This is a genomic window from Aromatoleum evansii (genome assembly GCF_012910805.1).
In the GTDB taxonomy this organism is placed as follows: domain Bacteria; phylum Pseudomonadota; class Gammaproteobacteria; order Burkholderiales; family Rhodocyclaceae; genus Aromatoleum; species Aromatoleum evansii.
Genome location: NZ_WTVK01000025.1, coordinates 1 through 57,671, shown reverse-complemented (window position 1 = coordinate 57,671; position 57,671 = coordinate 1). Strand labels below are relative to the sequence as shown.

Annotated in this window: 48 protein-coding genes (1 of these 48 running past the window's edge); 18 read left to right on the top strand and 30 right to left on the bottom strand. The window is 65.5% G+C overall.

All coding sequences use genetic code 11. From position 1 onward, the window contains the following. Positions 1-107, bottom strand: partial view of a restriction endonuclease gene (locus GO615_RS14235; RefSeq protein ID WP_169129125.1) — the 5' end (the start) only. Its footprint begins 562 nt before the window's first position; the window shows 107 of its 669 coding nt (coding positions 1-107); the start codon lies at positions 105-107; the stop codon falls past the left edge of the window. A gap of 183 nt (positions 108-290) precedes the next feature. Here GO615_RS14235 and GO615_RS14230 point away from each other — a divergent pair, with 183 nt between their 5' ends. Both GO615_RS14230 and GO615_RS14225 read left to right on the top strand, forming a co-directional pair. Next, positions 291-1,376: an IS110 family RNA-guided transposase gene (locus GO615_RS14230; protein WP_169129124.1), complete on the top strand. Its 1,086-nt coding sequence runs from the start codon at positions 291-293 to the stop codon at positions 1,374-1,376. Positions 1,377-1,673: 297 nt separating this feature from the next. Then, positions 1,674-1,865, top strand: a complete 192-nt coding sequence (locus GO615_RS14225) for a hypothetical protein (RefSeq protein WP_246262289.1) — start codon at positions 1,674-1,676, stop codon at positions 1,863-1,865. A gap of 366 nt (positions 1,866-2,231) precedes the next feature. Here GO615_RS14225 and GO615_RS14220 read toward each other — a convergent pair whose 3' ends face one another. The 6 genes from GO615_RS14220 to GO615_RS14195 all read right to left on the bottom strand — a co-directional run bounded on the left by GO615_RS14220 (position 2,232) and on the right by GO615_RS14195 (position 10,543). Continuing rightward, a complete protein-coding gene (locus GO615_RS14220; protein ID WP_169129123.1) occupies positions 2,232-2,816 on the bottom strand; it encodes a DUF4145 domain-containing protein in 585 nt (194 codons plus the stop codon). A 211-nt stretch (positions 2,817-3,027) separates the two neighbouring features. After that, positions 3,028-3,417, bottom strand: coding sequence for a hypothetical protein (locus GO615_RS14215; protein ID WP_169129122.1), 390 nt, complete (start codon positions 3,415-3,417; stop codon positions 3,028-3,030). Between the two features lie 430 nt (positions 3,418-3,847). Then, a complete protein-coding gene (locus tag GO615_RS14210) occupies positions 3,848-5,146 on the bottom strand; it encodes a DUF1329 domain-containing protein (RefSeq protein ID WP_169129121.1) in 1,299 nt (432 codons plus the stop codon). A 19-nt stretch (positions 5,147-5,165) separates the two neighbouring features. Beyond that, the gene (locus tag GO615_RS14205; RefSeq protein ID WP_339380034.1) at positions 5,166-7,157 is read right to left on the bottom strand and encodes a DUF1302 family protein; all 1,992 of its coding nucleotides are present in this window, start codon (positions 7,155-7,157) and stop codon (positions 5,166-5,168) included. A gap of 35 nt (positions 7,158-7,192) precedes the next feature. Next, the gene (locus GO615_RS14200) at positions 7,193-9,568 is read right to left on the bottom strand and encodes an MMPL family transporter (RefSeq protein WP_169129120.1); all 2,376 of its coding nucleotides are present in this window, start codon (positions 9,566-9,568) and stop codon (positions 7,193-7,195) included. Positions 9,569-9,577: 9 nt separating this feature from the next. After that, positions 9,578-10,543: a YCF48-related protein gene (locus GO615_RS14195; RefSeq protein WP_169129119.1), complete on the bottom strand. Its 966-nt coding sequence runs from the start codon at positions 10,541-10,543 to the stop codon at positions 9,578-9,580. A 404-nt stretch (positions 10,544-10,947) separates the two neighbouring features. Here GO615_RS14195 and GO615_RS14190 point away from each other — a divergent pair, with 404 nt between their 5' ends. Beyond that, on the top strand, positions 10,948-11,691 hold the full coding sequence (locus tag GO615_RS14190) for a protein-L-isoaspartate(D-aspartate) O-methyltransferase (RefSeq protein ID WP_169129118.1): 744 nt from the start codon (positions 10,948-10,950) through the stop codon (positions 11,689-11,691). A 5-nt stretch (positions 11,692-11,696) separates the two neighbouring features. After that, positions 11,697-14,156 (top strand): spermidine synthase, encoded by a 2,460-nt coding sequence (locus GO615_RS14185; protein WP_169129117.1) that lies wholly within the window; start codon positions 11,697-11,699, stop codon positions 14,154-14,156. Positions 14,157-14,397: 241 nt separating this feature from the next. Here GO615_RS14185 and GO615_RS14180 read toward each other — a convergent pair whose 3' ends face one another. From GO615_RS14180 to GO615_RS14105, 16 genes are all read right to left on the bottom strand, one after another. After that, complete coding sequence (locus tag GO615_RS14180) at positions 14,398-15,711, bottom strand: OprD family outer membrane porin (RefSeq protein WP_169129115.1); 1,314 nt, start codon at positions 15,709-15,711, stop codon at positions 14,398-14,400. 250 nt (positions 15,712-15,961) lie between these two features. After that, a complete protein-coding gene (locus GO615_RS14175) occupies positions 15,962-17,059 on the bottom strand; it encodes a 4-oxalomesaconate tautomerase (RefSeq protein WP_169129114.1) in 1,098 nt (365 codons plus the stop codon). Between the two features lie 98 nt (positions 17,060-17,157). After that, entirely contained in the window at positions 17,158-18,147 is a 990-nt protein-coding gene (locus tag GO615_RS14170; protein WP_169129113.1) for a D-2-hydroxyacid dehydrogenase family protein, read from the bottom strand. A 12-nt stretch (positions 18,148-18,159) separates the two neighbouring features. Then, entirely contained in the window at positions 18,160-19,431 is a 1,272-nt protein-coding gene (locus tag GO615_RS14165; protein ID WP_169129112.1) for an MFS transporter, read from the bottom strand. Positions 19,432-19,508: 77 nt separating this feature from the next. Further along, positions 19,509-20,669 carry a tricarballylate utilization 4Fe-4S protein TcuB gene (gene tcuB / locus GO615_RS14160; protein WP_169129111.1) on the bottom strand — a complete coding sequence of 387 codons (1,161 nt, stop codon included), beginning with the start codon at positions 20,667-20,669 and terminating at the stop codon, positions 19,509-19,511. Beyond that, entirely contained in the window at positions 20,656-22,083 is a 1,428-nt protein-coding gene (gene tcuA / locus GO615_RS14155; protein ID WP_169129104.1) for an FAD-dependent tricarballylate dehydrogenase TcuA, read from the bottom strand. The genes tcuB and tcuA overlap by 14 nt, the downstream gene beginning before the upstream one ends. Positions 22,084-22,188: 105 nt before the next feature. Continuing rightward, on the bottom strand, positions 22,189-23,145 hold the full coding sequence (locus tag GO615_RS14150) for a LysR family transcriptional regulator (RefSeq protein ID WP_169129102.1): 957 nt from the start codon (positions 23,143-23,145) through the stop codon (positions 22,189-22,191). A 51-nt stretch (positions 23,146-23,196) separates the two neighbouring features. Continuing rightward, on the bottom strand, positions 23,197-23,361 hold the full coding sequence (locus GO615_RS14145; RefSeq protein ID WP_169129100.1) for a hypothetical protein: 165 nt from the start codon (positions 23,359-23,361) through the stop codon (positions 23,197-23,199). Continuing rightward, positions 23,358-24,716 (bottom strand): class-II fumarase/aspartase family protein, encoded by a 1,359-nt coding sequence (locus GO615_RS14140; protein WP_169129098.1) that lies wholly within the window; start codon positions 24,714-24,716, stop codon positions 23,358-23,360. Before GO615_RS14140 ends, GO615_RS14145 begins: the two co-directional genes overlap by 4 nt. A 52-nt stretch (positions 24,717-24,768) precedes the next feature. After that, entirely contained in the window at positions 24,769-25,590 is an 822-nt protein-coding gene (locus GO615_RS14135) for an HpcH/HpaI aldolase/citrate lyase family protein (protein WP_169129096.1), read from the bottom strand. Between the two features lie 18 nt (positions 25,591-25,608). After that, complete coding sequence (locus tag GO615_RS14130) at positions 25,609-26,790, bottom strand: CaiB/BaiF CoA transferase family protein (protein WP_169129095.1); 1,182 nt, start codon at positions 26,788-26,790, stop codon at positions 25,609-25,611. A gap of 10 nt (positions 26,791-26,800) precedes the next feature. Beyond that, positions 26,801-27,646 (bottom strand): HTD2 family dehydratase, encoded by an 846-nt coding sequence (locus tag GO615_RS14125; protein WP_169129093.1) that lies wholly within the window; start codon positions 27,644-27,646, stop codon positions 26,801-26,803. Positions 27,647-27,718: 72 nt separating this feature from the next. Next, complete coding sequence (locus GO615_RS14120) at positions 27,719-29,002, bottom strand: TRAP transporter large permease (protein WP_169129091.1); 1,284 nt, start codon at positions 29,000-29,002, stop codon at positions 27,719-27,721. Continuing rightward, the gene (locus GO615_RS14115) at positions 28,999-29,706 is read right to left on the bottom strand and encodes a TRAP transporter small permease (RefSeq protein WP_169129089.1); all 708 of its coding nucleotides are present in this window, start codon (positions 29,704-29,706) and stop codon (positions 28,999-29,001) included. The genes GO615_RS14120 and GO615_RS14115 overlap by 4 nt, the downstream gene beginning before the upstream one ends. A gap of 86 nt (positions 29,707-29,792) precedes the next feature. Further along, positions 29,793-30,794, bottom strand: a complete 1,002-nt coding sequence (locus GO615_RS14110; RefSeq protein ID WP_169129087.1) for a DctP family TRAP transporter solute-binding subunit — start codon at positions 30,792-30,794, stop codon at positions 29,793-29,795. 91 nt (positions 30,795-30,885) lie between these two features. Next, positions 30,886-31,965: a 4-oxalomesaconate tautomerase gene (locus GO615_RS14105; RefSeq protein ID WP_169129084.1), complete on the bottom strand. Its 1,080-nt coding sequence runs from the start codon at positions 31,963-31,965 to the stop codon at positions 30,886-30,888. A gap of 150 nt (positions 31,966-32,115) precedes the next feature. On the opposite strand from GO615_RS14105, the gene GO615_RS14100 reads away from it, so the two are divergent. Then, the gene (locus GO615_RS14100; RefSeq protein WP_169129082.1) at positions 32,116-33,003 is read left to right on the top strand and encodes a LysR family transcriptional regulator; all 888 of its coding nucleotides are present in this window, start codon (positions 32,116-32,118) and stop codon (positions 33,001-33,003) included. A 290-nt stretch (positions 33,004-33,293) separates the two neighbouring features. Here GO615_RS14100 and GO615_RS14095 read toward each other — a convergent pair whose 3' ends face one another. Genes GO615_RS14095 through GO615_RS14085 form a run of 3 tightly spaced genes read right to left on the bottom strand, consistent with a single transcriptional unit; the run spans position 33,294 to position 37,099 of the window. After that, positions 33,294-35,675, bottom strand: a complete 2,382-nt coding sequence (locus tag GO615_RS14095) for a xanthine dehydrogenase family protein molybdopterin-binding subunit (protein WP_169129080.1) — start codon at positions 35,673-35,675, stop codon at positions 33,294-33,296. Continuing rightward, positions 35,672-36,184, bottom strand: coding sequence for a (2Fe-2S)-binding protein (locus GO615_RS14090; protein ID WP_169129078.1), 513 nt, complete (start codon positions 36,182-36,184; stop codon positions 35,672-35,674). Before GO615_RS14090 ends, GO615_RS14095 begins: the two co-directional genes overlap by 4 nt. 33 nt (positions 36,185-36,217) lie before the next feature. Then, positions 36,218-37,099, bottom strand: a complete 882-nt coding sequence (locus GO615_RS14085) for an FAD binding domain-containing protein (RefSeq protein WP_246262288.1) — start codon at positions 37,097-37,099, stop codon at positions 36,218-36,220. 271 nt (positions 37,100-37,370) lie between these two features. Here GO615_RS14085 and GO615_RS14080 point away from each other — a divergent pair, with 271 nt between their 5' ends. From GO615_RS14080 to GO615_RS14055, 6 genes are all read left to right on the top strand, one after another. Further along, positions 37,371-37,583: a hypothetical protein gene (locus GO615_RS14080; protein ID WP_169129076.1), complete on the top strand. Its 213-nt coding sequence runs from the start codon at positions 37,371-37,373 to the stop codon at positions 37,581-37,583. Positions 37,584-37,639: 56 nt separating this feature from the next. Beyond that, positions 37,640-38,704 carry a 6-hydroxycyclohex-1-ene-1-carbonyl-CoA dehydrogenase gene (gene had / locus GO615_RS14075; protein ID WP_169129074.1) on the top strand — a complete coding sequence of 355 codons (1,065 nt, stop codon included), beginning with the start codon at positions 37,640-37,642 and terminating at the stop codon, positions 38,702-38,704. A gap of 83 nt (positions 38,705-38,787) precedes the next feature. Beyond that, complete coding sequence (locus GO615_RS14070) at positions 38,788-40,050, top strand: aminotransferase class V-fold PLP-dependent enzyme (protein WP_169129072.1); 1,263 nt, start codon at positions 38,788-38,790, stop codon at positions 40,048-40,050. 1,301 nt (positions 40,051-41,351) lie between these two features. Continuing rightward, a complete protein-coding gene (locus GO615_RS14065) occupies positions 41,352-41,648 on the top strand; it encodes a type II toxin-antitoxin system MqsR family toxin (RefSeq protein ID WP_169129070.1) in 297 nt (98 codons plus the stop codon). A 2-nt stretch (positions 41,649-41,650) separates the two neighbouring features. After that, positions 41,651-42,052: a type II toxin-antitoxin system MqsA family antitoxin gene (locus tag GO615_RS14060; RefSeq protein WP_169129068.1), complete on the top strand. Its 402-nt coding sequence runs from the start codon at positions 41,651-41,653 to the stop codon at positions 42,050-42,052. 302 nt (positions 42,053-42,354) lie between these two features. Beyond that, on the top strand, positions 42,355-43,353 hold the full coding sequence (locus tag GO615_RS14055) for a UPF0149 family protein (protein ID WP_211167112.1): 999 nt from the start codon (positions 42,355-42,357) through the stop codon (positions 43,351-43,353). Positions 43,354-43,628: 275 nt separating this feature from the next. Here the strand turns inward: GO615_RS14055 and GO615_RS14050 are convergent, their stop codons facing one another. From GO615_RS14050 to GO615_RS14040, 3 genes are all read right to left on the bottom strand, one after another. Next, positions 43,629-46,730, bottom strand: coding sequence for an efflux RND transporter permease subunit (locus GO615_RS14050; RefSeq protein ID WP_169129066.1), 3,102 nt, complete (start codon positions 46,728-46,730; stop codon positions 43,629-43,631). Next, on the bottom strand, positions 46,727-47,758 hold the full coding sequence (locus tag GO615_RS14045) for an efflux RND transporter periplasmic adaptor subunit (RefSeq protein ID WP_246262287.1): 1,032 nt from the start codon (positions 47,756-47,758) through the stop codon (positions 46,727-46,729). Before GO615_RS14045 ends, GO615_RS14050 begins: the two co-directional genes overlap by 4 nt. Positions 47,759-47,969: 211 nt before the next feature. After that, the gene (locus tag GO615_RS14040) at positions 47,970-48,518 is read right to left on the bottom strand and encodes a TetR/AcrR family transcriptional regulator (RefSeq protein WP_339380033.1); all 549 of its coding nucleotides are present in this window, start codon (positions 48,516-48,518) and stop codon (positions 47,970-47,972) included. A 192-nt stretch (positions 48,519-48,710) separates the two neighbouring features. Here GO615_RS14040 and GO615_RS14035 point away from each other — a divergent pair, with 192 nt between their 5' ends. The 6 genes from GO615_RS14035 to GO615_RS28900 all read left to right on the top strand — a co-directional run bounded on the left by GO615_RS14035 (position 48,711) and on the right by GO615_RS28900 (position 55,347). Beyond that, a complete protein-coding gene (locus tag GO615_RS14035) occupies positions 48,711-50,201 on the top strand; it encodes an efflux transporter outer membrane subunit (protein ID WP_169129062.1) in 1,491 nt (496 codons plus the stop codon). Positions 50,202-50,426: 225 nt separating this feature from the next. Continuing rightward, on the top strand, positions 50,427-50,756 hold the full coding sequence (locus GO615_RS14030; protein WP_169129060.1) for a hypothetical protein: 330 nt from the start codon (positions 50,427-50,429) through the stop codon (positions 50,754-50,756). A 106-nt stretch (positions 50,757-50,862) separates the two neighbouring features. Further along, positions 50,863-51,417, top strand: a complete 555-nt coding sequence (locus tag GO615_RS14025; protein WP_169129058.1) for a PaaI family thioesterase — start codon at positions 50,863-50,865, stop codon at positions 51,415-51,417. Positions 51,418-51,726: 309 nt separating this feature from the next. Further along, on the top strand, positions 51,727-52,908 hold the full coding sequence (locus GO615_RS14020; protein WP_169129056.1) for a thiolase family protein: 1,182 nt from the start codon (positions 51,727-51,729) through the stop codon (positions 52,906-52,908). A gap of 98 nt (positions 52,909-53,006) precedes the next feature. Continuing rightward, positions 53,007-53,813: an oxidoreductase gene (locus GO615_RS14015; protein ID WP_169129054.1), complete on the top strand. Its 807-nt coding sequence runs from the start codon at positions 53,007-53,009 to the stop codon at positions 53,811-53,813. An 85-nt stretch (positions 53,814-53,898) separates the two neighbouring features. Further along, a complete protein-coding gene (locus tag GO615_RS28900) occupies positions 53,899-55,347 on the top strand; it encodes a DHA2 family efflux MFS transporter permease subunit (protein WP_169129052.1) in 1,449 nt (482 codons plus the stop codon). 114 nt (positions 55,348-55,461) lie between these two features. Here the strand turns inward: GO615_RS28900 and GO615_RS14005 are convergent, their stop codons facing one another. Beyond that, positions 55,462-56,046: a TetR/AcrR family transcriptional regulator gene (locus GO615_RS14005; protein ID WP_169129050.1), complete on the bottom strand. Its 585-nt coding sequence runs from the start codon at positions 56,044-56,046 to the stop codon at positions 55,462-55,464. A 342-nt stretch (positions 56,047-56,388) separates the two neighbouring features. Here GO615_RS14005 and GO615_RS14000 point away from each other — a divergent pair, with 342 nt between their 5' ends. Next, positions 56,389-57,561 (top strand): aldehyde dehydrogenase family protein, encoded by a 1,173-nt coding sequence (locus tag GO615_RS14000; protein ID WP_169129048.1) that lies wholly within the window; start codon positions 56,389-56,391, stop codon positions 57,559-57,561. The last annotated feature ends 110 nt before the right edge of the window (positions 57,562-57,671 follow it).

Sequence of the window (57,671 nt, the reverse complement as noted above, 5' to 3'; positions counted from 1 at the left end):
TGCTTGTACTTCCTAGCGAGGACGGGTACGTGGGATTCAATTATTTCATCGACGCGCAGCCAGCGTTGGCGATTCTCCTCCATTTCCTGCAATTCTCGCTGATCCATGACGTTGATGTCTCCCGAAATGAGGTTCAGAAAAATCTAACGTGGAAATCTCCGGGCGGCAAAAGCGCAGCTTTTGACTGTCCGGTGCATTGATGGGATGGACTCCCCCGTCTTTTCGGCGCCGAATAGGCGCCACCGGTGCTCATGGGGATGGGGATCGGTCATCGACGAGAGGAGTCCGAAATGCATGCTACTACCGTTGCCGTTGATCTTGCCAAGAGTGTATTCCAGATTGCCGTTGCCGATGACAAGTGGAAAGTCGTCGAGCAGCATCGGCTGACCCGATTGCAGTTTGAACGCTGGTTCCAGAACCGCCAGGTGGATCTGGTGATCATGGAAGCTTGCGGCTCGGCGCACCACTGGGCACGCTGGCTGGCGGGGCTCGGCATCGAGGCGCGCCTGTTGCCGGCGGGCTACATCCGGGCCTATGTGAAGCGCAACAAGACCGATGCCGCCGACGCCTGCGCGTTGCTCGAAGCGGCGCGCTGCGCCGACATCGAACCGGTGCGCATCAAATCCGTCGAGCAACAGGCGCTGCAGAGCCTTCATCGCATCCGCTCGTTGTGGATGACCACGCGCACCTCGCGTATCAACGCGCTGCGCGGCTTCTGCCGCGAGTTCGGGCTGATGATTCCGCAGGGCGCGCGCACGGGCATCGAGGCGATCAGCCGCGTGCTCGCCGACCCTCACTCGCCGGTGCCGTTGTTGGTGCGCGGCTCGATGCACTTGCTCGTTGAAGAGATCCGCCTGCTCGAGCAACGCATTGCGGATCTGGAGAAGGAACTTGCCGCGCTCGCGCGCGAAAGCGCCGCCTGCAAGCTGTTGCTGTCGATCCCGGGGATTGGCCTCTTGACCGCGACGGCGATGGTCGCTGCCACCAGCGGCAAGGTCACGCACTTCAAGGACGCACGGCATTTCGCGAGCTGGTTCGGGCTGACGCCGAAGGAATACTCGTCGGGCAGCACGCGCCGGCTTGGGCGCATCTCGAAGCGCGGCGACCGCTATCTGCGGATGCTGCTCACGCACGGGGCACGGGCAGTACTCCGAAGCGCGACACTGGCGCGCCAGGCCGGCCGCCAACTCGACGGCCTGCGTGCCTGGATCACGAACGTCGAAGCGCGGAGCAATCACAACAAGGCCGCCTGTGCGCTCGCCAACAAGCTCGCGCGCATCTGCTACGCCTGCCTGCGCGACGGCACGCCATTCGGCGAGCCGCAACCGCGCCCGATGAAGAAACTCGAACGCACCGCGTTCGCCGTGGCGGCCTGAGGACCGCGCCATGAACACGACTTATCCACCGCGGCACGCGCGCCTGCGTGAGAGGCGCCACGCGCGCGCCGCCGTGGATAAGTCTGCTGCCGTTGTTGTTTCCGCTGTTCCCGTCCCACGCTTGCACCGAGACTGATCGCCCATCATGGCAAACCGGGTCGCACCCACACGGATTGACGCCGATAACTCTGCCGGCAGCTTCACGCGTGCCGCTTGCATCGATTGGCGCACCGTGGGCAGATTCCATGTCGGCACGGACCACTCAGAGTCCACACCAGATGCCGGATATACGACTGCATGCGTTTCCCTACGGCCAGAAAAATCGCTCAGTTTCCTTGCCTTCCGGGGGAGTCCATATACGCCTGTGCGCTCGCCAACAAGCTCGCGCGCATCTGCTACGCCTGCCTGCGCGACGGCACGCCATTCGGCGAGCCGCAACCGCGCCCGATGAAGAAACTCGAACGCACCGCGTTCGCCGTGGCGGCCTGAGGACCGCGCCATGAACACGACTTATCCACCGCGGCACGCGCGCCTGCGTGAGAGGCGCCACGCGCGCGCCGCCGTGGATAAGTCTGCTGCCGTTGTTGTTTCCGCTGTTCCCGTCCCACGCTTGCACCGAGACTGATCGCCCATCATGGCAAACCGGGTCGCACCCACACGGATTGACGCCGATAACTCTGCCGGCAGCTTCACGCGTGCCGCTTGCATCGATTGGCGCACCGTGGGCAGATTCCATGTCGGCACGGACCACTCAGAGTCCACACCAGATGCCGGATATACGACTGCATGCGTTTCCCTACGGCCAGAAAAATCGCTCAGTTTCCTTGCCTTCCGGGGGAGTCCATATATGATGGGTTAGCGTACAGATTCGTTTCCAGCGGCCTCGTTAGTGTCGCCTTGAGAAACCAGTTGCAGTACGTCCTTGGTCAAATAAATGGTGCTTCGCGCTTCGTCTTGGCTCGGGAGTACGATATTGCCGTGAATGGCCATATTGCGATGTAGCGCGATCACTTCCATTCGTTCCTTAAGGCCTGCGGGAAATCGATACCCTTCCTTCCGAAGCCTGTTGATCATTGCGTTGACACCGGGAGGATTTTGTTCTTCAGACGGGTGCTTCCCAAACTGTTTCGCGTAGAACGCCGCGAGGACCGTTTCGATTGTGCGCCCACACATACCGATTGCAGCCATCGAGCAATTCCGTTCAAAGCACCTCAGTGCCTCCTCGTATGCAAGGTTCACGATCCGAGTGACATCTTCATGTAGAAGGTCGGAGGGAAACGTAAAGGCCATCTTGGTACGCGTTTCATCCCGCGACCCAAGATGATCGAGTCTACAATTCTGGTCGCCCATAATGGCGCGATCGAGGCGCAAGGTGATGACGTAGTCCGGAAATGGGAAATCAACCGTTCCGGAAGGTATGGTCAGCAACTGCGTATTCATGAACTGGACTGCCCCAGGCGAGAGGCTAATGCACAAATGCGTTTTATCTGTCATGGCTTACCTCAAATGCGAATCCAATTGTAGTTGTCGTGCTGACGCCCTCCGCAGCAGAGGCATGTCACATAGAACTCACTGTCGAGATTTGGTCCGGCGGACGTCCAGGATGCCTTCGATACTCGGCCGGTCGGCTGCAAGCGGTTGTTACGCCCTTTCAACCAAATGCGGCTTGGCACGATGGACATCGCCACTTCCCGAAGCGACGAAACGCTCCGGACTGCTCAGTGACGCGAACCTGTTGTTGCTTTGTATCCCAACATGCCGTGCAAAATGCTCCATCCTCACCCTCAAATGAATAGGCACCATCAACGAGCTTAGGCTTGGCCGAACTTCTTTGATTCAATGAGCTCTTCAGCTTTTCATTTTCTTCGATCGTCGTAGCCAACATTACCTTTAAGTTCGCCATTTCAAGCTTTGCATCGGATAGTTCCATAGAGAGATCAGCGAGCAGCATCTTGAAATCCGCATTTTCAAGTTTCTTCGAGAGATCGCGGAGCTTTGAAACAATATCGATTGCGGACTGCAAAGATGCAATTACGTCCATGATGACCCTCTTGCGCTAACGTTTTGATCGACACCAAGCGTCGAGATAGAAGTGTTATCGGACAGCGCGAATATCCTGTCGCCCACTGACAAGCCAATGTTTTGCAAGGGGCATTTCAACTCGTATATGTCATAGTGTCAGAGATCGTGTGAAACTCCTCCTCTCCCATGTCCGTCGCCCCCGGGCCCCGATGCTGCTCGCACTCGAGCATGAACGCTTCGGTTGAAGCATCACAGCATGCATACCGGAATGGCGTACCACGTTAAGATCAGACGATACAAGATGTTTTGGAGCCTGCACCATCGCCGTGACATGGGAAAGTGCCAGATGGAGGCGTTCGTGACATCGTTCCCGGCGGAGTGCGTCCTGCCCAATATGAAAAAGGGGCGCTTCCGCGCCCCCTTTCTTTCCTCGACCTACCCCGCCGCCCTCAACTCCCCCGCATGTACTGCACCGAGAACAGCTTCGTCGGGCTCATCTCCTGGTCGAGATGGACCTTGAACTTGCCCGTCGTGCAGTGCTTAGCCTGAACGTCGATGATGGCGAAGCCGTCGTTGATCGCTACGCCGCGGCCGGCGTTCTTTGCCATGTGGTTGTCAGAGTCCGTGTAGGCGACGATGAAGGTCTTCCACAGCTCGCCCTTGCGGTCGTAGATCTCGTTCAGGCTCAGCGCGTAGGTCTCGGCATCGACGTAATGCACGCGCTTGCTGATGACGTGGTCGGGATTGACCGGCACCGACTCGATGACGTAGGTCTTGCGAAGCTGCCACGTGACGTTCGGGAAGCACGCGCCTTCGCCGCCGAAGTCGATGAACTTGAAGTCGGGCTCCTTCGGTTCGTCGGCGAGCTTCTGCTTGTTGTGGGCGTAGAACGGCACGAGGAGGTCGCGCGTGCCCTTGTATTCCCACTTCATGTCGCGCATGCGGCCGTTATAACCTTCGAAGTCCTCGACCATCAGGTCCGAGCCGAGGAAGGGGTCGGTCACCTGGTTCGACGCGAGCCGGCGCACGCGGCGCTGGAAGCCGAGGTATAGGTACACCTCGTCGAGCTTCGCGTCGTCCGAGAAGCGGCTGATCAGGAGCTGCGTGTCCTTCAGGTCCTGCGGCTCGTGCACCTTCAGGTAGCCCGAGCGCAGCAGCTGCGAGGGGTTGGGCTCGACCTCCGGGCGCGGATCCTGGTCGACGCGGTGCTTCCACTGGATGATGTGGTATTCCTGCTTCAGTGTGCGCTCGACCTTGCCGCTCGCCATGTTCTTGTATTCCATGTGCCAGGGCCAGATCGTGTAGCTGTCGCCGATGCGGTTGTTGTGCTGGAAGTTCCAGAACACCTTCTCGCCGGCGCGCGGGTCCTTCGCGTCGGGCTCCTGCGGGAACGGCCGGCCGGCGACGAAGCCGACCAGATCGCCGACGTTCGCGCCCAACGACACCTTGTTGAGATTCTTGCGCGTCGCGTCGACGTAGTTCCTGCTGATCCCGAACGAGTAGGTCTCGCCGACCGTCAGCGTCGTCTGCCCGCTCTTGATGAACTGCGCCATGCTCGGGATCAGCGCGGCCTTCGCGGCCTCGACGTTGTTCTTGTCGATGACCATGCCCGGCTTGACGCCGGCGACTGTCGGCACGCCGCCTTTGTACGGGCCGAAGCTCTTGTCGATGTCGGCCTCGGTCGCGGCCTGCGCCGTGCCGATCGCGCCGGCCGCCAACAGCATCGATGTCATTGTCTTCATCTTCATCGTCGTCCTCCTCCGGGGTTCAGAACTTGTACTGCAGCGTGAATTGCAACTCGTCTTCCTCCTGCGCCATGCCGATCGGGCCGGCGCGGAAGCGGCCGAGCGGTTCGAATCCGCCCAGGCCGAGCGAGCCGTCGTTCGGCCCCTGCCCCGGCGAGGCGGAGAAGGGATGGAAGGGGTTGCAGGTGCGGCAGTCGTCGAACTTGCGCGCGCCGCGGCCGACCTTCACGTTGGCGCCGATCGTGAGCTTCAGGTTGTCGCTGACGAGCCAGTCGATCGAGGGCGCGACCGTGGTCGCCTCGGCGCGGAAGTCGTGCGCCATGATCACCTGCGGGCTCAGCCGGTCGTTCATGTAGAAGCCCTTCAGGAGCAGCGTGAAGATGTTGTTGTCCTTCCAGTCGGGCATGCCGACCTTGCCGAGCGGACGGTCCTCCAGCTCGTGGTCGAGCAGGTGCTGGCCGAACAGCTGCGCCGAGATCAGGAAGGCGCGGGTCTTGTTGAGGAAGGGGATGAAGGTCGGGCGATCCCAGCCGACCACGTAGCGGAACACGCGCGACTCGGAGAACAGGCGCTTGCGCAGGCCGTTCGGGAACTCTTCGCCCTCGGTCAGCGCGGCCTCGAGGCGGAACACCGACTTGATCGCGTCCACCTGCAGGTCCATCGAGCCGCCGATCAGGTTCACGCGCGGGAAATGCACGTCGAACGCGATCAGGAACGGGTAGGGATGCGGCTGCGGCTGCGTGTCGACGGCGCCGACCGGGTCGAAGGGGTTGTTCGCCGGGATGCCGCCCCGCAGCGACGGCAGCTGCGAGCGGTAGGTCAGCGCGTTGAGCGAGAAGCCCACGCCGCTCTTCTGGCCTTCGAGCTTGATGCCGAGCTGCGTGTTCGCCAGCGACCAGCTCGGCAGATGCGCCTTGCGGATGCCGATCTGGTTCGGCCCGAAGTCGGTCGCCGCGAGCCCCGGCAGGCCCAGGTTCGCGAAGTTCGCGACGGTGCCGCCGTTGTCCCACAGGTTCTTCATCCCGCGCATGAAGCAACCCGCGTCGAGGATCACGTTGGGGCTGCCGCACTGGCCGATGTTGTGCGGCCGGAACTTGTCGAAGTTCCACACGACGGCGAAATTCAGATCGTCGAAGGTCTCGGTCGCCCCGGCGCGGTACTCGGCCTGCATGATCCACATCGGGATGCGGATGTCCTGGAGTTCGTCGTAGATGTTGTTGCGCGAGTAGTCGACCGGGTTGATGACGTCGAGCACGCGGAAGAGGTCGGTGCGGCCCCACACGACCTGCTGCTTGCCGACCTTCATGAACAGGCTCGAGCCGTCGTCGAACGGCACGGAGCCGGTCACGTAAGCCTCGCGGATGAAGTCCCAGCGGTCGTTGAACTCGGGCGATTCGAGCTCCTGGCGGGTCGCGTCGAGGTAATCCTTGATGCAGCCGCGCGAGTCCTTGTCGCACGGGCGCACCGGCACCGCGAACGCGACGCCGCCGTCGGTGCGGTGCAGATGCTCGCCGAGCACGACCATCCCCTCGTTGGGGTTGTAGCGCGGCGCCGACGGGTCGGTCGAGTTGAAGCCGAAGGCGCCGCCGCCGGGTAGCCCGGCGAGTCCGGCGGTGAGCGGGTTGGTCGGGCTGCCGAGGCCGCCGCCGTGCGGTACGGAGGACCCCGGGATGCCGACGGTGTTCTCGAGCTGCACCGCGCCGCCGGCCTTGTTGCCGTAGGTGTCGTCGTTGAGGCGATAGACGCCGTCGAACGTGCCGCGCAGCTTCAGGTTCACGCCGACGTCGTCGAATGCGCCGCGCCGGCCGAGCTGGCGGTCGATGTCGACCTTCAGCGTGTTGCGGAACTTCGACAAGCCGACGTCGCGGCGCGCAAACGTCGCGTTCTCATACACCACATCGACGCGCGCCTCCTCGTTCGGGATGTCGCCGGCCTGCGCGGCGCCGACCGCGAGCGTCAGCATGCCGGCCGCAAGCGGCACGTTGCGGCGATCCTTCTTTGCGGATGTCCTCACCTTCGTCCTCCCCTCGTTGTTGTCGGCCGCTGCGCTCACGCAACCTGCAGCACGCCGTCTTCGTCGAGCCGCGCCTTCGTGATGAAGGCCGGCTTGAACATCACGACCCACGCCGGCATCAGCAGCATCGCGGCGAGCGCGTTGAGCACCAGCATCAGCGTCAGCAGCAGCGCGGAATCGGCCTGGAAACGCAGATCGGACAGGAGGACCCACATGATCACGCCCGCAATCAGGGTCACCGCGGTGAACACCACCGCGAAGCCGGTCGTCCCGGCCGCGGTGCGCACCGCCCGGCCGAGGTCGCCGCTCGCGGCCATCTCCTCGCGGATGCGGTTCATGATGTAGATGGCGTAGTCGATGCCGACGCCGATGCCGACCGCGATGACGGGCACGGTGTTGACGTTGATGCCGATGCCCTTGGCGCCCATGTACGCGTAGGTCATCACCGTGGCGAACAGCATCGGCAGCACCATCAGCCAGCCGGCATGGAGCGAGCCGTAGGACAGCGTGACGAAGACGAACGCCAGCGCGAGCACGAGCGGCACGATGAGGCGGTTGTCGTCGTCGACGGCGTCGTTGATCGCGGCATTGACGCCGATGGCGCCGCCGCCCAGGCGCAGCTCGAAGCCATCCACCGCGCCGACTTTGGCGATGCCCTGCTCGGCCACATGCACCGCGCGCCGGATCGTGTCGGCCTGCTTGTCCTTGTAGTAGAAGACGAGGTTCGCATCGCGCTCGTCGGCGTCGAGGAACTCCGCGAGCGCGCCGGGGATGGGGCTCGCCGCCATGTAGGCGAAGAGCAGGCCACCGATCGCCGACGCCGACTCGGGGATCTGGTTCCAGCGCGGGTCGGTGTTGTGGATCAGGCCGTTGACCGCGCGCACGAGGCCCGGCAGCGCCTTGGTGCCGCCGAGCGCCGGATCGAGCAGCATGTGATGCTGGAAACGCTCGATCGCGCGCAACACCTCGGGCCGCTTCAGCCCGCCCTTCTCTGCGGTGCGCGCGACGATGTAGAGCTCCTCGGAGCCGGGAAAGCGCGCGTTGATCGCGCGCGACGACACGTTGTAGTCGTGGTCCGGATACAGCAGCGGCGAACCGGCCTCGGCCTCGCCGATCTTTACGCGCGCGGCGAGCATGCCGCCGACGACGAGCAGCACCGCGGCGACCGCCAACACCGATGCCGCCGCGCGCCGGCCGGCCACTGCGCCGAACACCCGCTCGACCGCCGCATGCGCCCAGCCGCGGCGGTTCTCGGTATTGCGCGGCGCGGGCAGCAGCCACAGCAACAGCGGCACCACCAGCAGCACCGTGAAGAACACCGAGAACGCCCAGAAACCGGCGTAGTAGCCGAGCTTCGTGTTGATCGGCGCGGCGCCGAGCGCGAGCACGGCGATGCCGATCGCATCCACCGTGATCGCCAACGCCCCTGGCCGGAACAGGTCCTCGAACGCCGCGCGCGCCGCGACGCGGCCGTCGCGACTCGTCGCAAGCTCGGCGTAGTAGCGCTCGACGAGCTGGATGCTGTGCGACATCGCGCGCGCGGCGATCAGGAACGGGATCACGAGCGACAGCGGATCGAGGTTCCAGCCCATCTTCGAGACGAAGCCGAGGCCCCAGATCGACGACAGCGCGATGCCGACGAGGGGCAGCGCGACGCCGTAGAAGCGGCGGAAATACGCGACCAGCAATCCCACCATCAGCAGCAGCGTGAAGAGGAAGATCTGCAGGATCTGCGGCAGATAGGTGTACACCCAGCCGATCAGCACCGGCTGGCCGGTCGCGTGGATCCTCGTGCCGGCCGTCTGCTCCTTCGCGCGCGCCGCCTGCAGCTCGGCGAAGATCTTCTCGTAGTCGATCGCGCCGGCTTCGTTCATCTGCGCCTTGACGAGCGCGGCCTTCGCGTCGGGCGACACGAGCAGGCCGTAGATGCGCGGGTTCGCGCGGACCTCCTTGCCAAGCGCGTCGAGCTCGTCGACCGATAGCGCGGGACGCTGCGGATCGTGGTACGGCTGGGAGCGCATCTCGCCGTCCTCGGTGAGCCAGATCTTCCGCGACGTGCGGTGCGTCAGGCTGGAGACGAGGTTGTGATTGACGCCCGACAGGCTGTCGACGGCCTGCGTGACGCGGTGGATCAGCGCGAGCGTGTCGTTCGTGAAGATCGTGCCATCCTCGACCTCGATCGCGACGACGACCTGGTTCGCGCCGCCGAAGGTGTCGCGGATCTCATTGTGCAGGCGGATGAACGCGTGGCCCTGGGGCAGCAGGTCGCCGAACTCGGTGTGCATCTTCAGCGCCGGAATCTGCAGCGCGAAATACGCCGTGATCGCGAGGATCGCGACGAGCACGAGGCGCGGGAACTCGAAGATCCTCAGTTCGAGTTCGTGCAGCGCGTGGGTGAATTGGTGTCGCACGGCCTCTCCTTACTTCGGCGTTGCAGGGGTCGGGGAAACGATGTCGAGCGTGCCCGCGCCGCCCGCGACGAGCAGGCCGCGCCCGGGGAGCGAGAAGCCGCTCCTGAGGTAGGGCGCCGGGCGGCCCTCGACCGGCCGCCACTGCCCGTCTGCGAGCGCGAGCACCAGCCCGTTCGCGCCGAGCGCATAGACGCGATCCTCGTGGCGGGCGAGCCCGTACATCGGCGCACCGGTGGGGTTCGACTGCTTGACCCAGCTCGTGCCGCCGTCGGTCGTGTGCAGGATCGTGCCGGCGAGCCCGCTGACCCAGCCGGTCCGCGGATCGGTGAAGAGCGCGCCGTACGGATAGAAGTCGTTCGGGATCGGCGCGCCCGCCTGCCAGCTCGCACCACCGTCCTGCGTCGTCAGGAAGCTGCCGAACTCGCCGGTGATGACGCCGTGCCGCTCATCGATGAACTGCACCGTCGTGAACATCTGGTCCTCGCCGAGCGACGCGTCGCGCCACGTCGCTCCGCGGTCGGCGCTCGACAGGATCGCGCTCTCGCTGCCGACGACCCACACCCGCCCGCTCGCGTCGCACACGACCGCGAGCGGCGTCGCCTCGCTCGTGATCGGGCGTGCCGTCCAGCCGCTCGCCGCGGCGTCGGCGATCCACACGCGGCGGCCGAAATCGAGTGCGACGAAACCGCCGTCCGGGCACACCGCGGCGCCGATCAGCGACGCGCCGGCATCGACGACCTGGCGCCTCCAGCTCTTGCCGGCGTCGTCCGACGACACCACGACGCCGTTCGCTCCGACCGCGACGAGCACGCTCGAATTCGCGACGGCGGCCTGGAACTGGTCGGAGCGCAGCACCGGCGCGGACTGCAGCGCGGCAAGCTCCTGGAGGTTGGCCGACGCGCTGCAGCCGAGCAGACCGGACTGCGCGAGCGCCAACGGCAGGATCCAGGTACGGATTCGGTCAATCCCAGTCATGAAGTCCCCTTGCGATCTCGATCTGCAATGGCTTCCCCGTCTCGGGGAAGGCGAATTCTTCGGCTGGGGTTGGATGTCCGGACGCGCGGGGCGGCCCCGCACGGCGGCGCGTCGTGCGACTGGGCCGATTGCGGTTCCGGCTCTGTGATCGGGGTCAGGATTCCCGACGCCGCGCGACGTCAGAAAGGTAAGGATTTCGAGGGGGCTGCCGCTATCCGGGGAATGCGGCGCTTATCCGCGGAGTTCCGAACTATTTCTTTTGGGGAATATCGCCCGGCGCGGGGGCCGAACAGGCGGACGTGACGGGCTGGGGCCGGCCCCCGGACCTTTGCCAGTTCTGAGCGTTGACGCTGGTCGTTCGCCGCCCTAGGCTCTTCCGACCTCTCCCGCAGGAGCGCGCTGCGATGACGTACTTTGCCGGATTCATTCTGCTGGCGGGCGCGATGCTACTCGGTGCACCTGGCTCCTCCTGTGCCGACGCCGCGGACAGGCATGCAGTACCGCGCGCGCGGCTGGTGCGCGAGATCGCCGCGATGGCGGCTCAGGACCAGGCCGAAACGGGTAAGCCGTCCATCTCGCCGCGTGTCATGGAGGCGCTGGCCCGGGTGCCGCGCCACAAGTTCGTGCCGGTGGAACATGAACAACGTGCCTACGAGAACCGGCCCCTGCCCATCGGCTACGGCCAGACCATTTCCCAACCCTACGTGGTGGCGCTGATGACCGATCTGCTCCAGCTGAAGCCCGGCGACAGGGTCCTGGAGATCGGCACCGGCTCGGGCTATCAGGCCGCCATGCTGGCCGAGCTGACCGAAGCGGTGTTCACGATCGAGATCATCGAGCCCCTGGCCCGGCGCGCCGAAGCCATGCTGAAGAACCAGGGCTACGGCAAGGTCCAGGTCAAGGTAGCCGACGGCTACTACGGCTGGCCCGAGCATGCCCCCTTCGATGCCATCGTTGTCACGGCGGCGGCGAGCCACGTTCCGCCGCCCCTGATTCAACAGCTCAAGCCGGGCGGCCGGATGGTCATCCCGCTCGGCAGCGCCTTCATGACGCAACAGTTGATGCTGGTGGAGAAGGACGGGCAGGGCCGCGTACTGACACGCGAAATCCTGCCGGTGTCCTTCGTGCCGCTCACCGGCAAGCATTGAAGCGCATGCCGGCGCCGCTCGTCTCCGTCGGGCTGATCTCGGCGGCGGTGCTGGGCTACCAGCTCCTGCTGATGCGGCTCTTCTCCATCGTGTACTGGCACCACTTCGCCTACATGATGATCAGCCTGGCGCTGCTGGGCTACGGGGTCTCCGGCACCGTCGTCGCCTTGTGGCGCGAACGCCTGTCGCGGCATTTCCCCGTCGCTTTCGTCATCAATGCCGCGCTGTTCGGCCTGGCGCAGGTCGCGGCCTTCCAGGTGGCGCAGCGCGTGCCCTTCAATGCCCTGGAAATCCTCTGGGACGCTCGCCAGCCCCTCTTCCTGCTGCTGCTCTACGGGCTGCTGTTCGTGCCCTTCTTCTTTGCCGGCAACTGCATCTGCCTCAGTTTCGTCTGCTGCAATGCGGCCACCCATCGCCTCTATGGCGCCGACCTTCTCGGCGCGGCGGGCGGTTGCCTGCTGGTGATGGCGCTGCTCTTCCTGCTGCCACCGCTTTCCGCCTTGCGGGTCATCGCCGCACTGGGCCTGCTCGCCGCCGCGGTGGGCGCTTGGCGACTCCGGCTCGGGCCGCGGCTCGCCGCAGTCCTTCTGGCCTTGGCGCTGGCGCTGCCCTTCGCGCTGCCGGCACCGGTCGGCACCCCCGTCCCGAACGAATACAAGAGCCTCTCGCGGACGCTGCAAATCGGTGGCGCGCGCGTGCTCGAGGAGCGCTCCAGCCCGCTGGGACTCCTGACGGTGGTGGAAAGCCCGCGCGTACCCTTCCGCCATGCGCCGGGACTCAGCCTCAACGCGGCGGGGGAGCCGCCCGCTCAATTGGGGGTCTTCACGGACGGGGAGGGTTTCGCCGCGCTCACCCGCTTCGACGGTGATTTCGGCAAGCTCGCCTACCTCGACATGATGACTTCCGCCTTGCCCTACCACCTGCTGAAAGCGCCCCATGTGCTGGTGCTCGGGGCGGGCAGTGGCGCGGACGTCCTCCAGGCGCTCAGCCACGAGGCGCGGCGCGTCGAGGCGATCGAGCTCAACGCCCAGATGGTCGACCTCGTCCGCGACCGGCATGCCGGCTTTGCCGGTGATGTGTACCGGCGCCCGGGGGTGCAGGTCCATGTTGCGGAGGCGCGCGGCTTCGTCGCCGCGAGCCAGGAGCGCTACGACCTCATCCAGGTGGCGCTGCTCGATGCCTTCGGCGCCTCCTCCGCCGGACTCTACGGGCTCAGCGAAAGCTATCTCTACACGGTGGAGGCGCTGCAAGACTATCTGCGCCACTTGCGCCCCGGCGGGCTCCTCTCCATCACGCGTTGGGTCAGCCTGCCACCGCGCGACGCCCTCAAGTTGTTCGGCACCGCGGTGGTCGCACTGGAGCACGAAGGGGTGGCGCAACCCGGCAATCGCCTGGCCTTGGTGCGGGGCTGGCAGACCGTCACGCTGCTCGTCCGGAACGGTGAATTCGGCGCGGAGGACGTCGCAAGGATCCGAGCCTTCAGCGACGCGCGCTCATTCGATATCGAGTGGGCACCCGGCATTGCCGCCTGGGAGACCAATCGCTTCAACCGGCTCGACCAGCCTTGGTTCCACGAGGGCGCCACCGCACTGCTGGGCGAGGGCCGCGCGCAATTCATCGAGCGCTACAAGTTCAACATCGCCCCGGCCACCGACGACCGCCCCTACTTCTTCAACTTCTTCCGCTGGCGGACCTTCCCTGAAATCCTCGCCCTCAAGGGCCGCGGCGGCCTGCCGCTGCTGGAACTGGGCTACCCGGTGCTGGTGGCCACACTGGGGCAGGCGCTGCTCGCCAGCACACTGCTGATCCTGCTGCCCCTGAGGCTGGGGCGGGCGCAGCCCCCGGCCGTGCCGCGGACCCGGGTGTTCGCCTACTTCGCCGCGCTGGGTTTCGGCTTCATGTTCATCGAGATCGCCTTCATCCAGAAATTCACGCTGCTGCTTCCCCATCCGCTGTATGCCGTGGCCGTGGTGCTCTGCGCCTTCCTGCTCTTCGCCGGCCTGGGCAGCCGCTATTCCGAAAGGCTGCAAGGCGGGGTGTGGCGGCCGGTGCTGGCCATACTTCCGCTCGCGGCGTCCTACCTGCTGCTGCTACCCTGGTTGCTGCGGTTCGCCGTCGCCCTGCCCGACGCCTTGAAGATCCCGCTGGCCGTTGTCTTGATCGCGCCGCTGGCCTTCTGCATGGGCATGCCCTTCCCGCGCGGCCTGGCAGCACTCGCTTCGCACAGCCCGTCCGCCGTGCCCTGGGCCTATGGCATCAACGCCTGCACGTCGGTGATCGGCGCCGTGCTGGCGACGCTGCTCGCCATCCACCTGGGCTTCAGCGGCGTCATCGTGCTGGCCGCGGCGCTATATGGGCTCGCAGCAATGGCGTTCCCCAACCACGGGGGTGGAGCCGTTTCGACGATCACAAGAAGCGGGAAAAGCGATAATCGATCCGGCCGCAATGGCTCTGGCCAGGCTTGAAATGGGGCGGGCGGGTCACGGCCATTGCTGCCGCTCGTTGTTTCGGCAGAGCCGTCATTGGAGAGATTGCTTTGCTCGGAAATCTGCCGGAAAGCCGACGCGTGCAACTCGCCCGGAACGGACAGTCGGATCCAACAAACCTTTTCTTGCTCACGTTCGTCGCGTGCGAGGGCGCACGGCAGCAACTGCGAGCGGCGTTCGGATGCCGCTCGCAAACGTTCGTTGTAGTCCGCCCTTGTTATCAGAAGAAACGATACGTGTAGTCGAGGTATACGCGATGGTCGGTGTTGTCCTGCAGAACGCCGTCCACGCGACCGGTCTTGTCGGAGTTGTATTCCAGGTACCGGTAACGAAGGTTCAGCCCCTTGAGCAGCGGGATCTGGTAGCGGACATCGACTTCCAGCTCACTTTCGTCCGCCTCGCCGCGCGACGAGACGTGACTGTTCCTGGCGCCCGTACCCTGCTTGTACTTGACCGTCGTCTTCAGTCCCTTGATGTAGTCTTTCCAGTCGTAGCCTGCGCGGACCATCCAGACGGTCTCGTCGTTGTTCGTCATGTCCGCCAGCACGCCGCCCGTAGGGAAGGGGTTCATGCCGTGGTCGCCGGTGAAATTGTCCTCGATCCATGCGCCATCGAACTTCGCCACCGCCGCGCCGAGCATGACGTTACCGGCCGTCCACTCCGCGTCGAGATAGGCGCCGCGCCCATCGTTGTCGCTGCGGGTTACCCCGGCACGCGAGCCCGGGACGTCCTCGTCGTCCAGTTCCGCCCCTTCGGCAGCCGTGACGAAGAGCTTGCCCGCATCACGCGAGCTGTGCAGACCGGCGCTGAGCTTCAGCTTGTTCTTGTCCGCGAGATTGAAGGTGTAAGCACCGACGACACCGACCTTGGTCAGGAACTCCTTCGAGTTCAGGTACTCGACGTTGATTTCGTAGGGCCCCTTCGCATAGCGCGCGCCGGCCACGCCGACATAGTCGATGTCGCCCTCGTCGGATCGGTCGGTCGCGAATTTCTCGAAATGCGCTTCGCCGCGCCGCGACCACTCGTCGAACATCGCACCGTAGAGCGTGAGCCCGGGGACGAGCGTCAGCTGGCCGCTTGCACCGGAGTAGGTGTTGGGCACGGCACGGCTCGTGGAACTGATCATGAGCAGGCTGTCATACAGTTGCCGACCGATCTTGAGCTGGGCCTTGTCGTGGTACTTCAGCTTTACGAATGCCTGGGCGATCTTGCCGAAAGAATCGTGCAACTCGCCATTGTTGTCAGCGGAGAGCACGTCCGTGGTGACAAAGCCGGTCGCATCGAGCTTGGTGACGCTGTAGCCCGACACGCCGAATCCGGCGATGTCGCCGAAGTACGGCGACTCGTAATTGAGCTGCAAGCCGAGCGCGGTCTGCGTGCGATCCCTCGAGGATGTCTCGAATTCGCGGTCAAAATGCACGCCGCGCACTTTCAGTTCGAGTTTGTGCCCGTCCTCTTCCGCCGCCGCGCAAATCGCGGGCACAAACAGTCCGGCTACGAGCAGGGGCAGTATCCCCGCTTTCATCTTCTTCATGCTTTCCTCCTTGGTTGGATTCGTCTTCTCGCCCTCGCCCCGGACTTCGGCCGGGGTCGTCACGAGCGCTCACAGCCGGCGCGGATTTCTTCGGTGATCGCGGAGCGCAGGCGGAGTATGGGGACCGTGCGTAATTGCGGGAAATGCAAAATTACGGTGCATTGATGCTGAATGCGCATGAGAAAGTCAGCGCCCGGCCGGCGCGGCATCAAGGCTTGCCGCGCGCTTTGCTATTTCGCGAGAGTGGCGCCTATGCGGCTCGACCGGGCTCGCACAGAGGAACGTGTACGGCTCCGCGGAAGAGCGGGCGGGCGGTCCGGATCAAGCCCGCGGAATGGATGACGGGAAGGTCGTCGACCGCCTTTGCCGCGACGTCGAGGCGGATGTCCAGCGTTCCGGCTGGCTGCTCGATCGTCACGAGGTACGGGTCGTCCGACTTCGGCCGGGCGAGACCTTGCACGACCGAGCCGGGAAGGATGCTCGCGGCCGCGAGGCACAACGCGCCCGTCACGGCATAGGCAGAATGGCAGTTCCACGGGGTGAAGTAGCGAGAGGCGATAACGCCTCTCCCCTGAGGCGACGCAACCAGGGCGATCTTCGGCAAGACCTTGTCGCGCACATCACCCAGTCCTGCGAGCAGCGCAACCTGCAAGCGGATCGACTCGAGCCGGACCTTCAGCTTCCGGTCGGCATCGAGTTCGGCCTTCGTCTCGTGGCCGGTCTTTCCCATCGCTTGCGCTGGGACGAAAACCAGCGGCGTCGAGAAGTCGATGCAGGACACTTCGACGCCATCGACGACATCGAGCGGACGCCCGGTCGGCAGCAGGCGTCCGGTCTTGGCACCGGCCGCGTCGCGGAAATTCAGCTGGATCGGCGCTCCGCTGCCGGGGACGCCATCGATGCGTGCAAGCCCGTCGTAGCTCACCTTGCCGCCAGGCGTCTGGATCACGGCCTCGACGACCTTGCCGGTGTTCACGTTGAGGATGCGCAGGGTCGTGACGGGGTCGGTCGCGGGGACCAGCCCGTTCTCGATCGCGAAGGGGCCGACGCCGGCGAGCATGTTGCCGCAGTTCGGCGTCGTGTCGACGGTGGCCGTCTCGACCGACACCTGCGCAAAGAGATACTCGACGTCGATGTCGGCGCGGGTCGAGGGGCTCACGATGACGACCTTGCTCGTCAGCGTGTCGCCGCCGCCGATGCCGTCGATCTGCCGCGCATGGGGCGACCCCATCGCCGCGAGCAGTACGCGGTCGCGCTCCGCGGGATCGGCGGGGAGATCTGCGGCGTGGAAATACGGCCCCTTCGACGTGCCTCCGCGCATCAGCGTGCAAGGAATGGTCAGGATCATGCTGGTGTTCCTCCGTCTCAACGATGGCGCGATTCTGGGCGCCCGACGGAAAAACATGAAATGCAATAATCGCTACGATTGTTGCGAGGTACGCATTTCTATGACGGCCTGTTTCCCTCACCGATTGCCGGTTTTTCCCCGGCGACGAATCGCCGCACTTGCGCGAACGCCTCACGAAAGTAAGCCTCGTAGGTGTCCTGATCGACGAAGCCCAGGTGGGGGGTACACAGGATTGCCGGGTGATTCAGGTAAGGCGCGACGCCGTCCGGCTCGTCCTCGAAAACGTCCAGCGCTGCGGCACCGGGTCGGCCACGGGCGAGCGCGTCGAGCAGGGCGCCCGGCGCGAGGAGTTCGGCGCGGCTGGTGTTCACCAGCAAGGCGTCCGGGCGCATCAATGCAAGATCGTCGGCATCGATCATGTGGCGCGTGTCGGGGCCGAGCCGCAGGTGCAGCGTCAGGACGTCGAGTTGCGCCAGGAACTCGCTGCGGTTGGCGATGAACTCGTAGCTGGCGCGCGCCGCGGCCTCGCGGGACTGCTCGCGACCGTGCACGACGACGCGCATCCCGAAGGCTTGCCCGATGGCCGCGACGCGGCTTCCGATCTTGCCCAGGGACCAGACGCCGAGCGTGCGGCCGTGCACGGCGCGTCCGAGCCCTTCGTCCCCGATCTGTTCGCAGCTGCGCTGCCACCGCCCCTGCGACAGATGGTGGGCGTAGGGCAGCAAGCGGCGCGACGCAGCGAGGATCAGCGCCCAGGTCAGCTCAGTGGGTGCGATCGGATTGCCGCTGCCGTCGCGGACCTGGATGCCCCGTCGCCTGCAGGCTTCGAGGTCGATGCAGCCGGAAAGCCGCCCGGTCTGTACGATCAGTTTCAGCCGCGGCAGCGCTTCGACGACGCGAGCGGTGATCTGCGTGCGCTCGCGAATCAGCACCAGGCAATCCGTGTCCTGCAGCGCGGCGATCAACCCGTCCTCGTCGACGAGGCGTTCCGTGAGCGTGTGGAGGCTTACCGGGATGTCCTCAAGCTCCTTCGTAGCGGCGAGGCGCGGCACCACGCCCTGATAGTCGTCGAGGACCGTCACTCTCATCGTTTTTCTTCCCTAGCTGATCCAAGGTTTTCGGGTTGCCGCGCCGGCCTCCCCTTCGGGCACGACCGGGTGGCGGATTCCGAGCGCCGCATAGATGGGGCGCAAATGCATGCGCAGGAATTCCAGCCCCAGCCGGAAATGAAGGCTTGCGAGCAGCAGCGCCGCGCCCGCAGCGAGTTCCGTCGTTTTGGCACCGACGTGATCGGAGAGGATTCCTGCAAGCAGGCTCCCGATAGCCGCTGCGCCGAGGTTGGCCGCGGTGTACAACGCAAGCACGCGGCCTCTGAGCCCCTCGGGCAGGATCGTCTGCAGCACCGTATTGCTCGACGCGTTGCCGGTGATGACACCGAAGCCGACCAGGAACAGCAGCCCCGCCCCGAGCCAGAGCGTGTCCGACAATGTAAATCCGATGAGCGCCAGCGCCGCGAGCAGGTTTCCCCCGGCGATCTCGCCGGTGAGTCCCCTCACGGACCGGCGCATCACGAGATTCAGGGACGCGCACAAGGCGCCGGCGCCCGCGCTGCCGAGGAGCATTCCGAGGGTATTCGGCCCGCCGTGGAAGACGTCGCGGGCGAAAACCGGCATCAGGGGCACATAGCTCGCGGCGAGGAAGTTGAGCAACGCGACCTGAATCAGCAGCTTGGAGACCGGCAGGCTGTTCCGCACGAACTCCACGCCTTCCCGCATCGCAGTGCCGAACGGGAGCGCGACGGTCTGATTGTGCGGGATGCGGATGCACAGCAGTGCCGCAATCACGGCGACGAACGACAGCGCGTTCAACGCGAAGCATGCCGCCTCCGAAGTCGTCGCGAGCACCGCACCCGCAACAGGCGGTCCGACGAAGCGCGCAGTGTTGAAGATCAGCGAGTTCAGCGCGATCGCGTTCGGCAGATCCTCCGGATCGGCGATCAGTGGCGCAGCGAGCGCATGCCGAAGCGGCGCATCGAAGCTGTTGAGGATGCCCAGCGATGCCGATGCGACCAGGATCTGCAGCGGAGTGATCCAGCCCCAAAAGGTCGAAATCGCGAGGAAGCCTGCCTGGATCAGCATCATGAGTTGCACGAGCAGCATCAGGCGTTTGCGCTCCACCCGGTCGATGACGATGCCGGCGACTGGCGCGACGACGAGTTGCGGGGCCTGGGCGAGGAACGCGACGATGCCGAGCAGTGCGGCCGAGTCCGTGAGTCGATAGACGAGCCAGCCGAGTGCCACCTGCTGCGTCCAGCTGCCCAGCAGCGATACCGACTGCCCGCAGAAGTAGAGCCGATAGTTCCGATGACGCAACGCGCGCCAGGACCGGCCGGGCTTCCGCGGGCTCGCGGTCGCGGCGGCTTCGCCGAACCGGTCCGGGCGCACCGGCCTCACTCGCTGCCGACGCCGACCGGATTGGGGGTGCGCTTCTCGATCGACCATTTCAGCAGCGCGGCAGTGCGAAAAATGCCGTGTGCGAACTTGCCATAGGGCATGGTCAGGAACAGCGCCATCACCGCGCCGAGATGCAGGGCAAGGAGGAGCGCCATCGCTGCAGTGTCGCGTCCCGCGAGGAGCGCGAGCCCCGTGGCGCCGGTGAGCAGCAGCAGCGCGATGAAACCGCGGTCCATCGGTTTCTGCGCGGCGTCCCCGTGCTGCGCGTGGCGCTGCAGGTTCAGCCAGAGCAGCCCTGCGGGGCCGATCAGCAGCCCGATTCCACCCAGGGTGCCGAGCACGACGGGCAGGCTGGTCAGCGCGTAAGGCGCCGCCCAGCCGAAGACGTAATGGTAGATCGTCGCCACACTCGTTGCCGCAAAGCACAGCATGAAGCCGTAGAAGGTCAGGTGGTGGAAGCGGCGGCGGGCGAGCGTATTGGCATCGTCCTCGTTCGGGCAGCCTTGACCGTGTCCGCCGTCGAGGTACTTGAGCTTGAGCACGTCATGCGCGGTCTCGGCGATTGCCGCCGCATTGGGGTCTCCCGCCGAGATCCCGCGCCAGAACTTCGCCACACCCAGGCCCAGAGCCACCGCGACGAACAGGAACACCGGCCCGAACATCGACACCAGCAGGTTGTGCGGAAAGATCGCGTAGAAATCGCCGGCTAGCGGGGCGTGGAACAGCGTGCCGTTTCTTGCCAGGGCCATCACCAGGAAGAGCGCGAGCCCGGTCGCAAGCGCCAGCGCGACGGTGAGCCCGTTGTTGCGGTAGAGCGTGCCGAGACTGCTCGGCCACGCAAAGTCCGAGTAGGTTTGCCCGCGCACCTTGGCCATCGCCTGCGGAATATTGACCGCGAACTCGTGCGGCGGCGCGTATTGGCAGGCATGCAGGCACGCGCCGCAATTGTGGCAAAGGTTCGCGAGGTAATGAACGTCGGCCTGGGCGAATTCGAGTCTCCGTGTCATCGCCGGGAAGACCGCACAAAAGCCTTCGCAGTAGCGGCAGGCGTTGCAGATCTTCATCACGCGTTCGACTTCGGCTTCCGCCGCGCTGGGCACGACGACGCCCTCGGCCAGATCGCTTGCTTCGCGGAGCAGGGCTTCAAGCTGCTGCATGTTCGACTCCTTCATTCCTGGCCGCCACGGCTGCAGACGCGCCCGCGATACGACCGAATACCGTGCCGATCGTCATGCCGACCCCTGCGGTGTAGCCCTGTCCGAGCACATTGCCGGCCATCATCTCGCCGGCGACGAAAAGATTGCGGCTGGGTTTGCCCTTGAAATGCGCGGCCGCCCGTTCGTCGACCTTCAGGCCGAGGTAGGTGAAGGTGATGCCGGGCTTGAGCGCGTAGCCATAGAAGGGAGGGGTATCGAGCGGCAAGGCCCAGTGGGTCTTCGCCGGCGTTACACCGTCCGTATGGCAGTCGTCGAGCACCGTGTGGTCGAAGGTGCCGACGCGGCACGCGGCGTTGTAGTCGCGCACCGTGCGCACGAAGGCCTGCTCTTCGAGACCGAGCTGGCGAGCGAGGCCTTCGAGGGTGTCGGCCTTCGCGCCGGGGAACACGGGGGGCATGAAGCGGCCGACGGCCTTCGAATCGATGACCGAAAATCCGACCTGCCCGGGCTGCTGGGCGACGAGACGTCCCCAGATCGCATAACGCTTGGGCCAGAAGTCTTCGCCCTCGTCGTAGAAGCGCTGCGCGTGCCGGTTGACGACGATGCCGAGCGACACGCAGTCGATGCGCGTGCAGATCCCGCCGTCGTAGAGCGGCGCGCGCGCATCGACGGCGACGCAGTGCGATTGCGAGGGATCGCCGATCGTGTCGGCGCCCGACTCCATCATCGCTTTCAGCAGCACCCCGCGATTGAAGCGCGTGCCGCGGATCGCGAAGTTGTCCGCCGGCCACTCGCCGTCGGCGTTCTGGCCCCAGGCTTCGCGCAGCCATTCCCGGTTGGATTCGAAGCCGCCGGAGGCGAGCACGCAGGAGCGGGCCACGATGCGTTCCTGTCCGATCCACGCGGCGCGGAACTCGCCGTCGACCACTTCCAGTCGATCCACCGGCGCCTCGTAGCGGATGCGCACGCCGAGCGCTTCCGCGCTGCGGTAATAGGCATTCACAAGCGCCTTTCCGCCCCCCATGAAGAAGGCGTTGGTGCGCGACAGATGCAGCGTGCCCGACAGCGAGGGCTGGAAATGCACGCCATGCCGGCGCATCCAGTCGCGACAGCGGGAGGACTCGCGGATCGCCAGCCGCGCGAGTTGCTCGTTGGTGCGGCCACCGGTCACCTTCTTGAGATCCTGCCAGAACTCTTCTTCAGGGTAGGCCTCGGTGAGCACGTCCTGGGGGGCATCGTGCATGCAACGCAGGTTGCGCGTGTGGCTCGAGTTGCCGCCACGCCATTCGCGCGGCGCGGCTTCCAGCAGCAGCACGGAAGCGCCCGCCTCGCGGGCGGTAAGCGCTGCGCACAGCGCCGCATTGCCGCCGCCGATGACGAGCACGTCGGGGGTGCTCGAGGTATCTTGTTTCATGTCCTGAACTCCATTCGGGGCTGGTTCCTCGCCGTGCGGTCACCGCAATCCGCGGTCCCCCTGCACGTCGACGGCTCCACTATTGCGTCTGGCGCACCCCTTGCCCTAAGCCGCGCCGATATCGCCCCATCTCGGATCGAGATGGCCGGTCGCGACGCCGCGCCAACAGCCCTCGGTGACGAGCCGGCGCACGACGCGAATCACCATGCCGCGCGTCGCCAGCGCGGCCGGTGACAGCTCGTCGTCGGAGAGACTGCACAAGAGATTCCGGCGGGAAGTCCCGTCATCCACGATCTCGGCCCAGCTCAAGCGTGACTCCGCATCCGACTGGCGCGCGAGTGCCGCCCACGGCTGCAAGGTCGCCGCCATGCCCCGTGCCACCATGTCCATGAGCACGTAGAGCGAATCGACTTCGGCGATGACTGCGGGACGCATGCCCAGTGCGTGAAACGCGGCGTCGATGACCCGGCGCAGACCGTGACGCGGGGTCGGCAGTACGAGCGGTACTTCGGCCATGTGGGCAAGGCGAGTCGGCAGGGTAGTGGGGCGCACGTCGGCGCCGCATATGAAGAACAGGCGCTCCTCCAGCAGGGGCTGAACGCTGCACCGGCTGGTGGGCCCGGTATCGAACAGGACGGCGAGATCGAGTTCGCGGCCGTTCAACATCTGGCCAAGGTGACCGGACATCCCTTCGACGAGGTGGATGCGGATGTCCGGGTAGTGCTCCCGCATTGCCTCGATCAGAGGAAAGCCGAGCACCCCGGACGTCGATGGTGCCAGGCCGACGCTGACGATGCCCGACAGACGTGATTGCTGTGCGGCCGTCGCCGCCTCCCTGGCATGGCGCAGGGCAAGCTGCGCATGGGCGAGGAAGGCGATGCCGGCATCAGTCGGCATCACCCCGGTCGCCGTACGCTGCAGCAGCCGCGTCGCGAGTTCGCCTTCAAGGCGCTGGATCTGCAGGCTCACCGCGGATTGAGCGATCCCGAGGTCGAGTGCGGCCTGGCTGATGCTGCCGAGCTCGATCGTGCGCACCAGATAGCGCAGCTGTCTGAGTTCCATGCCTTAGCCCTCCTTTCGCGACGTCTCTGCGCAACGCGGGTCACCGCAGCGCTAGTTCGTGCTCAGCACCGCGACGGCTGCCAGCCCATCGGCCTCCTCGCATCCGTCCGGCGTGCGTTTGCCTGCCGGACCCGGCTCGCGGGCGGGAAGCTCCCACGCGCGGAAAGGCTCAGTCTTACGTTCCGGCAAGGGAGTCGCCCGCATCGCGTCGCTCATCGCATCGCTCCCGCCGCCCGCTGCAGCACCTTGTCGACCATCACGCCGGCCTGTCCGAGGTAGTTCGCCGGATCGCACAGGCGCGCGAGCGCGGCACGGTCGAGGTGTACGTTGATCTCGGGATGCTCGGCAAGGATGTCGAGCAGGGGCCGGTTTGTGCGGATCGCTTCGCGGCACAGGTCATAGACCAGGTCGTGCGCATACTCGCGGCCGATGTAGGGGCCGAGGCCCATCATCACCGCCTCGGACATGACGAGCCCGTTGGTGATGTCGATGTTCGCGCGCATCTTGGCTGCGTCGACTTCGAGGCCTTCCAGCACGAAGCGCGTCTGCTTCAGCGCACCGGCGAGCAGGCAGAAGGCTTCGGGCAGCGCGATCCACTCGATCTCCCACGGCCCGGTCGAGCGCTCGTGGTCGGCGATCATCGCGTCCATCAAGGCCGCAGCGTGCTGGCGCACGACGGACACCGCCGCGTGGATATAGCAGCTCGAGATCGGGTTGCGCTTCTGCGGCATCGTGCTGCTCGAACCGCGGCCGGGGTGGAAGGGTTCGAATACCTCGGCGACCTCGTGCTGCATCATCAGCTTGACGTCCATCGCGATCTTGCCGAGCGAACCGCCGACAAGGCCTAGGAAGGCGCCCACCTCGGCGATCGTGTCTCGCACCGTGTGCCACGCGATGTCCGGCTGCGCGAGGCCCAGCTCGGCCATCAATCCCGCTTGGGTCTCCATCGCGCCCTGCTCGATCGACGCGAGCGTGCCGCAGGCGCCACCGAACTCGCCCATCAGCACGCGCGGCCGGAGTTGCGCGAGGCGCTCGCGGTGACGCTCGATGCCTGCGAGGATCGCGGCGGTCTTGAAGCCGAACGTCACGGGAATCGCCTGCTGCAGGTTACTGCGGCCGATCACCGGCGTGTCGCGATGGCGGCGAGAGATTTCCACGAGGGCCGCGGAGATGCCCTGCAAGTCTGCGTCGACAAGTTCCAGGGCCTCGCGAATCTGCAGCACGGTCGCCGTGTCCGTGATGTCCTGCGTCGTCGCGCCCCAGTGGCAGTACTCGCCCAGCTTGTCGCGGCACAGCGCGTTGAGCTGAGAGACGACGCCGAGCACCGGATAGCCGATGCGCTCGGTCTGTGCGCGCAGCTTGTCCATGTCGATCTTGTCGATGTCGCAGTTCTTGACGATCTCGTCGGCGGCTTCCCGCGGGATGATGCCGAGCCGGCCCTGCACAACGGCGAGTGCGCGCTCGATCTCCAGGTATTTGGCGGTCCGGTTGCGGTCGGACCAGACCTGACGCATCGCGTCGGTGCTGAAGATGTTGCCGAAGATGCTTGAATCGATGATGGTCGCGCCCATGGGACGTTCTCCTGAATGCTTGAAATGTGGGAATGCTGGGGTCGCTCGTCCGCTAGGCGTGGCTGGAGCGGCTGCGGGATACGATCGCCTGGGCCTTGAGCACTACCGGGCGGTCGATCATCCGCCCGTCGAGCTGCACGGCGCCCTCGGAGGTTTGCGCCGCCACGAGCACGCGCTCGGCCCACGCCAGCTCCTCGGCGGACGGGCGGCATGCTTCGTGGATGACAGCGACCTGCCTGGGGTGAATGCACAGCTTCGCTCCGAAACCGAAGGCGCGAGCGGAGGCGAAGTCCGCACGGATGCGCGCCTCGTCGTCGATTGCGGGCGTCACGCCTGCGACCGGGGAGGCGAGCTCGGCGCAGCGCGACGCGATCGCGATCCGGGCCGAAGCGTAGGCGAGGCCGGCCTCCTCGCCCGACAGATCGAGGTCGACCGCATAGTCCAGCGTGCCGAACGCGAGCCGCAGCACGCCCTCGGTCGCGGCGATATCGTCCACGTTGCGCACGCCGCGCGCCGTCTCGATCAGCGGCAACACCGCGACCGCCGGCGACACGGCGTCGATGACCTGGCGAACCTGCTCCCGCCATTCTGTCTTCGGCAGCATGACCTGTCGGACGCCGATGGCTTTGAGCAGCGCAAGATCGTCCGCGAAGCAGGGTGACTGCGCGTCGTTGATGCGCACGACGATGCGTGAGGCATCGCCCGCGCGGCCCGCGAACCAGTCCGCGATCGCATCCCGTGCGAGGGACTTATCCGCGGTGGCGACGGCATCCTCCAGATCCAGGACGATTGCCCCGGCTCCGGCCGCCAGCGCCTTGTCGAAACGCTCCGGTCGGTTGCCCGGCACGAAGAGATAGGTGATCGGCATCTGCATGGTCGGAACTCCCGCCGCTCAGATCACGCCGTCACGGCGCAGGGCCGCGATGCGATCGGTGTCGTACCCGAGTCCCGCGAGGATCGCCTCGCTGTGCTCGCCGAGAGCGGGCACGGGGTCCATGCGCGGCTCGCCCTCTTCCCAGGAGCCCGGTGGCAGCAAGGCGGGCACGACGCCAGCGGCGGTGCCAACCTCGCGCCAGCGCCCGCGCGCCTTGAGCTGCGGGTGGTCCCACACCGCGTGCATGTCATTCACGTGGGCATTGGCGATCTGGGCTTCTTCCAGGCGGGCAATGACCTGCTCGGCGGTCAGCGCTGCAAACGCGTCGAGGATGATCGCGCGCAACTCCTCGCGGGCAGCGCTGCGTCGGGAGTTGCTCGAAAAGCGCTCTTCGCGTGCGAGCCCGGGCTGCAGCAGCACCTTCTCGCAGAAGGCCCCCCATTCGCGCTCGTTCTGCAGACCGAGCATGACGACCTTGCCATCGCCGGCCGGAAATGGGCCATAGGGATAGATCGTCGCGTGCGAGGCTCCGGTGCGGCGCGGCGGCGAGGCGCCGTCGAACGCGTAGTAGAGCGGATAGTTCATCCACTCGACGAGGCTCTCCAGCATCGAAATGTCGAGGTGCTGACCTCGGCCGGTCTTTTGCCGCTGCAGCAGTGCCGCGAGGATGTTGCTGTAGGCGTACATGCCGGCCGAGATGTCGGCGATCGACGGGCCCGCCTTCGACGGCTCCGCTTCCGTCCCGGTCACCGAGAGAAAACCCGATTCGCTCTGGATCAGGAGGTCGTAGGCCTTCTTGTCGCGATACGGGCCGTCGCAGCCGTAACCGGAGATGTCGCAGACGATGATCTCCGGCTTGAGCGCGGAGAGCTCGCGGTACGACAAGCCCAGGCGCGCGGCGGCACCGGGCGCCAGGTTCTGCACGACGATGTCGGCCTCCTCGACGATCAGGCGCTTGAGGATCGCCTGCGCCTCGGGATGCTTGACGTCGAGCGTCAGGCTCTCCTTCGAGCGGTTGGTCCATACGAAATGCGATGCCAGGCCGCGCACGCGCTCGTCGTAACCGCGGGCGAAGTCGCCTACGCCGGGGCGCTCGACCTTGATCACGCGCGCGCCGAGATCGGCCAGCTGGCGCGTCGCAAACGGCGCGGCAATCGCGTGTTCGAGCGTGATGACGGTAATGCCTTCCAGGGGTCTCATCGTGCGCTCCTCACTTGATCACCGCGGTGGCTTCCATCGTCAGCCAGCCTTCGTGGTCCTTCGCCCACAGGCGGATCGTCTTGCCGTCCGCTTGCGGCTCGCCGCAGACGAAGAAATGGTTGATGTCGAACACCGGGCGGATCGCTCGGAATTCGTAGCGCACGACCTCCGCGTCGGGCATCTGGTGGCGCAGCAGGTCGAGCAGCAGCGTCGCGATCATCGGACCATGGACGATCAGCCCCGGATAGCCCTCGACCTCGGTCACGTACTTGCGGTCGTAATGGATGCGGTGGCCGTTGAAAGTCAGCGCCGAGTAGCGGAACAGCAGTACGTCGTCCGGCACCCATTTATTTTCCCAGGTCGAACTCGCGGGAGCGGCCTTCGGCGGCGGGGCGACGTCGTCAGGCTTTGCAGCTTCGCGATAGACGATGTCGTGGAATTCGGTGAGGGCGACGTCCGATTCGCCCCCTCTGCGGATCTCATGGCGCACCTTCACGAACACCAGCGGGCCGGTGCGGCCGGATTTCTCGGTGACGTCGTGGATCGTCGAGGTGCGCGTCATTGCATCACCGATGCGCAGGGGCTTGTGGAACTCGAACTGGCTGCCGGCCCACATGCGACGCGGCAGAGGCACCGGCGGCAAGAAACCGCCGCGCTTGGCATGGCCGTCGGGGCCGATTTCCGATTGCTTGTGCAGCGGCAAAAAGTACAGCCAGTGCCACAGTGCGGGCAGCGCGGTGCCCACCGGGGGACGAACCGCCTCGCGGTCGAAGGTGGCCGACAGCGCGGCATACGGGGTTGCCGTCGCGACGTCGGAGACTTCCTCCGCGCGGCCGATCCAGTCTTTGAGATTCATGTTTGGTTCTCCGTGGGGTACGAGGAATCCGCGACGCAACCCGGCCTCCCTTCCCGGGGGCCGGGCGCGGCGTCACATCATTCCGAGGGTCTTCGGCAGCCAGATCGAGAGGCCCGGCCAATAGGTCACGACTACCAGGAAGCCGAGCATCGACAGCAGCCACGGCCAGACGGCCACGGTCAGCTCGGTGATGCCCATCTTGGTAATGCCGGAGGCGACGTAGAGATTCAGGCCCACCGGCGGGTGGCACATGCCGACTTCCATGTTCACCACCATGATGATGCCGAAGTGCACCGGGTCGATCCCCAGCTTGACCGCCACCGGAAACAGGATCGGAGCAAAGATCAGCACGATCGACGACGGTTCCATGAAGTTGCCGGCCAGCAGCAGGATCACGTTGACCGCGAGCAGGAAGGCGACCATGCCGAGACCGTGGCTCAGCATCCATTCCGAGAGCGCCTGCGGAATGTTCTCGCTCGTCATGATGAAGGAGAACAAGACGGCGTTCGTGATGATGTACAGCAGCATCGCGGACATGTTGGCCGAGTTGAGCAGCACCTTCGGCACATCCTTCAGCGACATGTCCTTATAGACGAAGATCGCAACGACGAACGCGTAGACCGCGCTCATCGCCGCCGCCTCGGTGGGGGTAAAGATGCCCGTGTAGATCCCGCCCATGATCAGCACGATCAGGAACAGGCCCCACACCGACTCGCGGAATGCGCGCACGCGCTCACCGAGACTCGCCTTGGGCTGGCGCGGGTAGTTGTTCGATTTCGCACGCCACCAGGTGACCCCGCCGAGCACGCCCGCGAGTGCGATTCCCGGAATCACGCCCGCCATGAAAAGCGCGCCGACCGACGTATTTGTCGCAACCGAGTACATCACCATGCAGATCGACGGCGGGATCAGGATGCCCAGCGCCCCCGACGTGGTGATGACACCGGCACCGAACTTGTTCGGAAAACCCGCCTTCACCATCGCCGGCAACAGGATCGCGCCGATTGCAACGACCGTGGCCGGGGAGGATCCCGACACCGCGGCGAACAAGGCGCACGCCACCACCCCTGCGAGTCCGAGGCCGCCGTGCCAGTGCCCGACCATCGCCGTCGCGAAGTTGATCATGCGCCGCGCAACCCCCCCGTGCGTGAGGAAGTTGCCCGCCACAATGAAGAACGGGATGGCCATGATCTCGAACTTCTCGATGCCGGTAAAAAGCTTCAGCGCCACCGACTCCAGCGGCACCTGCGTCATCGTGAACAGGAAGCTCAGGACGGTCAGGCCGAGCGAGATCGAGATCGGCATGCCGGTGAGCATGAGGGCCAGCAGGAGGCCGAAAATTATCGCCGCATTCATTTCGTTTTCCCTCCGACGTCGCCACGTGCACGCTTCTGTGCCTCGCCCCCATCCTTCAGATCGTGCGGGTGCAGGTTGTCCTCGAGCGCAAACCCGTCGAATTCAGCGCCGGGGCCGGCTTCTTCCAACCCATCGACGTGCCCGTGGTCGTGATGCGGCAGATCGCCGGTGCGCCAGAAACTCAGCGCGACCTGCAGGAAGCGGAAACACATCAGGCTCGAGCCCAGCGGAATTGCGCTGTAGACGATCCATGTCGGCCACTCCAGATCGGGCGTCGTGGGCCCCTCCAGGACGTCGTCGAGCGCCAGGCCGGCCATCTCGTAGAAGGCGTAATGGGCTCCGTTCTCCCACACGAACTCGCCGCCGAGCGTCGCGACGATGCCGGTGAAGAGCGCTCCGGCGAGCAGACCGAAGAGGATGAGCTTCGCGCGCAGTTGCGGCCGCAGCTGGTTGATCAACACATCGACGCCGACGTGAATGCCGGTGCGAACACCGTAGGCCGCACCGAACTTCGCCATCCACACGAACAGGATGATGGTCAGCTCCTGCGCCCAGCTCAGGTTGATCGACAGCAGCCAGTCCTGCAGACCGGGAATGGCAAAGCCCGAGGCGTAGCGGTGCATCACGGCCACGAACGTCACGACGGTTGCCGTGCCGATCAACAACGTGATGAGCCATTCCTCGAAGTGATCTAGGAACTTCATCGAAATCTCCCGAAAGGTCTTGGGCGGGCGAGCGCAGGCCTCGGGCAGCGCCCCATCGGCATGCCCGCCCGATCCGTGTCGTCTGATCAGTTGCTCGCGACCTTTGCGGTTTCCTTGCGCACTGCGTCGATGACGTCCTTGCCGATCCGGCTCGCCATCTCGTCCTGCACCGGAGCCATTGCCTTGATCCAGGCCGCGCGCTCCTCAGGCGTCGGCGTATGCACTTCGCTCTTGCCGATGGACCGGATGGCGGCCAGCGCCTTGGCGTCGTCCTCCGCGGCAACCTTCGCGTTGTAGGCCGTGGTGTCCTTCATCGCCGCCTCGAGTTCGCTGCGGATGTCCGCGGGCAGCTTTTCCCAGAAACCCTTGTTCACGACCACCACATAGCCGCTGTACGTGTGATAAGTCAGGGTCACGTACTTCTGCACTTCATGCTGCTTCTGCGTGTACAGGTTCGACAAATTCCCGTCCGCGCCATCGACCACGCCGGTCTGAAGCGCCTGATACACCTCGGAGAACGCCATCGTCTGCGGGATCGCGCCGATCGACTTCATGATCGACTGATTGACCTTCGACGAATTGATCCGGATCTTCTGCCCCTTCGCCTGGTCCGGCGTGCGGATCGGCTTGTTGGAACTCAGTACGCGAAAGCCCGCGTCCCAGTACGACAAACCGACCATGCCGCGCGCCTCCAGCTTCTTGAGCAGCGACGCTCCGACCGGTCCCTGCGTCACGCGATGCAGCGCCGCCTCGCTCGGGAACATGTAGGGCAGGTCGAACACCTCGAACTCCTTCACCCCCGCAGGCCCGAACTTCCCCGCGACCGGCGCGAGCATCTGCACCGACCCCATCTGCAACGCCTCGAGCTCTTCCTTGTCCTTGTAGAGCGTGCTGTTGGCATAGACCTCGACCTTCACCCTGCCTTTCGTGCGCTCTTCGGCCTGCTTCTTGAAGAATTCGGCTGCCTGCCCCTTCGGTGTATCCGTGGCCGCGACGTGCGAGAACTTGATGACGATCGGATCCTGCGCGGCGGCGAGGCCCGAAAAGGCGATGCCGACGGCGGTGGTCAGTGCGTAGAGGGTTTTCATTGGGAGTCTCCTTGGTGTGTTGAATCCGTTTCGGCCGCAGTCCGTCTGACTGCCGAACCAGAACGCGTTGCGATGAGGACGCGAGGCGCCGTTACGCCGGCGGGCGCACGAACACGTCGCCGCTCAGAAGTGGTCTCGCCGAGGTCACGAGGGATGCCGCGTCGATGACAGGCACACCGTCGCCGGAATCGGCCGCAATATGCAGCTCGCAGGCCATCTGCCCGCTCGGGTGCTCGATGAGGATGCGGCGCGGCGTGTTCTCGTCGAACTCGGCAAGTTCCTCGGCGACGGTGTCGGGCGTATGACAAGCCGCTGCGAGGGCGAGCGCACCGGTGGCAGCATGGACGGGGTGGCAGCTCGACGGCACGAAATAGCGCGACGCGATGCTGCCCCCACGGCGTGGTGCGGCAATCATGGCGATCTTGGGCACTCCCCGGTCGGGCGACACGTCGAGCCCCATCAGCTGCGCTGCCGCGACCCGGATCTCTGCGAGCCGCCCGAGAAAGAGCGCGTCGCCGTCCAGCTCCTGCTTGCTCTCATGGCCGGTCTTGCCAAGAGACTCGGCTTTCACGAACACGATCGGAATCGCGAAATCGATGCACGTGACGGGCAAGCCCGCAACCACGTCCTGTGCGTTCCCGGTCGGCAACAAGCGTCCGGTCTTCGTACCGGCGGGGTCGAGGAAGTTCAGCGTGATCGGCGCGCTCGTTCCCGGTACGCCGTCGAGCGCAAAAGTCCCGCTGTAAGTTACCTGGCCCCCAGGCGTCTGCACGATCGCCTCGACCAGCTTGCCGCTGTTGATGTTGAGAATGCGCACGCGGGTCGCCGGACTCGAGGCCTTCACGAGACCGCGTTCGAGTGCGAAGGGGCCGACCGCTGCCAGCATGTTGCCGCTGTTCGGCAGCACATCGACCAGGTCGCGGGCGACCGACACCTGCGCAAAGAGATATTCGACATCGGCATCGGGCCGCCGCGAGGGCGCGACGATCACGACCTTGCTGCTGAGGTCGTTGCCGCCTCCCATGCCATCGATCTGGCGCAGATCGGGCGAGCCCATCGCCGCGAGCAGCAGACGATCACGGGCAACCGGATCATCGGGCAGGTGCTCCGCGAGGAAGAACAAACCCTTCGACGACCCGCCACGCATCAGCACGCACGGAATGTGATCCACTTGCCTGTCTCCTTGTTGCACGTTCTGCTGTTTTGTGAGGCAATGTTAGTGATCGGCCGATGATTACTGAAATGCAATGAATGTCGTTTTTGTTGCGATTTCAGCATAGACACGAACACGCGCCGGCACCGCGCCCTCAAGGAATCAGAGATGAAAATCGATTTCGACGGAATACAGGCCTTCGTGGTGATCGCCGAACTGGGCGGCTTCAGCAAAGCGGCCGAGCACCTGCATGTGACGCAGACGGCCCTGACCCGCCGTGTGCAGAAGCTCGAGTCCTACCTCGGCCTGCGGCTGCTCGACCGCACGACGCGCTACGTCGAACTCACGGCAGTCGGACGCGAGTTCCTGCCGCAGGCGAAGGCGATCGTCGGCGAGATGACGCTCGCGGTGGGCCGTCTGAAGGACATGTCGAAACATGCACGGGGCAGCTTCACGCTCGCCTGCGTGCCGACGATGGCCTCGCACGTTCTGCCCGCCGTAATTCGACGCTACATGCAGTCCCACCCCGGCAATCGGGTGCGCCTGATCGACACCTCGGCCTTCGAAGTCCGCGACGCGGTTTTGCACGGACAGGCCGAAATTGGTATCGGCATCCCCACCGAGCGCCACCCCGAGATTCTGGAGACGCCGCTGCTGGAAGAACCCCTCATGTTCTTCTGCCGCAAGGAACATCCGCTGAGCGACCGCACCTCCGTCACCTGGTCAGACATGCGAGAAGCGGAGCTCATAGTCGTCAGCAGCATGACCGCGACGCGCGTGTTCATGGATTACCAACTCGCGAAACGCGGCATCAGCCTGAGCGGTGCCTATGAAGTGCAACACCATGCCACTGCCATCAGTCTCGTCGCTGCGGGCGTCGGTACGGCAATCCTGCCTGCGTCGACGCTGGAAGAGGGCGCCCGCCCCGGCGTATGCCGGATTCCTTTGGTCAGCCCGGTCGTGAAAAGGAAGATCACGCTCCTGCGTCGCAAGAACAGCACACTCTCGCCCGCGGCTAACGCGTTCTTCGAATTGCTGAGGGCCCATACCGCGTGACCAGATATTGCGGTCGTCCCTTATCTTGTTCCCTTCGGATGGCGAATGGCACCTGAAGACTGAGCAGCTGGACTTATATCGGCGGATCGCTGCGAAAGTCTGATCCGACCCCAAACCTGCCACTGAGCCTGTGATGGCGCGAGTGACGGCAGTGGGTCGACTGCAGTCCAACGTCACCCACGCCCTCGCAGGCAGGCCCCCCCGCGAAGGCACCACGCCTTAGCCCCCCAAAGAAGAACGCGGCCGCCTGACGGCGGCCGCATTGCTGCCCGAGACCGCCCTGTAGCCGATCAGCGACCACCCCCGATGCTGCCGTAATCGCGCACGCCCGTCTCCCGAATACCCTTCAACACCTTCTCCGGCGTGATCGGCGCCTCGGTGAACTGGATCCCGATGGCGTGGAAGATCGCGTTGGCGACCGCGCCGACCGGGCTCACGAGCCCCGACTCGCCGACGCTCTTCGCCCCGAAGGGCCCGATCGGGTCCGCGTCCTCGACGAGGATGGTCGTGATCTTCGGCATGTCCTCGGGGCCGAACATCTTGTAGTCGGTGAAGCTGTTGTTCTGCACGCGGCCGTCGGCGTCGTAGCAGATCTCCTCGCTCAGAACGAAACCGAGTCCCTGCTGGATGCCGCCTTCGAGCTGCCCCTCGACGGCCGCCGGGTTGATCGCGCGGCCGATGTCGTGGGCATTGACGAGTTCGAGCACGCGGACTTCGCCGGTCTCGGTGTCGACCTCGACCTCGGCGAACGACGCACCGAAGGGCGGCGAGTTGTGCGGCGCGAAGAAGCTCACGTAGCCCTGGATCTGGCCCGGCACGCCACCGGGCTCGCCGGTCGCGGGGTCGACGAAGTGGTAGACGCCGGCGCGCGTGATCGCCTCGGCGTCGATGCCGCGCGCCGGATCCGCCTGGACGAAGATGCGCTTGTCGCGGATGTCGAGCTGCTCGGCGGGCACCCCGAGCTGCAGCGACGCGCGCTCGCAGAGCTGCCGCCTGACCTCCTCGCAGGCCTTCTTGACCGCGGCGCCGCCGACGTAGATCGTGCGGCTCGCGTGCGCGCCGATGTCGAAGCCGGCGACGTCCGACGTGCCGCCCGACAGCTGCACGTGCTCGAACGGGAAGCCCAGCGTCTCGGCGGCGATCTGCTTCAGCGCCGTGTGCGAGCCCTGCCCCATGTCCGAGCATGCGAAGAGGATCTCGGCGGTCGCGTCCTCGTTGAGCTTCACGGTGCAGGCGGTGTGCTCGAGCAGCATCGGCATCGCGCCGCTGGTGTGGTTCATCACCGCGACACCGACACCGCGCCGGAGGGTGCCGGTCTGACGCGCGTACTTGCGGCGCTTCTCGGTCCAGCCGATCGCCGCCGCGCCGCGGTCGAGGCATTCGTCGAGCGCGCACGACGGATAGGTGACGCCGGGGCACCAGCCGTCGTCGCCGACGCCCTTGTGCCATTTCTTGCGCCATTCGACCGGGTCCGCGCCGAGCCCGGCGCACGCGCGGTCGATCAGCTGCTCGAGCACGAAGTTCGTCTGCGGATTGCCGTAGCCGCGGTATGCGCCGGTCAGGCCCTGGTTCGTGAAGTAGGACTCGCCGCGATAGCGCAGCGCCGGGAAGCGGTACATGCCGCCGAGCCAGGCGCCGGCGGTGAAGGCCGTGCCCGAGGCATCGAGGTAGTAGCCGCCCTTGTAGTTCTCGAAGCGCGCGTCGCACGCGAGCGGCGAGCCGTCGCGCTTGAAGCCGATCCTCATCCAGTACTTGCCCGGGTGGCGGCTCGGCGAGATCACCCAGTCCTCCTCGCGCAGCGTCTGCAGCTTCACCGGATGCCCGGGCACCGCCAGCGCCATCGCGCAGGCCTGGGGCTCCGAGATCATGCCGAGGCGCGTGCCGAAGCCGCCGCCGATCACCGTCGGGACGATCTTGACGAGGTTCATCGGCAGGTCGAAGAGCTTCGCGAGCTTGCGCTGCACGAGCTTGGGCATCTGCGACGACGTCCAGCAGGTGAGCCGCCCGCCGCTGTCGACCTTCGCGACGTACGCGTGGGGCTCCATCTGGCATTGCTTCTGTTTCGGCACGTAGAACGCGTCCTCGACGACGATGTCCGCCTCGCGCATCGCCGCCTCGACGTCGCCGCCGCCGAGCGCGTTGTTCGGGAACATCGCCTCGGGCAGCTGGAACGCGCGGTTGCCGGGCTTTTCCGGCGTGAACTGCACCGCGCCGGGGGCTTTCGCCGCCTCCGCGGTCAGATACACCGGCAGCGGCTCGTATTCGACGACGACCTTCGCCGCGGCGCGCTCGGCGGCCTCCTCGGAGCGCGCGATGATTCCGCAGATCGCATCGCCCTGGAATTTCACGTGCTCGGTGAAGATCGGCTGGTCGTCGATGTCCCCGAGCATGTCGTGCATCGACTCGGACACCATCAGGTCGAGCACCGACGAGTTGTAGCGCTTGGGCGTGACGTCCTTCGGACCGAGCACGCGCACGACGCCCGGCGAAGCGGCCGCCGCCGAGAGATCCAGCCGCTTCACGCGCGCGTGGGCGTGTTCCCAGCAGCGCACGACCTTGCCATACAGCATGCCCGGCAGCCTCACATCGGCCGCGTACTGCGCCTGCCCGGTCACCTTGTCGCGCACATCCACGCGCGGCGCGTTGGTGCCGACGATCGCTTGCTCGCTCATTGCACGACCTCCTTGCAGGGTTCGACCGCCGCCGCGCGCCCCGGCATCGTCTCGGCCGCCTTCCTCACCGCCTTGACGATCTTCTCGTAGCCGGTGCAGCGGCAGATGTTGCCCTCCAGCGCGTGGCGGATCTCGGCCTCGCTCGGGTCGGGGTTCTGCGCGAGCAGGCTCGCCGTCTTCATCACCATGCCCGGCGTGCAGTAGCCGCACTGGATCGCCGCCTCGTCGACGAACGCCTGCTGGATGTGGTCGAGCCGGCCGAAGTCCGCCAGCCCCGCGACCGTCGTGATGCGCTTGCCGTCCATCGTCGCGGCGAGCGTCAGGCACGAATTGACCGCCTTGTCCTCGACGAGCACGGTGCAGGCGCCGCATTCGCCCGTGCCGCAGCCGTATTTCGTCTCGGTCATGCCGAGCTCGTCGCGCAGCACGTCGAGCAGCGTGCGATTGACGGCGACGTTCAGCCTGTATTCCTCACCATTGATATGGAGCGTGATATCCCGGTTCTTCATTCTCGTCTCCTCGTCTTCGTCGGCCGCATGCGCTCACGCGGCGCCGCACGCTTCCTGGATCGCCCGCTTGAGCAGCACGCCCGACACCTGCTTGCGGTATTCCGCGGTGGACCGCTTGTCGTCGATCGGGCTGATCTCCCACGGCACCGACGCGGCGACGCGTTGCAACACCTCGGCGGTGAGCTCCCTGCCCTTCAGCAGCGCCTCGGTCCTGGTCAGCCGCAGCGGCGTGGGGGCGACGCAGCCCATCGCGAGGCGGGCATCGACGCAGGTGTTGCCCGACATCTCGAGCCGGACCGCGACGTTGAGCTTGGCCAGGTCCTCGCTCGTGCGGGTCATGCGCTTGAACGCGGAGCGGGAGCCGGCCGCGGGCAGCGGCAGGATCAGTTCGACGGCGAGCTCGTCCGGCCGCCGCGCGGTGACGCCGTACGACAGCCAGAAGTCATCGATGTCGACCTCGCGGCGGCCGGACGTCCCGTGCAGCACGACGACGCCGCCGATCGCGTAGATCGCGCAACTGCAGTCGCCGGCCGGCGAAGCGCGCAGCAGGTTGCCGAGCACCGTGGCGGTGTTGCGCACCTGGCCGGTCGCGAAGGTCTGCGCGGCATGCCACAGCGCACGGTAATGCCGTTTCACCTCCGACTGCGCGAGCAGATCGGCGACCGTCGCCTTGGCGCCGATGCGCAGCCCCCTTTCCGGGTCGAACAGCACGTAGGCGAGGCCCGGAACGTTCTCCAGGCTCATGACGTAGTCTGGCAACTGCGCTGGCGACTGCGCGAACTTCATCGCGACCATGACGTCGGTGCCGCCGGCCATCACGGTGATCCGGTCGCGATGCGCCGACAGCAGCTCGACCGCGTCTGGGATGCTCTGAGGCAGCAACAGGTCAAAGTCCGGCAATATTCGACTGCTCATGGAGTCACTCCTTCGCGAGATGCAGGCAGGGTGGATCGGACGGCACGGGTGGGCCCCGAATTCCCGTATTGAAACGGCAGCGGGACGGCGCCGACTATCCGGCACGTACGGCGCCTATCCCCGGAGTTCGGAAAATTCGGTCCGCCGGCCGATGCGCACGGCGTGAGGCCGCCCATACCGCGTGGGGGGGATCAGGACGGCAGCGCATGGCTATATTCACCTCACGTTCCACCGCATCGACAATGTGTCGATTCACATGAGGAGAAACGCCATGGCTTCCCGATACGATCCGATGGTCCCGGTGCTGGAACCCGAGGGTGATGACACCGACGTGGCCGGCATTCCGTTTCCCGCCCAGCGCGGCGCCACGCCCCTGGACTTCCCGCCCATGCTGGACGGCGACTCGTTCCTCGGCGAAGTGCTGGCGTTCATCCGCAGCACGGCCGAACGGACCGCCGGCGGTGCCCCCGCCAGCCGCGCCTGACTCGACACGGCCGGCGTCGGCTTGCGAATGACTGCACACACAGGGGAGACAGAGCCATGCGCGCATATCGCTGGGTGATGCACGGTAGCGGACAGGCGATGACGAAGGTCGCGATGGACACCGGCGGAACCGCCCCCGGCGAAGTGCTCGTGGCGGTATCCGGATGCGGTGTCTGTCATACCGACATCGATTACTTCTACAACGGCGTGCGCACCAGCCACCCACTTCCGCTCGCGCTGGGGCACGAGATCGCCGGCCGCGTCGAGGCGGCCGGCCCCGGCGCCGAAGAATGGCTGGGCAAGGCCGTACTGGTGCCGGCGGTCGTACCGTGCGGCGAGTGCGATCTATGCCGGCGCGGCAAGGGCACCATCTGCCGCGCCCAGAAGATGCCCGGCAACCATATCCATGGCGGCTTCGCGACGCATGTGCGGGTGCCGGCCGCGGGGCTGTGTGCGGTGGACGAGGACAGACTGGCCGCTATCGGGCTCGGTCTGGCGGATCTTGCCGTCGTGGCCGACGCGGTGACCTCGCCGTATCAGGCGGCCGTGCGGGCGGACGTCGGCCCCGGCGACCTCGTGGTCGTGATCGGCGTGGGCGGCATCGGCACGTTTGCCATCCAGATCGCCAACGCCCTCTGCGCCGAGGTGATCGCGCTGTCGCATTCGGCGGCCAAGCTCGAGCAGGTCGCGCATGATGCGGCAACGCTCAACCTCGACCACTACCGCACGTCGCGCGAGATCAAGCAGGCGATCGTCGCGTTCGCGCAGGACAAGGGCCTGCGCCCGACCGAATGGATCATCATGGAGTGCTCGGGCAACACTGCGAGCCAGGAACTGGCCTTCGATCTGCTGGTGCCGGGTGCCACCCTGTGCGTGGTCGGCTACAACATCGAGAAGGGCCACTTCCGTCTCGCCAACCTGATGGCCCACGACGCGCGTGCGCTGGGAAGCTGGGGCTGCCCGCCCGAGTTGTATCCGGGGGCGCTGGATCTGGTCCTGTCCGGCAAGATCAGGGTCGCCGACTTCATCGAACGGCGCCCGCTGGACACCATCAACGAGACTTTCGCCGAGGTGCGCGACCACCGCCTGACGCGCCGGGTCGTGCTTACGCCGGCGGGGTGAGCGGCAAGCGATCACCGGCCCGGGCATCCGCGTGATATGAAGGGAATCGGCGCAACGCCTCGAGAATCACAGTAGGGAATCACATGACCAGCCGAACCGAAGCACCCCGCGACCCAAACCTTGTCCAACGCGATCTCGCGCAGGCTCGCGCCGACTTCCCCATACTGCGCACCCGCGTGCATGGCAAGCCGTTGGCCTACCTCGACAATGCGGCGACCACCCAAAAGCCCGCGGCGGTCATCGACGCCGAGGCGGATTTCTACCGCAACGCCAACGCCAACGTGCACCGCGGCGTACATGCCCTGAGCCAGCGAGCCACCGACGCCTACGAGGATGCGCGCCACAAGGTCCGGTCATTCATCAATGCGGGTGCCGATGCCGAGATCATCTTCGTGCGCGGCACGACCGACGCGATCAACCTCGTCGCGCAAGGCTTTGCGCTGCCGCGCCTCGCCGCCGGCGACGAAGTCATCGTCAGCGCGATGGAACACCATTCCAACATCGTGCCGTGGCAGATGGCGTGCCGGCGCGCTGACGCCGTGCTGCGCGTGGTTCCCGTCGACGATGCGGGTGAGTTCGACCTCGACGCGTATGCGGCGCTGCTGAACGGGCACACCCGCCTCGTGGCCGTGACCCATCTGTCCAACGCGCTGGGCACGATCACCCCGGTTCGGCGCATCATCGACCTCGCCCGCGCCCACGGGGTGCCGGTGCTGCTCGACGGTGCGCAGGCAGTTTCGCATCTGCCGGTCGACGTGCGCGCGCTCGACTGCGATTTCTATGCGTTCTCCGCGCACAAGCTGTATGGCCCGACCGGTATCGGCGTGCTGTACGGCAAGACCGCGCACCTCGAGGCGATGACACCGTGCCAGGGCGGCGGCGACATGATCCGTTCGGTCAGCTTCGACGCGACCGAATACAACGAGCTTCCCTACCGGCTGGAAGCCGGCACCCCGCACATCGCGGGCGTCGTCGGACTGGGCACCGCGCTCGACTACGTGACCTCGATCGGCATCGAACGCATCGCAGCCCACGAACGCGAACTGCTGCACTACGCGACGCAACGCCTGGCAGGCATCCCCGGTTTGCGCATCATCGGGACCGCTGCGGAAAAGTCAGGCATCCTCTCCTTCACGCTCGACGGCATCCATCCCCACGACATCGGCACAATGCTCGACGATTGCGGGATCGCCATCCGTGCCGGCCACCACTGCGCGATGCCGCTGATGCAGCGCCTCGGCATCACCGGCACCGCACGCGCATCCTTTGCGCTGTACAACACGCACGACGATGTGAATCGGCTCGTTGCTGGCATCCGGCAGGTCTGCGAAACGCTCGGCTCGTGATATAGCGCCACATCACCGTGTGACGAGGGGGTGTGAAAAGCGTCGCGACATCGACACCTCCATCCGGAGTTGCACCCAATCGTCGGAAAGGTGAAAGACATCCTCGCGGGCGTGGTACTGGCGATGAGCATCGGTGCAGCGATCGTGGCGCGACCGCGCTGTATCTCTCCCCTGCCCTGCCGTGATTTGGGCGCCGTCGCGTCCCTCCATCGGCAGGTTCGCGTCGCGAGCTCACACCGATGCACAGGACAACGGCTTAGTCGGTCCGCGAATCTTACAAGATTTGCAGGATGCGAACGGTGGCCACCGGGTGATGCATCATATGCTGGGGAAGTACTCAGGGAGGCAAGCCGCGCAGAATGCGTGGCGGCCGGAACCGGCAACCGCTTCCAGGTTCCCTGGCAGGGTTGTGCGACAAGTACGCCGATGAGCCGCTGCGCGAGGCAATCGAGCTGGCCTACCTCATCGGCCAGCGCCTTGGGGACCTACGCGAAATCAAGGAGACGACATGGAAGCGCTCGACAAGGCCCAAAAGCTGCTCGGACACACAAAGCGGGAAATGACTGAGCACTACGTTCGCAAGCGCCGGGGCGAGAAGGTAAGCCCGGTAAAGTGAAAACGGCCCGCCTTTCGGCGAGCCGTTTTGTAGAACGATTGGGGAATTGTAGATTAGCCACTCTTCCCCAAGTCCTTGATTACTTGGGGCGACATACCGGGATCGAACCGGTGACACCTGGAGCCACAATCCGGCAGACAATTCCAATAAATCAGTAGTTTAGGTTCGATTTTTCGTAAGAGCATTGCCTCCGAAGGCCAGTATCGGCGCGACACCCCCACGCGATCTTACGAAGAAATCGGGCTCCCGGACGACGACAAACACGGAGGCAAAGCCGTCGCGAACTCCACGGTTTGCCATCTCAACAAGGCCGCACGGGGCAGCAAACGCAAGAGATCGCTCTATATGGCGCGTAATGCAATATCGCGCCATATTATGTGGCGCACAAATAAGCGGTCGTGCCACTCGATGGCCGCTTTCGTGCCAAATCGCACTTCTGGTCCTTACGACTGCCAGCCAGATTGCCGGCTGCGGTCTGGCGCGTGGATTGGTAGTCGTCACGGCCAACGAAGCGGAGTTCCGCCGGGTCGGTGGACTGTGTATCGCGAATTGGCGAGGATCAAGGGTAAGCTGAAGCGAAACGCCCCCAACGCTCACTTGCCAGGAAAAATCCTGAACGAGGAACTCCGAAACTCGTATTGCTAACCAACTTGCCAAATATAACCAACTAGGTTAGTATCCGCCTATGGAGAAACGAACCCCGCACTGCAAGCTGCCTGCAGTCAAAGCCTTGGTTGAGGCGGGTAAGGTGCGCACGACCCACGCGGCGCGAGCTGGCGCGAACGAGTTGGGGTTTGAGTTTTCCGACATGCTGGCCGTGGTGACGGCACTCACGCCTGCGGACTTCTACAAGAGCATGACCACCCACGCCGATCATACGATCTGGCAGGACGTGTACCGCCCAAGCACGCAGGCGGGCGACGTGTACCTGAAGCTGACGGTCATTGATGACGTGCTGATCGTGTCCTTCAAGGAGCTATGACCATGAAATGTCCTGTGTGCGGCGCGGCGGAACTGATCCACGACACCCGCGACCTGCCCTACACGTACAAGGGCGAAACCACCACCATTGCGGCGGTGACGGGCGACTTCTGCCCGGCCTGCGCCGAGTCGGTGTTGGATGCGGCCGAATCGGATCGCGTCATGCGCGAAATGCGCGCCTTCTCGAAGCAGGTAAATGCGGCCATTGTCGATCCTAGCTTCATCGCCAGCGTGCGCAAGAAGCTCGCGCTTGACCAGCGCGAAGCCGCCGAAATCTTCGGCGGCGGTATCAATGCCTTCTCGCGCTACGAGAACGGCAAGACCAAGCCGCCGCTGGCCCTGGTGAAACTACTCAAAGTGCTGGATCGTCACCCCGACCTGCTCAACGAGGTCAGAACCGCCTGACCCGGGAGGACTTGTCGCCGTCAACCTTGTTCGCCTTAACACGTCACGAAAGGCCAGCATCAGGATCAAGCGACTGCTCGGATCAGTTCCGTGCCGAACTGCCGGAAATCAAGACATGACATTAGGGTGCGAAAGCGGTACCCCTTACCGAAGCCGTCGATCCGCAAATCCGCATGCACCCCGAAGCCGTCAAACGGCCGGTCCGCGGTTATCCATCAACTTAGCGCCTCCATCCGGCCTGGTCGGCTAGTGATCGTCATCCCAACTGCTACCATGGCGACCTCACACTGGATGCGCGCCCCATGTACGACGAACATGACCTGATCCACTCCCCGCTGCAGCAGAACTACACCGTCGGTACTCATACGGTCGAGATCTGCATCTACCGAATGCCGCATACCGCGTGGACACTGGAGGTCATCGACGAACATGGCAACTCTACCGTTTGGGACGATATGTTCAGAACTGATCAAGCCGCGCTTGATGAAGTCATGCGAACCATTCGTGACGACGGAATCGAGTCGCTGATTGGCGAACCTAGCCAAGCGGCAGGCAGCTTAGGCATTGAAAGCAACCCACTACGACTTGCAACCCCTTTGTCGGACGAGGAGTTGGAAGAACTGGATGCCTTCTTGCTGTCTGATGCCACATCGGATGAAACGATGTTGCTGGATCACCTGGACGGCTATCTCACGGCAATCATCGTCGGCCCGACCAGCTTGAACATGAGTCAGTGGTACTCGGGCATATGGGGAAAGCGTGAAGAAGAAGCGCCCCACTTCGAGACCATGGACGAGGCGCAGCGAATCATGCAGATGATCATGCGCCACTACAACGGCATCATCTGGAGTCTTGAGCATGATGCGGACTCCCACGAACCGATCTTCGACATCTTCATTCCTGAAGGCAAATCCAAGGAATTCATCGATGCCGAGATGTGGGCCGCCGGTTTCATGGACGGGATCTCGCTCTGTCGCGCCGATTGGCAGCCGCTATTTGATGATCCGCGGGGATATGAGTGGCTCAACCCGATTCGTCTGCTGGGCGGTGACGATCTCAGCGAGAACGAGCAGGCGCTAGCGGACAAACCGGCGCAGCGTGAGGATCTCGCCAAGCATATACAAGCATCCGTTGCGTCCATTTACCGTTTCTGGTTGCCTTATCGCCAGGCGATATATGAGCTCCAACAGGCCAGAACCGTCACACGCGAGCACCCGAAGGTTGGCCGTAACGCCCCCTGTCCTTGCGGAAGCGGGAAGAAGTTCAAGAAGTGCTGTGGAGTAGCCTCGACACTTCATTAGATCTCGTGCTATTGGCAAGCAGCTGTGTCATGGAAAGCCGCCGCACGGAGCCCTGCGGGTTCGAACAGCAGGTCTCCGGGTCACCGAACGGGTGATATCGATCCTAACGGGACATTCGGCCCGGTTCGAAGCAGACATCGACTGGAGAAGCTCCGCGAGATGAAGCGATGATAGGGCAGCCCATAGCCTGAGCCAGCGTAGGGTACCCCCTCAGCATCGCCGTCGTGGCGGTACGCCGGCAATCCGCTCGGGGCCCGGCGCGCCGATTCCTTTTGCTAGGCCGCGACAGCCTCCGTTCGCATCGCAGGAACAACTTGCCCATCCCCCGCCGCCGGCCTGATCTTGAACCAGATCGCGTACAAGGCCGGCAAGAACACCAGGGTGAGTGCCGTCCCGGCGAAGGTGCCACCGATCAGGGTATAAGCCAGCGTCCCCCAGAACACCGACTGGGTGAGGGGTATGAACGCCAGGATGGCGGCGAGCGCGGTCAGGATGACCGGGCGCGCGCGCTGCACGGTGGCCTCGACCACGGCATCGAAGGGCGCCAATCCCGCCTTCTCGTTGTCGCGAATCTGACCGATCAGGATGAGCGTGTTGCGCATCAGGATTCCGGACAGCGCAATTAGGCCGACGAGCGCGTTGATGCCGAATGGCTGGTGGAACAACAGCAGGGTTGGCACGACCCCGATGAGGCCCAGCGGCGCGGTGGCGAACACCATCGTCATCGCGGAGATCGACCGGACCTGGAAGATGATCGTGATCAGCGTCAGGGCGATCATGATGGGGAAGATCGGCGCCAAGGCGCGATTCGCCTTGCCGGATTCCTCGATGGAACCGCCCTGCTCGATCCGGTAGCCGGCCGGCAGCTTGGCGATGATGGGCTGAAGATCCTTCCACACGGCGGTGGACACGTCCGGCGGCTGCAAGCCCTCGGCGATGTCACCGCGCACGGTGATCGTCGGCGTGCGATCGCGGCGGCGCAGGATCGGGTCTTCCATGCGGACGTCCACCGTTCCGACCTGCGACAGCGGAATCCGTTGGCCGGCTGCCCCGACCAGGGTGAAATCGGCGATCCGGCCCGGATCGAGCCGTGTGTTCCCGGCCGAACGGGCCGCCACCTGTACCGAACGGATGTCCTCGCGTACTTCGGTAATGGGGATGCCGCTCAACAGGAACTGAAGCTGTTGGGCCACGTCGCTGGAGCTCAGGCCGAGGCTCTGCAGCCGGTCCTGATCGAGCGAGAAACGCAGCGTGGGCACGCGCTCGCCCCAGTCAGCATTGACCGTCCGCATCTGGGACGAGGCCTGCATCACGGCACGCACCTCTCCCGCGATGTCGCGCAGCTTGTCGGGGTCGGGCCCCATCACGCGGAAGGCCACGGGGAAGGGCGAGTACGGGCCGAACACCAACTGGGTCACCCGCACGCGCGCCTCCGGCGCCAGGCCGTCGGCCGCCGCCTGCCGCAGCCTGAGCTTGAGCGCCTCACGCGCCGCTTGGTCGTCCGTCAGGACGACGATCTTCGCGAACGAAGGATCGGGCAGCTCCGGCGCCATGGCCAGGTAGAAGCGCGGCGCACCCTGTCCGACGTAGGCGGTCACGATCTGCGCTTCCGGCTGCTCGGCCAGCCAGGCCTCGACCTTGGCGGTGGCGGCACTGGTCTGCTGGATCGAGGTGCCATACGGCATCTGAACTTCGACCAATACCTCGGGCCGATCGGACGTCGGAAAGAACTGCTTGTTGACCACGCCCATGCCCAGGACCGCGACGGCGAAGGCACCGATCACGCTCGCCGCGACCAGCCATTTGCGCCGGATCACCGATCCCAGCAGCCGGCGGAAGCGCTCGTAGTTCGGAGAAGCGTAGATGGCCCCGTGCCCGCCTTCGTGCTTCTTAAAGTTCGGGAGCAGCTTCACCCCCAGGTAGGGCGTGAACACGACGGCGACGATCCACGATGCGATCAACGCAATGCCGACGATCCAGAAGATATTGCCGGCGTATTCGCCAGCGGTCGACTTGGCGAAGCCGTTCGGCATGAAGCCGATCGCCGTCACCAGGGTCCCGGAAAGCATGGGTGCGGCGGTATGGCTCCACGCATAGGCGGCGGCGCGGATACGGTCGTAGCCTTCCTCCATCTTCACCACCATCATCTCGATGGCGATGATCGCGTCGTCGACCAGGAGCCCCAGGGCCAGGATCAGCGAGCCCAGCGTGATCCGGTCGAAGTTCTTGCCGGTGGCCGCCATGACGACGAAGACCGCGGCCAGGGTCAGGGGAACCGCGGCCGAAACCACGATGCCGGCGCGCCAGCCCATGCTGAGGAAGCCGACCAGCATCACCACGCCGAGGGCGACGAAGAACTTGACCATGAACTCGTCGACGGCCGAGCGGATATTGACCGACTGGTCCGTGACCTTGGACAGGCTCAGGCCGAGGGGCATCTCGGCGTTGATCGCCGCCGCTTCCACCTCCAGCGCCTTGCCGAGATCGAGGCCGTTCCAGCCCTCGCGCATGACCACCCCGAGCAGCAAGGCCGGTTCGCCGTTGTTGCGGATGAGGAAGGTGGCCGGATCCTCGTAGCCCCGCTTCACCTCGGCGATGTCGCCGAGCTTCAGCGTCCGGCCGCGCGCCGCGACCGGCGTGTTCCGGATCGCCTCGAGGTCGTCGATCGCGCCGTCCAGCCGGATGAAAACCTGCGGGCCCTTGGCTTCGATCGAGCCGGCGGGCGTCATGACGTTGCGCCCGTTCAGCGCGGCGAAGAGGTCGCGCGGGGAGACGCCCTGGGTCGCGAGGCGGTCATGGGAGAACTCGACGAAGATCCTTTCGGCCTGCTCGCCGATGATGTTCACCTTCTTGACGCCCGGCACGTGAAGCAGGCGCTGACGCATGGTCTCCGCATCGCGCACCAGATGCCGATGCGGCTCGCCCTTCGCTTTCAAGGCATAGAGCGCAAAGGTCACGTCGGCGTATTCGTCGTTCACCATCGGGCCGATGACGCCCCGCGGCAGCTTGAGCGCCTCGTCGCCGAGTTTCTTGCGCGCCTGATAGAACTGCTCGGGGACCTCGGCGGGCGGCGTGCTGTCGAGGAGGACCACGGTGGTAAAGGCCAGACCCGGTCGCGTGAAGGTCTCGGTTCGGTCATACCAGCGCAGTTCCTGCATGCGCTTTTCCAGGGGCTCGGCGACCAGTTCTTCCATCTCCTTGGCCGTGGCGCCGGGCCAGGCAGTGACCACGGTCATCTGCTTGACGGTGAAGGCGGGATCCTCCGCGCGGCCCAGCGTCAGGAAGGCCACGACGCCGGCGACGAAGATCGCCAGCATCAGAAACAGGGTGACCGGGCGCTCGCGGACGGCGAGGGCGGAGAGGTTGAAGGCACTCATTTCCGTTCCCCGCCGGCCGCCGCCACGCCCTGCGCAGCTTCGCCGTCAGCCAGGCGGATCGGCTCGCCTTCGTGCAGCAGCTGGGCCCCGAGCACGACGACGCGATCGCCCGCCGCGAGGCCGCCAACGACCGTGGCGGCTTCGTCACTGAGGCCGGCCACCTGCACGACGCGCCAGGTGACCCGCGGCCCCTGCCCTTCGACCCCTTCCCCTTCGACCAGCCATACGCCGGGCCCTTTGCCCGGATCGAAGATCGCACCGATCGGTACCTGCAGCGCCGGGGCGGCGCGGTCGCGGGGGAGGTGGATGGCGATCGTCGAGCCCAGCGGCGCGTCCGCCAGACGACCCTCCAGCACGTAGCGCGCCGCGAAGGTGCGCGTCTGCGGGTTGGCGGCATCCGACAACTGGCGCAGTTTTGCAGCGCCCGTGAGCCCGCTGCCATACAGGGTCGCGCGGCCGGCGGAGCCGACCGCCGGGCGCAGGGTTTCGGGGAGTTCGATGAGCGCCTCGCGGCGCCCGGCATGGGCCACACGGACGACGACCTGCCCGGCGCCGACGACCTGGCCCGGCTCCGCCAGGGTCTCCACCACCACGCCGTCCGCGTCGGCGAGCAGGACCGTGTAGCCGGCCTCGTTGCGGGCAACGTCGGCCTGGGCCTGGGCCGCTTTGACCTCCGCCCGTGCCGACTCGGCGGCGGCCTTGATCTTGTCGTAGGCCGAGGCCGACACCGCCCCCGCCGCGACGAGATCGCGGTAGCGCGCCTCGTCCTCCGCGGTCTGGCGCGCGCGCGCCGAGGCGGCGGCAACGGCCTCCTCAAAGGCGCGCGTGGCGAGCCTCAAGTCGGTGGGGTCGATGCGCATGAGCGGCTGGCCGCGCCTGACGGCCTGCCCGGTATCGACCAGGCGCTCCAGGATCTTGCCGGGAACGCGGAAACCCAGGTCGCTCTGCACCCGCGCCGCAACGATACCGGTGAAGGAACGCTCGGCGTGGACGGCGGCCTCCACCGCCCCCACCCGCACGAGGGGCATCCGGGTCCGCGGATCGATTGAAGAAGTGGCGTCGCTGCACGCTGCCAGAGCCAAGGGCAGCAGACCGACGACGGCGAGGAAGGGAATAGTACGGCGCTGAAGCATGGCGACCTCCGGGAGTGCGAAGGCCTTCATCCTAGAACTTGTGACCATTAGTGTCAATGGTCACAAGCGCAATTGTTGAACTGGCTCAGGGGCCACTAAGGCGCCACTAAGGGGCCAGGCTGCGCAGCACCAGGTTCGACAGCTGCGTTGGCGCCTCCTCGACGAGGTCGAGGTTGTACTGGAGCAGGAGCGGATTCACATAGGGCTGCATGACGAGATCGATCGCATGCACCGTCTCGTCCAGCGGCGTCTTGCGCTCGAACTCGCCGCTCTCCCGCCCTTCGCGGACGATCTCCGTCAGGATCTGCCGGATGCGCTCGCAGTAGGCGCGGGCGGACGGCCAGCCCTCGCCAGCGGAATGCGCGGCAATGTCGTACAGCTTGCGGTCGTTGAAGAACAGACTCACGCCGGTCGACACCAAGGTCTTGAACATTCGGCGGAATTTCTCTGTCGGCGTGGCTGCGCCAGCCACCGCCTCTTCGACCGCCACGACGATGGCGCTCAAAGTCTTGGCGCAGATGGCCTCGCCGATGGCCTGCTTGGAATCGAAGAACTTGTAGATGTAAGCCTTGGAAAAGCCGATCGCCTTGGCGAGGTCGGAGACCGTGGTTTTCTCGTAGCCGTAGTGGCTGAAGTGCTCACCGGCCGCCTCCACGATCTGGTCTCGGACATTGTGATCGGCGGGGCCGCGCGATGGGGGGAGGGAAGAGGCGATTTGGTTCATGGGAAAACGATACCCCACAGGCTCCCTCTTGGCAACCAGTGACGATTTTAGTTGACAGTCACTTAACTGGTGACTATTGTCGCTTTTAGTCACCGCAACAATTCAACTTCCCGAAGGACTCTCATGCTTGCCCACCCCCGCTCCCTCGCCCTGCTCCTGAGCGTCGGCGTCTTGACGGGCTGCGCCGTCGGCCCCGACTACCGGCCGCCCGAGATCGCGCTGTCGTCCACCTTCCTCGGGCAGGAAGGTGTCGATCACCGGCAGGTTCAGTCCAAGGCAGACCTCCAGGTCTGGTGGGCCGCCTTCGACGATCCGCTGCTGACGCGCTTCGTCTCCCACGCCCTGGAACAGAACCTGGACCTCGCGCAAGCGGCGGCACGGGTCGCCCAGTCACGCGCGGCGTTGCGCTACGCCGATGCGGCGCTGCTGCCGACGGGCAACGTAAGTGTAAGCGCTGCGAGGGCCTACCAGTCGGTCGAGACTCCGCTCGGGCAGGTGCTCGACGCCACGCCCGGCTTCGATCGCACCGGCAGCGCCTACGAGGCCAACCTCGGCGCGAGCTGGGAGATCGACGTGTTCGGCGGCCTGCGGCGCGGGCGGGAGGCCGCACGCGCGGCGTACGAGGCCTCCGAAGCCGGCGCCGTGGCGACACGGCTGGCCGTGGCTGCGCAGACGGCGGACGTGTACGTCACGATCCGCGGCTTGCAGGCGCGCCTCGCCATCGCCCGACAGCAGGTGGAGACCCGCCGCCAGTTGCTCGCCATGGTCAGGCTCCAGTACGAGAAGGGGATCGCCGCCGAGCTCCAGGTGAACCAGGCCGAGGGTTCGCTCACCCAGGCCGAGGCGCAGATCCCCGTCCTGGAAGCCGGCCTCGATTCGGCGATGAACGCGCTGGACGTTCTGCTCGGGGTGCAGCCGGGAACCAACCGCGCGGAGCTAGCCCCGGGGGCGCCGGTGCCGGTCACGCCGGGCCTGTCCGCGACCGGCACCCCGGCCGAGCTGATCCGGCGCAGACCCGATCTCATCGTCGCCGAGCGGCGCCTGGCCGCGGCCAATGCGCGCATCGGCGTGGCGATCTCGGAGTACTACCCCAAGTTCTCGCTCGCCGGCCTGGTGGGCAGCGCCACCGCGATCGCCAGCGGCAACCTTTTCACCGGGGCCGCCAGCCAGGCCCAGGGCGTCCTCGGACTGCGCTGGCGCCTCTTCGACTTCGGCCGCGTCGACGCCCAGATCGCGGCCGCGCGCGGGCAGGAGGCCGAAGCCCTGGCGGCTTACCGGCTAGCCGTGTTGCGGGCGGCCGAGGATGTCGAGAACGCCTTCTCCGCCCTCATCAAACGCGAGGCCCAGGTCGGCATCCTGACCCGGGGTGAGTCGTCGCTCGCCCGTGCGCGCGAGAACTCGCTGGCCGCCTACCAGGGTGGCGTCGTCAGCCTGATCGAGGTTCTGAATGCCGACGACAACCTGCTGCATGTGCGCGATGCGAAGGCACAGGCGCAAACGGAGGCTGCGCGCGCCGCCATTGCCTCCTTCCGGGCGTTGGGCGGCGGATGGGATGCGCGGGATGCAGGCAGCAACCGCCTCTACAGCGACCTTTCCACCACCAACCGCAGGTAAGCAAATGGCCAAGACGAATACTTCACGGAGGCTCATCACGGGCGCATCAGCGTCGTCTCGGACTGGGCGAACAAGCCCTCGTGCTCCTCACCTGGGCGACGCCACGCCGGTTGCACCAGGCCTTCTTTTCGCGCGCCATGAACGGATGACGCGCATTTCCCGGCCGAGCGGTGCCAGCGCAACAGTACCGTCCGCCGACTGCTTCAGCCCAACAGGAGACGCATCATGAAATCGATTCTGGCATTGTCCGGCATCGCCCTCGTCCTTTCCGCCCACAGCGCGCTGGCCGATCCCGCTCGCCCGCTGGACCCGCACGAGCAGGCGCGGCAGCTGATACTGAGCGCACCGCAGCATTCGGCCGCCATCCACAGCACGGCGGCAAGCGCGGCGCCGGCGCCGACCGATCCGCATGAGCTCGCGCGCCAGCGAATCCTCGCCTCGCCCGTGGCGGGCGGCGCGTTCCGGCCCGCACTCGCGATGGGGTCGCAGCCGGCGATCGACCCGCACGAGCGCGCGCGCCGCACGATCCTCGGAAGCTCGGGTGAGAGTCTGTGAGCAGTTCCACATCGTTCGGCGAGCGACGGCGCCATCGCAGCCGCGATCAGCGCGTTTTCATGCCGCGGTCGCTCGCCGGAAAACCCACATCAAGGATGCCGATCTCATGACAGCACCAACCGACGCGATGAATCCCGACGAAACGCTTGCCAGCTGGCGGGCCGAGGAAGCGGCCGTGCGCGCCCGCCTCCGGACGGCACCCGGCGTGGCCTCCGCTGCCCAGGTCGCCGGGCGCAGCGGACTGCAGCTATTCCAGGCGCTCCTCGCCGGGGAGATCCCGCCTCCGCCGATGGCGGTCACGCTCGACTTCACCCTGCTTCGCATCGAGCCCGGATTCGCGGTCTTCCAGGGACGGCCGCGCCTCACCCACTGCAACCCGATGGGTACGGTGCACGGCGGCTGGTTCGCGACCCTGCTCGACAGCGCCATGGGATGCGCCGTGCATTCCACGCTGCCGGCCGGCAAGGCCTACACGACCCTGGAACTGAAGCTCAACCTCGTCCGCGCACTCACCGAGGCAGTGCCGCTGGTCCGGGCGGAAGGCCGGCTGGTCCACGGTGGTCGCCAGGTGGCGACCGCGGAAGGCCGGCTCGTCGGACCGGACCGCAAGCTCTACGCCCACGCGAGCGCTACTTGCCTGGTCTTTGACCAGGCTTCATAGAAGATCGGCACGAAAGGCCAACTCCTCCGCCGGCATGCGCTGGAGCAGGGGTACGCCGAACGGCTCCTCTAATCCGGCAAAAGGGATGGCGCGGGGGCGTGCTCCCGACGGCAGGCAGGTGAGCACTCGCCCGGCGCCTTCGGGACCGTGGCACGCCGATCTCCCTCGAGTCCCTTGCTTGAGAGCGCTTGACTTTATAGATGATGTGCGTAATCTAATTACAATGATGATGAACATCATATAAAACCGCCCGTAGTGAGATCGGCCACCCCCGTCCTTCCCAGGGCACCCCTCGATGGAGAGAGAGAAATGGACAAGGAAATCGTCATCTGCACCCCGGTTCGCACCGCAATCGGGGCCTTCGGCGGCAGCCTGAAGGACGTGCCGGCCGGCGCGCTCGGCGCACACGTCGTCGCCGCGGTCTTGCGGCGTGCGGGCGTGGATGCGGGCGCAGTCGACTCGGTCGTCATGGGCAACGTCATCCAGGCCGGCAATGGCATGAACGTCGCGCGCCAGACCGCGATCAAGGGCGGGTTGCCGGTCGAGGTGCCGGCAATGACGGTCAATCGCGTGTGCGGTTCCGGCGCCCAGGCGGTGGCGACCGCCTTCGCGGAGGTCCGCGCCGGCCTGTCGCGCTGCGTGATCGCAGGTGGCGTGGAGAACATGGACCGCGCGCCCTACCTGCTGCCGGCGATGCGCTTCGGGGCCCGCATGGGCGAAGCGCAGGCGCTCGACGCGATGCTCGTCGATGGACTGCACGACGCCTTTTCCACGCGTCACTCCGGCTGGCATGCCGAGGACCTCGTGCGCAAGTTCGGCCTCACACGCGCCGATCAGGACGCCTACGCCGCGCTTAGTCAACAGCGCTTCGCCGCGGCACAGGCGGCCGGCCATTTTTCGTCCGAGATCGAGCCGCTCACCGTCGAAGGCAGGAAAGGCCCCGTCGTGTTCTCGGCTGACGAAGGCAACCGGCCCGAAACGACGCTCGAGACGCTGGCCCGCCTGAAGCCCGTCTTTCGCCCGGACGGCACCATCACGGCCGGAAACGCCCCCGGGGTCAACGCGGGCGCGGCGGCCATGATCGTGTGCGACCGAACCACCGCGCGCGAGCTCGGCCTCGCCCCGCTGCTCGTCATCCGCAACGTGGCCGTCGCCGGCGTCGAGCCGGATCTGTTCGGGCTCGGGCCGATCCCCGCCGTCCGCAAGGCGCTCGGGCTTGCCGGGTGGACGATGCAGGACATCGACCGCTTCGAGGTCAACGAGGCCTTCGCCGCGGTGGCACTCGCCGTGCAGTCGGCGCTGGACATCGAGCCGACGCGGCTCAACCCGGACGGCGGCGCCATCGCCCACGGCCATCCGATCGGCGCGACCGGCGCCATCCTGATCACCAAGACTGCATATGCCCTGCAGCGCACCGGTCAGGCAAAGGCCGTGGTCTCGTTGTGCATTGGCGGCGGCCAGGGCATCGCGATCTGCCTGGAGCGTGCCTGAAGAGCGCGGCCGCGCCCACGTTCCCCGTAAATCCTGCAACGCCCGTGTGGGACCGACAATCCCCTCATTCCAATTCACCCACAGAATAAAGGACTGCCATGTCGAATTCCAAAGTTGTCGTCGTTACCGGCGTGTCATCGGGTATCGGGCGTACCACCGCGATGAAATTTGCCGAGCAGGGTTGCCGGGTATTCGGCACCGTGCGCAACACGGCAAAAGCACAAGCAATACCGGGTGTCGAGCTCGTCGAGATGGATATCCGCGACGAGGCGTCCGTTCAAAATGGCATCCAGGCCGTCATCGATCAGGCCAAGCGCATCGACGTGCTGGTCAATAGTGCAGGCGTGACCCTGCTCGGCGCGACGGAAGAAACGTCGATTGCCGAAGCCCAGACGCTGTTCGACACCAACCTCTTCGGCCTCTTGCGCACGACCAAGGCGGTGCTGCCGCACATGCGCGAGCGGCGTTCCGGGCGCATCGTCAATGTCAGCTCGGTGCTGGGCTTTCTGCCTGCGCCGTACATGGCGCTCTATTCGGCATCCAAGCATGCCGTTGAAGGACTGTCCGAGACCCTGGATCACGAGGTGCGCCAATTCGGAATCCGCGTGGCGCTTGTCGAACCCTCCTTTACCAAAACCAACCTGGATCTCAACGCGCCCCAAACAGCTTCCAAAATTCCCGACTACAACAAGGAGCTCGGCGTCGTTTCACGGGCAATCCAAAACAATGTCCAAAAGGCGCCCACGCCCGATGGCGTCGCCGCCACGATCGTCGACGCCGCGCTGGGCGCATGGAAGATGCGCCGTACGCCCAAAGGCGAGGCATCTCTTCTGGCCAAGTTGCGTCGCTTCATGCCCGCCGGCCCGGTCGAGAAAGGCCTGCGCAAAACGTTTGGACTCGCCTGAATCGATCCCGACCTTCTAGCCGCCGCAGGAACTCGAAGAGCTTGGCTCTGAGGGATCAGGCGTGCCAAATGACCGGAAGAGCCCAATGACCGACCCGGACAGCCAGACCATCATGTCCTCGCCTGCCGCCATGGCACAGGCTTTGCCAAGCATGCCCCCCCGCACCGCCTCACCATGGCCGGTGTTCTGGGTGGCCAGCGTGGCGGTATTTCTTGTCTCTATGGACGGCACCATGCTGTTCGCAGCCTTCAGCGCCTTGCGGGCAGGTTTTTCGCAGGCCACTGCGGCAGACCTTTCGTGGGTGCTCAATGCCTACACCGTGGTCTATGCCGCGATGCTGATCCCATCCGGCGGGTTGGCAGACAGGCATGGGCGCAAGAAGGTGTTTCTCGTTGGCGTTGCGCTGTTCCTGGCGGCTTCCGTTGCCTGTGGCTTGGTGGCCAGCGTGGAGTTGCTCGTCGCGGCAAGAGTTCTGCAGGCCATGGGCGCTGCATTGCTGACGCCCGCATCGCTCTCGCTCGTGCTGGCGGCGTTCCCGACAAACAAACGTGCCGTGGCTGTCAGTCTATGGGGCGCGGTCGGTGGTCTGGCTGCGGCAGTGGGCCCCAGCCTGGGGGCGTTCGTGATCGCGTCGCTCGGGTGGCAATGGGCGTTCTACCTGAATGTGCCGCTGGGCATTCTTGCCATATGGCGCGGCGCAACACTGCTGACCGAAGCGAAGCAGGCATCCCGGGGGCACCCGCTGGACCTGATGGGGATGGGCTTGCTGATCGTCGGCATCGGCGCCTTGGCGCTGTCCATCGTGCAAGCGGAGTCGCTTGGCTGGTCACGCCATGAGCTGCTGGGTACTGCGGGCATCGGGTTGGCGAGCATCTTCGGATTTGTCGCCTGGGCCCGGGCTGCCACCGCGCCACTGGTGGACTTGGGTTTGTTTCGCAACGCCACATACCGCTACGTCAATCTTGCAACGTTGAGCTTCGGCACCGCGTTCTCGATGATGTTTTTCGCCTTCTTTTTTTACATGAATTCAATCTGGCACTATTCGCTGCCGCTGGCTGGCCTGGCGATGGCGCCCGGGCCGCTGCTGGTGGTTCCGGTGGCTGCTTTGTCGGGCCGATTGGCGAGCCGGTATGGTCACCGCCCGCTGCTGGTCGTGGGTTGCCTTATCTACGCGGCCAGCGCATTGTGGTATTTGCTGGTGCCCGGCATTGAGCCCGCGTATCTGACGCACTGGCTACCGGGCATGCTGTTCAGTGGCATTGGCGTGGGAATGGTGCTGCCTTCGCTGTCGGGAGCTGCTGTCAGCCACTTGCCCTCAGACCATTACGCCGTAGGCGGTGCCATCAATCAGGCGATACGGCAAATCGGTTCCGTCATGGGGGTTGCCCTCACGGTGCTGTTGCTGGGCAGTGCCGGTTTGCAACGTGCAGATTTCAATGCGGTCTATCTGTGCCACATGGTATTGGCATTGGTGACTGCGATCTTGTGCCTGCCAGTCAATACGTTGTCCAAAGCCGTGGTCAACTGCTCTTGACTCTATCGCCATATCAAGGTGGCCGCGTGGCGACCGCCGGTCGAGTCGCTGCGAGTGGTGGTTGGAGGCGCAGCTCGCGGTAGGTCGGCCCGGTCGGTCGGCGGATCGCGCCCCTCAGCTTCTGCCCGGCGCGGGCCCTGAGATCGACGCAGACACCGACTGCAGGATGTCGTCGGAAAGCGCGGAGTCGTCCACCGCGCGCGCGAGCACCACCGCGCCGAGCATGCCGGCGAAGGTGGCCAGCGCCTTCTTCCGCCGCGCGGCTTTCGAGCGTCCCGGCACCAACTCGCTCAGCAGATCAATGAGATCGCGCAGGCCTGCGGTCAGGGCGTGACGCACGGGCGCGCCATGCCGCGCGGCCTCCGCACCCACTGCAGCCAGGGCGCATCCCTCGGCCGGCTGGTCACGGTGCGCGGCGGCCAGATACAGCGCCGTGACCGCGGAAAGCGGATCTTCCGGCGCTGCCTCGACCCGTTCGCGCCACTTCGCCAAAGTGTCCTCCAGCGCCCGCGCGCAGGCCTCGGCCATCAGGTCTTCTTTCGAAGCGAAGTGGCCGTAGAAGCCGCCGTGGGTGAGGCCGGCGCTCTTCATCAGGTCGGCGACGCCGATCCCGTCCAACCCTCGTTCGCGGAAGAACCTGGAGGCGATCTCCACGACGCGCTGCCGGTTTTCCGCTGCCTGTTCTCGGCTGACCTTCATCTGGCGAGACTCCCTTCTCAAATGACCTATTGGCATTATAGATGATGCTCGTAATCTATTTACAATGATGAGCTTCTTGCAAAACGCTGAGTGGCAAAAAAAGGCCGCTCTGCTGCATCGGCGGATTCTCGCGGGGAAAACGCGGGATACGTCAGCCAGTAGATGCAAGATCTTCGCGGGTCGCAGGTGCTACGGTCTCCGGATGGATATGCCGTCCGAAGACAGCGCCATGATGAACGGGTGCAGCCGGACCACTGCAGCTCACCCGGCACGTATGTCGCGGTGGTGGCCGCGTTCCGCCGCACAAACACGTTCGACACCAACACACGCAAAGGGATGACCATGCCGCACTCCACCTCCCCCGCCGTCGGCGGCTCCGAACTACCAAACACTTTTTTCCTCTCGATCGATGGCCGCGGCCACCGCGGCGCAACCGAGGCCGACGTGATCGACCCCGCCACCGAACAGTCGGTGGGCTCCTGCCCGATGGCCAACGCCGAAATGCTGTCGCTGGCGGTCTCCGCGGCGAGCCGCGCTTACCCGGCCTGGCGGGCCAAGCCGTGGGCCGAACGCAGCGCCGCCGTCCAGGCGCTGAGCGCCCTGCTCAAGGCGCACCGCAAGACGCTGGTCGAACTGTTGGTGCGCGAGCAGGGCAAACCGCGGCTGGCGGCGGAATGGGAAATCGACAGCGCGGCGCACTGGTTCGCCGGCATCGCCGGGCAGGAACTGAAGGACGAACAAGCGCCGGTGGAGCCGGGGGTCGTCGGCACGGTACGTCACGTACCCATCGGCGTCGTGGCGGCCATCGTGCCGTGGAACTTCCCGATCCTGCTGGCCGTCTGGAAGATCGCCCCGGCGCTGCTGACCGGCAACACGATGGTGCTCAAGCCCTCGCCCTACACACCGCTGGCGACGCTGCATTTCGGCCTGCTGGCGCAGCAGGTGTTGCCCCCGGGCGTGCTCAACGTGGTGGCCCTGCCCGATACGCTGGCGCCGCTGCTGCCCGAGCACCCGGACGTCGGGATGATCGCGTTCACCGGTTCCACCGAGACGGGCAAGAAGATCATGCGCGCGGCCTCCGGCGGGATCAAGCGCGTCGCACTGGAGTTGGGCGGCAACGACCCGGCCATCGTGCTGCCCGACGCCGACGTGGAGGCCGCTGCCCCGGCGCTGTTCTGGGCGGCCTTTCAGAACAGCGCGCAGTTCTGCGTGGCGACCAAGCGGCTGTACGTGCACGAGTCGATCTACGACCGCTTCTGCCACGCGCTGGTGAGCTACGCCCGCACGGTGAAGGTCGGCAATGGCCTGGCCCCGGACACCGGCCTGGGCCCGGTGCAGAACCGCGCACAGTTCCTGAAGGTGTGCGACCTGATCGACGACACCCGCCGCCGGGGCCACCGCTTCCTGCTCGGCGGAACCGTGCCGCAGCAAGCGGGCTACTTCGTGCCGATCACCATCGTCGACAACCCGCCCGACGATGCGCGCTGCGTGGTCGAGGTGAGCTTGCCCCCATAAAACGGACGCCATGAAGTGCGGTTCTAAGGCTTCATGGAGGAACGTGAGATGAAAACGAGGATACCGAAGCGGGTCTACACCGAGCAGTTTCGAGAGTCCGCGGTGCGGCA

Bases quoted from the DNA above. Each gene is read 5' to 3' on its own strand.
- GO615_RS14230 (WP_169129124.1), top strand. From the start codon at position 291: ATGCATGCTACTACCGTTGCCGTTGATCTTGCCAAGAGTGTATTCCAG.
- GO615_RS14225 (WP_246262289.1), top strand. From the start codon at position 1,674: ATGCGTTTCCCTACGGCCAGAAAAATCGCTCAGTTTCCTTGCCTTCCG.
- GO615_RS14220 (WP_169129123.1), bottom strand. From the start codon at position 2,816: ATGAATACGCAGTTGCTGACCATACCTTCCGGAACGGTTGATTTCCCA.
- GO615_RS14215 (WP_169129122.1), bottom strand. From the start codon at position 3,417: ATGGACGTAATTGCATCTTTGCAGTCCGCAATCGATATTGTTTCAAAG.
- GO615_RS14210 (WP_169129121.1), bottom strand. From the start codon at position 5,146: ATGAAGATGAAGACAATGACATCGATGCTGTTGGCGGCCGGCGCGATC.
- GO615_RS14195 (WP_169129119.1), bottom strand. From the start codon at position 10,543: ATGACTGGGATTGACCGAATCCGTACCTGGATCCTGCCGTTGGCGCTC.
- GO615_RS14190 (WP_169129118.1), top strand. From the start codon at position 10,948: ATGACGTACTTTGCCGGATTCATTCTGCTGGCGGGCGCGATGCTACTC.
- GO615_RS14185 (WP_169129117.1), top strand. From the start codon at position 11,697: ATGCCGGCGCCGCTCGTCTCCGTCGGGCTGATCTCGGCGGCGGTGCTG.
- GO615_RS14180 (WP_169129115.1), bottom strand. From the start codon at position 15,711: ATGAAGAAGATGAAAGCGGGGATACTGCCCCTGCTCGTAGCCGGACTG.
- GO615_RS14175 (WP_169129114.1), bottom strand. From the start codon at position 17,059: ATGATCCTGACCATTCCTTGCACGCTGATGCGCGGAGGCACGTCGAAG.
- GO615_RS14170 (WP_169129113.1), bottom strand. From the start codon at position 18,147: ATGAGAGTGACGGTCCTCGACGACTATCAGGGCGTGGTGCCGCGCCTC.
- tcuB (WP_169129111.1), bottom strand. From the start codon at position 20,669: ATGCAGCAGCTTGAAGCCCTGCTCCGCGAAGCAAGCGATCTGGCCGAG.
- tcuA (WP_169129104.1), bottom strand. From the start codon at position 22,083: ATGAAACAAGATACCTCGAGCACCCCCGACGTGCTCGTCATCGGCGGC.
- GO615_RS14150 (WP_169129102.1), bottom strand. From the start codon at position 23,145: ATGGAACTCAGACAGCTGCGCTATCTGGTGCGCACGATCGAGCTCGGC.
- GO615_RS14145 (WP_169129100.1), bottom strand. From the start codon at position 23,361: ATGAGCGACGCGATGCGGGCGACTCCCTTGCCGGAACGTAAGACTGAG.
- GO615_RS14140 (WP_169129098.1), bottom strand. From the start codon at position 24,716: ATGGGCGCGACCATCATCGATTCAAGCATCTTCGGCAACATCTTCAGC.
- GO615_RS14135 (WP_169129096.1), bottom strand. From the start codon at position 25,590: ATGCAGATGCCGATCACCTATCTCTTCGTGCCGGGCAACCGACCGGAG.
- GO615_RS14130 (WP_169129095.1), bottom strand. From the start codon at position 26,790: ATGAGACCCCTGGAAGGCATTACCGTCATCACGCTCGAACACGCGATT.
- GO615_RS14125 (WP_169129093.1), bottom strand. From the start codon at position 27,646: ATGAATCTCAAAGACTGGATCGGCCGCGCGGAGGAAGTCTCCGACGTC.
- GO615_RS14120 (WP_169129091.1), bottom strand. From the start codon at position 29,002: ATGAATGCGGCGATAATTTTCGGCCTCCTGCTGGCCCTCATGCTCACC.
- GO615_RS14115 (WP_169129089.1), bottom strand. From the start codon at position 29,706: ATGAAGTTCCTAGATCACTTCGAGGAATGGCTCATCACGTTGTTGATC.
- GO615_RS14110 (WP_169129087.1), bottom strand. From the start codon at position 30,794: ATGAAAACCCTCTACGCACTGACCACCGCCGTCGGCATCGCCTTTTCG.
- GO615_RS14100 (WP_169129082.1), top strand. From the start codon at position 32,116: ATGAAAATCGATTTCGACGGAATACAGGCCTTCGTGGTGATCGCCGAA.
- GO615_RS14095 (WP_169129080.1), bottom strand. From the start codon at position 35,675: ATGAGCGAGCAAGCGATCGTCGGCACCAACGCGCCGCGCGTGGATGTG.
- GO615_RS14090 (WP_169129078.1), bottom strand. From the start codon at position 36,184: ATGAAGAACCGGGATATCACGCTCCATATCAATGGTGAGGAATACAGG.
- GO615_RS14085 (WP_246262288.1), bottom strand. From the start codon at position 37,099: ATGAGCAGTCGAATATTGCCGGACTTTGACCTGTTGCTGCCTCAGAGC.
- GO615_RS14080 (WP_169129076.1), top strand. From the start codon at position 37,371: ATGGCTTCCCGATACGATCCGATGGTCCCGGTGCTGGAACCCGAGGGT.
- had (WP_169129074.1), top strand. From the start codon at position 37,640: ATGCGCGCATATCGCTGGGTGATGCACGGTAGCGGACAGGCGATGACG.
- GO615_RS14070 (WP_169129072.1), top strand. From the start codon at position 38,788: ATGACCAGCCGAACCGAAGCACCCCGCGACCCAAACCTTGTCCAACGC.
- GO615_RS14065 (WP_169129070.1), top strand. From the start codon at position 41,352: ATGGAGAAACGAACCCCGCACTGCAAGCTGCCTGCAGTCAAAGCCTTG.
- GO615_RS14060 (WP_169129068.1), top strand. From the start codon at position 41,651: ATGAAATGTCCTGTGTGCGGCGCGGCGGAACTGATCCACGACACCCGC.
- GO615_RS14055 (WP_211167112.1), top strand. From the start codon at position 42,355: ATGTACGACGAACATGACCTGATCCACTCCCCGCTGCAGCAGAACTAC.
- GO615_RS14050 (WP_169129066.1), bottom strand. From the start codon at position 46,730: ATGAGTGCCTTCAACCTCTCCGCCCTCGCCGTCCGCGAGCGCCCGGTC.
- GO615_RS14045 (WP_246262287.1), bottom strand. From the start codon at position 47,758: ATGCCCCTCGTGCGGGTGGGGGCGGTGGAGGCCGCCGTCCACGCCGAG.
- GO615_RS14035 (WP_169129062.1), top strand. From the start codon at position 48,711: ATGCTTGCCCACCCCCGCTCCCTCGCCCTGCTCCTGAGCGTCGGCGTC.
- GO615_RS14030 (WP_169129060.1), top strand. From the start codon at position 50,427: ATGAAATCGATTCTGGCATTGTCCGGCATCGCCCTCGTCCTTTCCGCC.
- GO615_RS14025 (WP_169129058.1), top strand. From the start codon at position 50,863: ATGACAGCACCAACCGACGCGATGAATCCCGACGAAACGCTTGCCAGC.
- GO615_RS14020 (WP_169129056.1), top strand. From the start codon at position 51,727: ATGGACAAGGAAATCGTCATCTGCACCCCGGTTCGCACCGCAATCGGG.
- GO615_RS14015 (WP_169129054.1), top strand. From the start codon at position 53,007: ATGTCGAATTCCAAAGTTGTCGTCGTTACCGGCGTGTCATCGGGTATC.
- GO615_RS28900 (WP_169129052.1), top strand. From the start codon at position 53,899: ATGACCGACCCGGACAGCCAGACCATCATGTCCTCGCCTGCCGCCATG.
- GO615_RS14005 (WP_169129050.1), bottom strand. From the start codon at position 56,046: ATGAAGGTCAGCCGAGAACAGGCAGCGGAAAACCGGCAGCGCGTCGTG.
- GO615_RS14000 (WP_169129048.1), top strand. From the start codon at position 56,389: ATGCCGCACTCCACCTCCCCCGCCGTCGGCGGCTCCGAACTACCAAAC.